We start from the raw sequence: 57,671 nt of genomic DNA on the forward strand, positions 1-57,671 counted from the left end.
GAGGAAATCGAGATTATCGGTATTCGTCCAACGTCTAAGACGACGGTTACAGGCGTTGAAATGTTCCGCAAGCTTTTAGATCAAGGTCAAGCGGGTGATAATATAGGAGCTCTGCTACGTGGTGTTGACCGTGAAGGGATTGAGCGTGGTCAAGTATTGGCAAAGCCAGGATCCGTTACGCCTCATACACGTTTTAAAGCAGAAGCTTACATTTTGACAAAGGATGAAGGTGGACGTCATACACCGTTTTTCACGAATTATCGTCCTCAGTTTTACTTCCGTACGACGGATGTTACAGGTATTGTTACGCTTCCAGAAGGAACGGAAATGGTTATGCCAGGTGACAATGTTGCGATGGATGTTTCGTTGATCGTTCCGATAGCGATGGAAGAGAAACTTCGTTTTGCTATTCGTGAAGGTGGTCGTACTGTTGGTGCCGGTATCGTCTCTAAGATCATTGAATAAATAATGCTTGTTAAAGGGGTGTTAAAAGTGTTTTAGTTTTGAGAGTTAGGGGTATAGCTCAGTTGGTAGAGCGGCGGTCTCCAAAACCGCAGGTCGCGGGTTCAAGTCCTGCTGCCCCTGCCAAAGAGGGATTTTACATATAAGGGAGTGGATTTTGCTGCCTTTTTCGCTTTTTTTGATATGGGGCTTGTTTTTTTGTGTGTGAAACGGTATTGAATAGAAAGTAAGGAAATTGCATAAGTCTGAAAGTTGGCTTTTGCGTTTTTTTCCTGTTTATTTTGTTCTATAAAACACAATGGGACTAGAGAGAGTATAGTGTGACGATGGCATCTAAAACCAATCCGATTACCTTTTTGAAGCAGGTTTATGCAGAAACAATTAAAGTGAAATGGCCTACACGTCGTGAGACGGTTATTTCTACTATTATGGTTTTGTTGGTAACTGCATTGGCTTCAGCTTTCTTTTTTATTGTGGATCAGGTTATGCATTTTGGTGTTTGGCGGGTTATTGATCTTCTGAAATATCTTTTTAGTTGAGAATGTAAGGAAGTGTGACTGTGGCAGCTCGTTGGTATATTGTTCAGGCATATTCAAATTTTGAAAAGAAAGTAGCGGAAGCTATTGATAAGGAGGCAAAGCAAAAGGGGCTTGATCATCTTTTTGAAAAGATTTTTGTTCCAACAGAGCGTGTTGTAGAGGTTCGTCGTGGACGCAAAGTTGATACTGAGCGAAAATTTTTTCCTGGTTATGTTCTTGTTCGTGCTGAGTTAACAGATGAAGTTTATCATCTTATTAAGAATACGCCTAAAGTGACAGGTTTTTTAGGGTCGGATGCGCGTCCTGTTCCTATTTCTGATCGAGAGGTTGAGCAAATTCTCAAACAAGTTCAGGAAAGGGTTGAGTCTCCAAAGTCCTCTGTATTGTTTGAGGTTGGAGAGCAAGTTCGCGTTGCTGATGGTCCTTTTGTTTCGTTTAATGGAATTGTTCAAGAGGTTGAAGAAGAACGCTCTCGTCTTAAGGTTGAAGTGCTTATTTTTGGGCGTCCTACGCCTGTTGATTTGGAATTTGGTCAGGTTGAAAAACTCTGATTAAACTTAGAGTAGTTTTAATTACTTTAAGGAAGGAGTGGGAGGTGATTTATAGCTTTTGTCGGCTTAATGATCCGAACCACGTGACTGCAAGCGGGTAACGGGCAAGATGAATTGTCAGTATACCAGTGAAATTAAAGGCAGATTGTTATGGCAAAAAAAAGTATAGGTCAGCTTAAGTTGCAGGTTCCTGCAGGAGCTGCTACTCCATCTCCACCAATTGGTCCAGCTCTTGGGCAGCGTGGTATTAATATCATGGAATTTTGTAAGGCGTTTAATGCAGCGACACAAGAAATGGAAAAGGGGGCACCGATTCCAGTTGTTATTACGTATTACCAAGATAAGTCTTTCACCTTTTCTCTCAAGACGCCTCCTGTATCCTTCTTTTTAAAGAAGGAAGCAAACCTGAAATCTGGCTCAAAAGAGCCTGGTAAAGTGTCTGTAGGAAGCATTTCTCGCGATAAAATTCGTTCGATTGCGGAATCAAAGATGAAAGATCTTAATGCGAATGACATTGAGGCAGCAATGCGTATGGTTGAAGGTTCTGCTCGCTCGATGGGCTTGGAAGTGGTGGGCTAATATTATGGCAAAAGTAGCAAAAAGAATAAAAAATATCCGAAAAGATATTGATTTTAATGAACTCTACGCTTTAAAAGATGCCGTTTCAATGGTTAAGGAGCGTGCCGTTGCTAAGTTTGATGAAACAATCGAAATTTCAATGAACTTGGGTGTTGATCCTCGTCATGCTGATCAAATGGTTCGAGGCGTTGCTCATTTGCCTAATGGAACAGGGAGAAATATTCGTGTTGCCGTTTTTGCTCGTGGGGATAAGGCTGAGGAAGCTAAGGCGGCAGGAGCTGATATTGTGGGTGCCGAAGATTTATTTGAAAGCGTTAATAGAGGGACTATAGATTTTGATCGTTGTATTGCAACGCCAGACATGATGCCTCTTGTTGGTCGTCTTGGTAAGATTCTTGGTCCACGGAGTTTGATGCCGAATCCGAAAGTTGGTACTGTAACACTTGATGTCGCCGGTGCTGTCAAAGCTTCTAAAGGTGGTGCTGTTGAGTTTCGCGTGGAAAAAGCTGGTATTGTGCATGCTGGTATTGGTAAGGCTTCTTTTGGTGTTGAAAAAATCGTAGAAAATATAAAAGCCTTTGCAAGTGCAGTTATTAAAGCCAAGCCGCAAGGTGCAAAAGGTGAGTATATTAAGCGCGTTGCTGTTTCGTCGACTATGGGAATTGGTGTTAAAGTTGATCCAGCAACGGTTCGTTCAGAGCTAGTATAAGCTGATTTATAATTTTGTTTTGGGGTATGGGAATATCAAAATTGTATTTAAAATGCTGATTTTGATCAGCTCGCTATCTAAGCTTTATAGGGCTTAGGTTGTACCGGGAGAAATTCCGGAATATCCTGTCCGAGATTGTAGGTGATGCTTTTAAGTATCTTAATCAAAAAAACCTGCATGAGACTGGGGTAAAAACTGAGAGTTAAAAGACTTAAAGGGTTTGAGCCAAGGTTGCCTTTGAACGCTGTGCGTGAAAAAGGGGACAGGATCCTCATCGGTGACATGAAGTATTTTATGTTATCAAAGGTAACCAACAGGTTTGTTTTAAGCAAATCTGTTAAATGGAGAGAGACAGTGAATAGAGCGGAAAAACGCGAATTTGTTACATGGCTTAACGAGGCTTTTCGGAAGTCTGGTTCTGTTGTTGTTGCACATTATTCCGGTCTGACAGTTTCACAGATGAATGATCTGCGTTCGAAAATGGGTGAAGCTGGCGGTGCCGTTAAGGTCGCCAAAAACCGTCTTGCTAAAATCGCTCTTCAGGGCACGGAATCTGAATCGATAGTGGGTTTGTTTACTGGACAAACACTTATTGCTTATTCAGAAGATCCAATCACAGCACCGAAAGTTGCTGTTGATTTTGCGAAAAGCAATGACAAATTTGTCATACTTGGCGGTTCAATGGGTGCAACAAGTTTAACTGTAGATGCTGTGAAGTCATTGGCTTCATTGCCTTCATTAAACGAGTTGCGTGCAAAACTTGTGGGTATGATTTCTACCCCGGCGACCCGTATTGCACAGGTTGTTAATGCCCCTGCTGGTCAGGTTGCACGTGTCATTGGAGCATATGCTCAGGAGGATAAGGCGGCTTAAGGCTGTTTGTATTCACGTTTATGGAAGAGCTTTAATGCTTTTCTGTTTTTTTGAATAAGATTTAATAATGGTTCAAATCTTTTAATTGAAGGAATTTAAAAATGGCTGATCTAGAGAAGATCGTAGAAGACCTTTCTAATCTAACCCTTTTGGAAGCCGCTGAGCTTTCTAAGTTACTTGAAGAAAAGTGGGGAGTTTCGGCTGCTGCTCCTGTAGCTGTCGCTGCTGTTGCTGGTGCTGCTGCTCCAGCTGCTGAAGAAAAAACAGAATTTGATGTTATTCTTGTTGAAGGTGGCGCACAAAAAATTAATGTTATTAAGGAAGTTCGTGCTCTTACTGGACTTGGTCTTAAAGAAGCTAAAGATCTGGTTGAAGGTGCACCTAAGCCTATTAAAGAGGCTGCTTCTAAAGAAGAAGCAGAAAAAATTAAATCTCAACTTGAAGCTGCCGGTGCTAAGGTGGAACTTAAGTAAATTTAATTTTATCGGCGGGCATTTATGTTCGCCGATTTTCTTTCTCTTAATACAAAGAGGGAAAATAATGAGTAAAAAACTTTTCCCAATGGTTTCGTAACAGGAATGGGATAGGTTTGGATTACTTACCCCTTCATCATAGAGTCAAAGAGATAAATGGCTTATGTTGGTGGGGAAAGTTGATGATGCTCATTATTGAGTGTCAAGTGAACTGGTCTGCATATGCAGGTTAATGGTATAAGGCTTTCAAGGTTGGTCTACCTTGAAGAGTAAAGATCAAGGAGCGACGATGGCTCAGACTCACGCAATGATGTCTCAATTCAATGGTCGTAAGCGCGTACGGAAATTTTTTGGTAAGATTCCTGAAGTAGCAGAAATGCCGAATCTTATTGAGGTTCAAAAAGCCTCATACGATCAATTTCTCATGGTTGAGGAACCGAAAGGTGGGCGACCAGATGAAGGTTTGCAAGCTGTTTTTAAATCGGTTTTTCCTATTTCAGATTTTTCCGGTACAGCTATGCTTGAGTTTGTAGGTTATGAATTTGATTTACCAAAATTTGATGTTGAAGAGTGCCGTCAACGTGATTTAACTTATGCTGCCCCATTAAAGGTCATATTGCGTTTGATTGTTTTTGATGTTGATGAGGATACTGGCTCCAAAGATATCAAAGACATTAAAGAGCAAGGCGTTTATATGGGCGATATGCCTTTAATGACGACGAATGGTACCTTTATTGTTAATGGTACGGAGCGTGTTATTGTTTCTCAGATGCATCGTTCTCCTGGTGTCTTTTTTGACCATGATAAAGGAAAGTCCCATTCATCAGGAAAGCTTCTTTTTGCTGCTCGTGTTATTCCGTATCGTGGTTCTTGGCTTGATATTGAGTTTGATGCTAAGGACATCATTTATGCGCGTATTGATCGACGGCGCAAGATTCCTGTTACTAGTCTTTTGATGGCATTAGGTATGGATGCGTCGGATATTTTATCGACGTTTTATGATAAAGTGACTTATGAGCGTGATGGAGAAGGATGGCGAGTTCCTTATTCTGTGGATCGCTTTAAAGGAATGAAGCTCATTTCTGACCTTATAGATGCAGATAGTGGTGAAGTCGTTGCGGAGGCTGGTAAAAAATTAACAGTTCGTACTGCGAAGTCTTTGGTAGAAAAAGGACTTAAAGCGGTTAAAGTTAGTGAAGATGATTTATTAGGTTGTTATCTAGCCGAAGATATCGTCAATTACGAAACAGGTGAAATCTACCTTGAAGCTGGTGATGAAATTGACGAAAAAGTATTAAAAGTTCTGCTCGATGTTAGTGCTGATCAAGTCAATATTCTTGATATTGATCACATGAATATTGGCGCTTACATCCGCAATACTTTGAAGGTGGATAAAAATGAAAGTCGGCAGGATGCGTTATTTGATATTTACCGGGTGATGCGTCCAGGTGAACCTCCAACAATCGATACAGCAGAAGCAATGTTCCATTCATTGTTTTTTGATCCAGAGCGTTATGATCTTTCAGCTGTCGGGCGTGTTAAGATGAATTTACGTATGGATCTTGATTGTCCAGACACAGTTCGCATTTTACGCCAAGAGGATATTCTTGCTGTTGTTAAGATGTTGGTTGAATTGCGTGATGGACGTGGTGAAATTGATGATATTGATAATCTTGGCAACCGTCGCGTTCGTTCCGTCGGGGAGTTGATGGAAAATCAATATCGCATTGGTCTTCTTCGTATGGAACGTGCGATAAAAGAGCGTATGTCATCGGTTGAAATTGATACAGTTATGCCACAGGATTTGATCAATGCAAAGCCTGCGGCAGCAGCAGTCCGTGAATTTTTTGGGTCTTCACAATTGTCGCAGTTTATGGATCAAACCAATCCATTGTCAGAAATTACCCATAAGCGCCGTCTTTCTGCTCTTGGTCCAGGTGGTTTGACTCGTGAACGTGCGGGTTTTGAAGTCCGTGACGTACATCCTACGCATTATGGTCGTATTTGTCCGATTGAAACACCAGAAGGCCCCAATATTGGTCTGATTAACTCCTTAGCAACATTTGCGCGAGTTAACAAATATGGCTTTATTGAAAGCCCATATCGAAAAATTATTGATGGAAAAGTCACAAAAGAAGTTATTTATCTTTCAGCGATGGAAGAAGCAAAGCATTATGTCGCTCAGGCTAATTCTTCATTAGATAACGAAGGTCGTTTTATAGAAGAGTTTGTTGTTTGCCGTCATGCTGGTGAAGTTTTAATGGCGCCGCGTGATCATGTTGATTTGATGGATGTTTCACCAAAACAGTTGGTTTCAGTTGCAGCAGCGCTTATTCCTTTTTTGGAAAATGATGATGCGAATCGTGCGCTTATGGGATCGAACATGCAGCGTCAAGCAGTTCCTCTTGTACGCGCTGAAGCGCCATTTGTTGGGACGGGAATGGAATCTATTGTTGCGCGCGATTCAGGAGCTGCTGTGAGTGCAAAACGTAGTGGTGTTGTTGATCAAGTCGATGCTACCCGTATTGTTATCCGTGCAACAGAAGATTTAGATCCTTCAAAATCAGGCGTTGATATTTACCGCTTACAGAAATTTCAGCGTTCTAATCAGTCCACTTGTATTAATCAGCGTCCTCTTGTACATGTCGGTGATAGGGTAGAGAAAGGTGATATCATTGCAGATGGTCCATCCACGGATCTTGGTGATTTGGCTCTTGGGCGGAATGTTCTCGTAGCCTTTATGCCTTGGAATGGATACAATTATGAAGATTCTATTTTGTTATCCGAGCGCATTGTTGCTGATGATGTGTTTACTTCAATTCATATCGAGGAATTTGAAGTTGCGGCACGCGATACAAAACTTGGACCTGAGGAAATTACGCGCGACATTCCTAATGTTGCGGAAGAAGCGTTAAGAAATCTTGATGAAGCTGGCATTATTTATATTGGTGCTGAAGTTCAACCAGGTGATATTTTAGTTGGAAAGATTACCCCGAAAGGTGAAAGTCCCATGACGCCGGAAGAAAAGCTTCTGCGTGCAATTTTTGGGGAAAAGGCATCCGATGTTCGTGATACTTCTATGCGTATGCCTCCTGGGACTTTTGGTACTGTTGTTGAAGTTCGCGTTTTTAATCGCCATGGCGTGGAAAAAGATGAACGTGCGATGGCAATTGAGCGTGAAGAAATTGAGCGTTTAGCAAAAGACCGTGATGATGAACAGTCTATTCTTGATCGCAATGTTTATGCGCGCCTCACCGATATGTTGACAGGTAAAGTTGCTGTAGAAGGTCCGAAAGGCTTTTCGGGTAGTAAAAAGCTTGATAGTACAGTAATGGGGCATTATCCGCGATCCCAGTGGTGGCAATTTGCTGTTGAGGATGAAAAGCTTCAAAATGAAATTGAAGCTTTGCGCAAGCAATATGATGAATCAAAAGAAGCATTACAACGTCGCTTTATGGATAAGGTTGAAAAGGTCCAAAGAGGTGATGAAATGCCTCCTGGTGTCATGAAAATGGTGAAAGTTTTTGTGGCTGTGAAGCGCAAAATCCAACCAGGTGACAAGATGGCGGGACGTCACGGGAATAAGGGTGTTGTTTCACGTATTCTTCCCGTAGAAGATATGCCATTTCTTGAAGATGGGACCCATGCTGATATCGTCTTGAATCCGCTGGGTGTGCCTAGTCGTATGAATGTTGGACAAATTCTTGAAACGCATCTTGGTTGGGCATGTGCGGGGATGGGCAAGAAGATTGGTGCTTTGTTAGAGTTATATCAAGAGACTGGGGATATATTGCCGTTGCGTCAGCGTATTGAAAATCTTATGCCTGATGATAATCATAATGAACCAGTTCGTCAGTATGATAATGAAAGCCTTTACAAATTGGCATTGCAGATGAAGAAAGGGGTTTCAATTGCAACGCCTGTTTTTGATGGAGCACATGAGTCTGATATTAACATGATGCTGGAAGACGCAGGCTTAGATAGTTCAGGGCAGGTTACGCTTTATGATGGTCGTACTGGGGAGCCTTTTGATCGTCCAGTAACGGTGGGATATATTTACATGTTGAAATTGCATCACCTTGTTGATGATAAGATTCATGCGCGTTCTATTGGTCCCTATTCACTTGTTACGCAGCAGCCATTAGGAGGTAAGGCACAATTTGGTGGTCAGCGTTTTGGTGAAATGGAGGTATGGGCGCTTGAAGCTTATGGTGCTGCATACACTTTGCAGGAGATGCTAACAGTAAAATCAGATGATGTGGCTGGTCGAACAAAAGTCTATGAGGCAATTGTGCGTGGTGATGATACATTTGAGGCAGGTATACCCGAAAGCTTTAATGTGTTGGTAAAAGAAATGCGCTCACTTGCTCTTAATGTGGAGCTTGATGATGCGCGTGAACTTATTGCACAGCGGGCATTGTCTGATACGGCAGAATAATAATTCAAGGAGCGCACTAGAAAAAGGCTGCGCTCTTATTACTTTAAGAGGCTCAATAACCTTATTAAGGCTATACAGGTCATTTTTAAAAGTAAATGTATTTTAAAGAAGATCTGTTATAAAATAAATGAGATATTACAACAGGTTCTAAGAATCTTTGAAGGAGAACAGCATGAACCACGAGGTCATGAATCTTTTCAATCCTCAAGCGCCAGCGCAGACATTTGACTCTATTCGTATTTCTATTGCGAGTCCTGAGAAAATTTTGTCCTGGTCGTATGGTGAGATTAAGAAGCCTGAGACTATTAATTATCGGACTTTTAAACCAGAACGTGATGGTCTTTTTTGTGCACGTATATTTGGCCCTATTAAGGACTATGAATGTCTATGTGGCAAATATAAACGCATGAAGTATAAGGGCATTATTTGTGAAAAATGTGGTGTAGAGGTTACTCTTTCGCGCGTACGTCGTGAGCGTATGGGGCATATTGAACTTGCGGCACCCGTTGCGCATATATGGTTTCTTAAATCATTACCAGGCCGTATTTCTACACTTTTAGATTTAACTTTAAAAGATATTGAACGGGTTCTTTATTTTGAGAATTATATTGTAACCGAACCAGGGTTAACATCTCTTAAGCTCCATCAGCTTCTTTCTGAAGAAGAATATATGCTTGCTATTGATGAATTTGGAGAAGATCAGTTTACAGCTATGATTGGCGCTGAAGCTATTTACGAGCTTTTAGCTAGTATGGAGTTAGATAAAATCGCTAATGATTTGCGTCTTGAATTAGCTGAAACAACTTCAGAGTTAAAGCAGAAAAAATTGATTAAACGACTTAAAATCGTTGAAAATTTTCTTGAATCTGGAAATAAGCCAGAGTGGATGATTATGAAAACAATTCCGGTTATTCCACCGGACTTGCGTCCATTGGTTCCGCTTGATGGTGGGCGTTTTGCGACATCAGATCTGAATGATCTTTATCGGCGTGTTATTAATCGTAATAACCGCTTGAAACGGCTGATTGAATTGCGTGCTCCTGGAATTATCGTACGCAATGAAAAGCGTATGGTACAAGAAGCTGTTGATGCATTGTTTGATAATGGACGGCGTGGGCGTGTGATTACTGGAGCCAATAAACGTCCTCTTAAGTCTTTATCAGATATGTTGAAGGGCAAGCAAGGGCGTTTTCGTCAGAACTTACTTGGGAAGCGTGTTGATTACTCGGGGCGTTCTGTTATCGTGACGGGTCCTGAATTAAAATTGCATCAATGTGGTCTTCCCAAAAAAATGGCTCTTGAATTATTTAAGCCTTTTATTTATGCGCGGCTTGATGCAAAAGGCTATTCATCAACGGTAAAGCAGGCAAAGAAGCTTGTTGAAAAAGAACATCCAGAAGTTTGGGATATCTTGGATGAGGTTATTCGTGAACACCCTGTTTTACTCAACCGCGCGCCAACATTGCACCGTTTGGGGATTCAGGCTTTTGAACCTATCTTAATTGAGGGAAAAGCTATACAGCTACATCCATTGGTGTGTACTGCTTTTAATGCAGATTTTGATGGTGATCAGATGGCGGTTCACGTGCCGCTTTCTCTTGAAGCACAGCTTGAAGCCCGTGTTTTGATGATGTCCACCAATAATATTCTTCATCCGGCAAATGGTGCTCCCATTATTGTTCCCTCACAGGATATGGTTCTTGGTCTTTATTATCTTTCAATTGTTTCTGAAAAAGAACCAGGTGAAGGAATGGCCTTTTCTGATATAGGTGAGCTTCATTATGCCTTGGAAAATAAGGTTATAACGCTTCATACGAAGATTAAAGGCCGTGTTAAGAATATGGGGAAGGATGGAAAAGAAGTCTCTAAACTTTATGATACGACACCTGGTCGTTTGATTATCGGTGAGCTTTTGCCAAAAAGTGCGGATATCTCATTTGATATTGTCAATCAAGAGATGACGAAAAAGAACATTTCTAAAATGATTGATCATGTTTATCGGCACTGTGGACAAAAAGAGACGGTTATTTTTTGTGACCGTATTATGCAGCTTGGCTTTTCTTATGCTTGTCGTGCAGGAATTTCATTCGGTAAGGACGATATGGTTATTCCTGATAGTAAGTCGCGTTTAGTCGCAGAAACAGAAGCTTTGGCTAAGGAGTACGAACAGCAATATAATGATGGTTTGATTACACAAGGTGAAAAATACAATAAGGTTGTAGATGCTTGGGGTAAATGTACAGATCGCGTCGCAGATGAAATGATGAAACGTATTCAAGCTGTGGATTTTGATCCTAAAACAGGTCGTCAACGGCCGATGAATTCTATCTATATGATGTCGCACTCTGGTGCTCGTGGTTCTGCTAACCAGATGAGACAATTGGCCGGTATGCGTGGATTAATGGCAAAACCATCGGGTGAAATTATTGAAACACCCATTATTTCAAATTTTAAAGAAGGTCTAACTGTTAATGAATACTTCAATTCCACGCATGGTGCACGTAAAGGACTTGCTGATACTGCGTTAAAGACGGCGAACTCTGGTTATTTAACACGGCGTCTTGTTGATGTTGCACAGGATGCTATTATTTCAGCAGTTGATTGTGGTACCGCAAAAGGGCTTACCATGCAGCCGATTGTTGATGCAGGACAAATTGTTGCCTCCCTTGGGCAAAGAATTCTTGGTCGTACAGCGCTTGTTGATATTCTACATCCTGTCTCTGGAGAGGTTATCCTTGAAGGTGGAGCAATGATTGAGGAAGCTGATGTCGCGAAGATTGAAGCAGCTGGGATTCAATCTGTTCAAATTCGTTCTGCATTAACATGTGAAACACGTCTTGGTGTTTGTGCAAAATGCTATGGTCGTGATTTGGCGCGTGGAACACCTGTTAATCAGGGAGAAGCGGTTGGTGTTATTGCTGCTCAATCCATTGGTGAGCCGGGAACACAGCTTACTATGCGTACTTTTCACTTAGGAGGAACTGCGCAGGTTGTTGATTCATCGTATTTAGAGGCATCTTATGAAGGTAAGGTGGAAATTCGTAATCGTAATGTAGTTCGTAATTCTGAAGGCCATTTGGTTGTTATGGGGCGTAATATGGCTATCCTTATCAAGGATGAGTTAGGAAAAGAGCGCGTTGTACATCGTGTTAGCTATGGTGCTCATATTTTTGTTGATGATGGTGATGTGGTTAAACGTGGCCAACGTATAGCAGAATGGGATCCTTATACACGTCCAATTTTAACGGAAGTTGAAGGCTATGTGGGTTTTGAAGATATGATTGATGGTTTATCTGTCACTGAAACAGCTGATGAATCTACGGGTATTACGAAGCGTTTGGTGATTGATTGGCGCGCTAATCCACGTGGTGCGGATCTTAAACCAGCTATTATTATTCACACGGATAAAGAAGGTGAATCCATTGCTAAATTGTATAAGGGAGGTGAAGCCCGTTATATGATGTCAGTGGAAACTATTCTTTCTGTTGAGCTTGGTGCTCATGTTAAGGCTGGTGATGTTATTGCTCGTTTGCCAATGGAAAGTGCCAAGACGAAAGATATTACGGGTGGTCTTCCTCGTGTGGCTGAGCTTTTTGAAGCGCGTCGTCCAAAGGATCATGCGATTATTGCTGAAGTAAGTGGTACAATTCGATTTGGCCGTGGTTATAAGAATAAACGTCGTATCATTATTGAACCAAATGATGAAACTCTTGAGGCAGTAGAATACTTGATTCCAAAAGGTAAGTTGTTCCACTTCCAAGAAGGCGATCAAATTGAAAAGGGAGATTATATCCTTGATGGTAATCCAGCACCTCATGACATCTTGGCGATTAAGGGGGTTGAAGCTTTGGCATCTTATCTTGTTAATGAGATTCAGGAGGTTTATCGTCTGCAGGGAGTTCTTATTAATGATAAGCACATTGAAGTGATTGTTCGTCAAATGTTGCAAAAAGTTGAAATTACTGAATCTGGAGATTCTGGTTATATTCCAGGTGATAATGTTGATCGTATTGAACTTGATGAAATCAATGATAATTTGATTGCAGAAGGGAAGAAACCTGCATCTGGTAATCCCATTCTTCTTGGAATTACAAAAGCTTCTCTTCAAACACCTTCTTTCATTTCGGCGGCATCGTTTCAGGAAACAACACGTGTTCTTACTGAAGCAGCAGTTTCTGGTAAAATTGATACTTTGCAAGGACTTAAAGAGAACGTTATTGTCGGTCGTCTTATTCCAGCAGGTACGGGTGGTACAATTTCTCAAATCCGTCGTATTGCTGCAGTTCGTGATGATTTGATTGTAGATGAGCAGCGTAAGTCTAGTAATAACGAAGTGGCTAAGGCTATGTTGACAAATATGACAACCGGGGCCGTTACTGAATAATTTAAATACAACACCACATAATATAAAAACGTCTGAATAGAAAGTTCAGACGTTTTTTATTTCGAAATGCAGAAGTTGTATATTTTCTTGAAAAATATCAAAAATTATAAGGCGATAGTTATTTTAAACATCTTTAGTAGCTTATTATTTTGTAATGATGCTTATCTTTTTTGTTACTTTATTTTAAAGTTTCTTAATTTCTAAAAGCAGTATAGAATTTTTCCAAAATATGTGAAACTCAAAAATCATATTCAAGGAAAAGAGTTGATTATCTACAAATCAAATAAGATTGATTTTGAACTTTAGGAAAATTTTTGATTGATATCTTCTATAAAAATTTAAAAGGACTTATGATGAAAGATCAAGAGTCTTTTCTATAATCTAAAAAATAATTGATTCTCTACTATACAATGTTTGTGAATGTATTTTCTTCTAAATTAGAATGCAGAAAAGTAGAGATTAAGGTGCTCACTAAGTTTTATAAAAAATAGACATATTTCTTATAACAATGTGATCTATGCAGACAGAATAATAAAATGTACGAATATTATTCAATTGGAAAATTAACACGTGAGTTTTCAATAATAGCTCGAACTTTGCTATGAAGAAGAGGGACTTCTTATCCCTTTTCGGTGTGGAAGTACACGGCTTTATACATAAACGGATCGTCATAAGTTAAAACAAATCCTGTATGCTAACAGAGTAAAATTTTCGTTGTCTGAAATATCTGATATGTTGACAATGGTTGGAAAACCACCTGATGATGAGAAAAAGCTTAAGAAATTAATTGCAGGAATTCATAAAAAACGAACTGATTTAAAGCAGATGCAGCATGATGTTGATGATCTTCTACAGGATTTAGAACGAATTGAAGAGAGTTTTTTTGAGAGCTTAGCGGAGTTGGGGGGTAGTCATTGATTATAAATTTATTTTGTCTTCTTTTAGACTAATTTCTTTCTCTTAAAAGAGATAGATTATACCGTCTCTAAGGGGAATATTTACCACTGCGTGAAATGTGTAAGTCATTTAAAGAAATAGAGTGTTTGAAAAAGCTGCAAAGGTATTTTCGCAGTATATTATTCTTGATAAGAAAAAACTATTTTTCATAAAGAAAGTAAAAACAATGACAATTTCTCCTATGAGTGTTTTTCAATCTATATTGTCACGAAAGTCAATTCGCGCTTTTACTGATCAGCCAGTTAGTTTGGAAACAATCAAAGAAATCTTAAAACTTGCAGCACGTGCACCATCTGGAACAAATATTCAGCCATGGCAAGTAATTGTGCTTACAGGAAGTGTATTACAGAAAGTAGGGCAAGAGCTTTCACAACTTGTGCTTTCAGGTGTAAAAGGAGAGCGTGAATATAGTTATTATCCACGTCAGTGGCGTGAGCCCTATATTTCAAGGCGTCGAAAAGTTGGTTTGGATCTTTATCAGAGTCTTGGAATTCAAAAAGGTGATGAAGAAAAAATACTTCATCAAAAGGCGCGAAATTTTTTATTTTTTGATGCACCTGTAGGACTCTTATTTACAATGGATCACGACATGGAAATGGGGAGTTGGCTTGATTTGGGTATGTTTATGCAGACCATTATGTTAGCTGCACGTGGATTTGGATTAGATACCTGTCCTCAAGCTGCTTTTGCTGATTATCATAAACAGATTCGTACGCTTTTATCTATTCCTTCTGATCGCCATATTATCTGTGGTATGGCACTTGGTTATCGCGATATGAGTGCTCCAGAAAACAATTTTGAGACAGAACGAGAATCGTTAGAAAAATTTGTACGTTTCATTGAAACATACCCATAAAATATTTTATACAATTAAGCATATGTTTTGAAGAACTTAGTGCATTATGAAAAATATTTCCGATAAGATTTCTCATCCTTATTGAATTTTAATATTGCATATTAACACTTATTTTACTACGTTTGGAACATTGGGAGTGGTGACTCTAGGGGCATTGTCCGTTTTAAAGGTTGGCTAATGGAAAACACTATAGAAAGAAAGTGTTGGGTGGTAGCAAGACGAGCGACATTCGTGTTTATTGTTGTCATTTTTTTAGTTTATCTCGCAATTTGATTTTAAATGGAAGAAACGTTATGAAAAAGCATATATGCTCAAGCTGTACTATAGTTTAAGGTGATACGTGTTTCTATCTGTTTTTGAACTTTTTAAAATTGGGATTGGTCCTTCTAGCTCACATACGATGGGACCAATGACTGCTGCTAATATGTTTTTGCAAAAGATAGGGGATTTTTCTCAGTCGTCTGATGTTCAAGTTTCTCGTATACGTGTTTATCTTTATGGTTCTTTAGCTTTCACGGGTATTGGTCATGCAACAGATAGAGCTATCATATTAGGACTTTTAGGAGAAAAAGCTTCTACTGTTGATCCTGATAGCATGGGGTTTTTGTTAGAAAAAGTTATACGTGAAAAAAAAGTGCAACCAGAAGGTCATCCCGCTTATCAGTTTGATGTGCAACGTGATCTTATTTTTGAACGAAAGCAAATCCTCCCTGGACATACAAATGGACTAGCCTTTGAAGGACTTGATACTGATGGGAATGTTCTGTTGCGGCAGATTTATTATTCTATCGGTGGTGGCTTTGTTGTGACTGAGGATGAATTAAGCCATATGAATGATAATATACAACCAGAAGCATTTGAGGTACCATATCCATTCGATTCTGCTTGTACAATGTTATCAATGGCAGAAAAATCAGGACTTTCAATTGCTGAAATGAAGCGCTTAAATGAAGAAACAAAGATAGAGCGTTCTTCTCTTGATGTAGGGCTTGATGAAATTTTTTTAGCGATGACAAATTGCATTGATAGAGGTCTTTCACAAGAAGGTGAGTTGCCTGGTGGATTGCGTGTTTTAAGGCGCGCTAAAAAGCTGCATGAAACGCTTTTGGAAAAACAAAAGAAAAATTACAATTATCCACTTTGGGCAAATGATTGGCTTTCGGTGTATGCTATAGCAGTCAATGAGGAAAATGCAGCAGGTGGTCGTGTTGTTACAGCACCAACAAATGGAGCAGCCGGTGTCGTCCCAGCCGTTTTGCGTTATTATCTTCAGTTTAATGATGATTCAGATCGAGAGGGAATACATAATTTTCTATTAACAGCAGCAGCTATAGGCGGTGTTATCAAACATAATGCCTCTATTTCTGGTGCAGAAGTTGGGTGTCAAGGTGAAGTTGGAACGGCATCTTCAATGGCCGCAGCAGGGTTGACCGCAGCGTTAGGTGGAACACCAGCTCAAATTGAAAATGCGGCAGAAATTGCGCTTGAACATCACTTGGGAATGACATGTGATCCTGTTGCAGGTCTTGTACAAGTGCCTTGTATTGAGCGTAATGCAATGGGAGCTGTTAAGGCGGTAACGGCTTCTTCTCTTGCATTATATGGTAATGGAGATCATTTTGTTTCTCTTGATGCTTGTATAGAAACAATGCGCCAGACTGGTCATGATATGAGTGAACGCTATAAAGAGACAAGTAAAGGTGGTCTTGCAGTCAATGCGATATCTTGTTAAGAGCTGGAACATTTTTCAATCCATAACTGGACTTTTTGGAGAGAGATCGTATTTCCTAATAAAGCTTATGTTTTTTGTTCCTTATAAATCAAAATTCCACTTTAATGCAGCAGTAGTTTGAAATAAATCTGAGATGATTCAGTATTTTCTTAACGAATAATAGGTGTTGCATGCAAGCTTGGAGGGGAGAGTGTTGTACATCTGTTTGATTTGTCTCTAAAGTGGGGAAAAAGTGTAATTTGGAAAAAATAAGAAAGCGTAAAGTAAAATTAGTGATCAATCTGCCATTATTTTTAGCTGGGTTTTATGGCTTTAAAAAGTTTCCATAGCCATATATCTTTTAAGTAATGGAAGATTATGCCTGAGTATCCAAGAAAAATTTGTTTTAAGTCTGAATAATTATGATGAAGAAAGTAGAATTTTAAAGGTTTTAATTTTTTAAAAGTGAAGTTTTTTTCTACCTAGTATGGTAAAAAATGCCTTAAAAAAACACTAATTTACAATAATTAAGAGATATATTGGAAATATCTTTTTTATTTATAAATTTTGTACCGACAAAAAAATTAAAATAAATAATAACGTATACATTAAGAAATATTTATAAAAATTCTCATGAGAATAGAATGCAAACGATAGAACATTGTCGTGTTACGCGTTCGTGAGTTCGTTTTAAAAAAATATCTCTCAGGCCTCCCCCCAAGCTCATTTCGCGATGGCACCTGTGAATGATATAACGGTAAATCCATTGAGCTGTCTCTATCTTTATGCTTAATAAAAAGAAGTACGCTGGCATGGTTACACACTTTACCAGAGCCCCCCTCTGTACAGGGGGACTAAAGCACTTGGCATTTGAAACGGTTCATTATAGGCATTTTTAGTCTTTTTGGGACAGTTTCACGCTACACACTAATCTCGCTCATAACATGCAAGAGACGGGTTTGATTGATTCAACATAAACAGATTTTAAATGAGAGAATCTTACGATATTCGAGATTCTCATCTAACAAACAAAATAATTAATTATCTTTATAAATCAGTATCTTGCATATGAATAATATAATGTAAGTTTTCCATGAATGGTATAAAATCTATAGAGTATTAGCATCTTTATTTATAAAGGGAGAAAACCAGCACTATCATCCTTTTTTCAACTTTCAATATTACAAAAGATCCTAGTACTTGAAATGATTCATAAGGGATACTTTGATTCCTTTTGTAAATGCTTTATATGTCAATTTTGCTCGTGATGAGCAAGCGAGCGATTTTGACTGATTCAATATAAGAAGTAAAATAAGAGTATTTTACGAAAATCTCTTGTTCAATATGCAAAAAATAAATTATAATTATAAATTAAAATCTTATGGGAATCGTTATCATAATATTTAATCTGATAATTTATTTACGTTTTTTCATCGATAGTATTTGTATTTTCCAATTTTCTGTGCCTGTTGACATAAATACAAGTAAGAGAAGTGAGATTGTTTTTTTTACAGCGTTTATGTTGTATAGGGAGCGTTATTAAGAGGGATTTTCTTTATTGAACTTTTACAATAATCCCACCAAATGATAAGCTTTCATCTAATGAAGCTATTCATTTTTTCCAGAAAGATATCAAGGATAATTTTTTATATTAAATCCAAAAGTGGAAAAATATTGGGTATTTTTATGTCCTTAACAATGTTTTATTGAAAGCTTGGAGATATTGGATAGTTGGAAAAGCTGTCAGAAAATTCAACAATTTAAGAAAAAAGTATGTTTATCAAAAGGTTTTCTAAGGCTGTAGATAATGGTTAATAATAAAATAATTTTTTAGAGAGGGTCTGTAGAATTAAATATTTGTTGCTCCTAAACGGATTTTAATAGGCACATTACCAGTTTGGCTCGCAACGCGTAAATGAATGCGTACAGGAGGCATTATGAGACGACGGTTGCGCATTGTTTGGCAAATGAGAAGGTTAACAAGAGACTGTGTATCTAATGCAGTAGAATTATATTTTAAACCAGTAAGTTTTGCGGCAGCATCGTGAAGAGAACGCAATGAAAGGAGGGATGATTGCTTCAATAAAACTTCTTTTTTATGGAATGAAGCAAAAGCATTATCTGTCATAATACTATCCTTAACGCAGAATTCAAAAATTTTTAGTAGGCTACAGTATAGCAGTTAAAATTTGCTTTCTTTAATGTAGAGCAAGCGTCAAATGCAGCTTTTTTTGATTGAAACCCTGTAAAGCGCGCTCGGTAATAACGCTGCCCATTTTTTTCAAACAGTTGCATATGTGAAGATGCGTTCTTTAAAGTGGAAAAAGCTGTATTTTTTGCTTTTAAAAGTAGAGTTTTTGCTTGTTCTTCACTAGGAAGAGAACCAATTTGGATAGCCCATCCGGCATTTTCGGACAAAGAGACTGTTACAATTTTATGAGTCTCAGCCGGTATAGTTTTTTGAGGATTCGGTATTGGTATAATTACCTTATTGACAGCCGTTATTGCGATATTGGAGTTTTTAGGTTGTTCTGCAAATGCTGTCAACATAGTCGAAATTTCATCGTCAAAATTACTTGAATCAGCTTTAATGGTCGGTATAGGAGTATTGGCCCCAGTGGGTAAGTGATAGCGTACAGAAGCTATTAAACGTTCACCACTTTTCATTTGGCTTGCTTTGGGCAAATATTGATTCAATAAGCTAGCCATATGCTCGTCACGTGCAGTAGATGATTTACCTCCCATAACAACAGCGACAATAGAGCGCCCCTCAAGACGCATCGAAGTTGCTAAATTAGAACCTGACATTTGTGTGTAGCCTGTTTTAATTCCATCGACACCTTTCATTATTTTAACAAGTTTATTATGGCTGTTAATTTTATGTCCACGGAAATTAAAACTTTTTGTTTTGAACAATTTATATTGTTTGGGAAAATGTTTACGTAAAGCTAATGATAAAGTCGCTATATCTCGTGCTGTAGAATAATTGCGCACATCCGGAAGTCCTGAAGCATTTGCAAAATGTGTATGTTTCATGCCAAGTTTACGGGCTTTTACTGTCATCATTTGAGCGAATTTTTTTTCACTACCTCCAAGATATTCTGCAATGGCAGCAGCAACATCATTTGCGGATCTTGTAATGAGTGCTTTAGCTGCTGATTCTGCAGAAATTGTTTGGCCTGCTTTAAATCCAATTTTTGTCGGTGGACGCATTGCTGCATAATGTGAAACAGGAATTGGTGTATTTGGTGTCACACGACGCATCTGCATAGCTTCAAAGAGTAAGTATAATGTCATCATTTTTGTTAAAGAAGCAGGATAACGTTTCAGTGTTGCATTGGCTTGAAATAAAGTTTTTCCCGTAGTAGCATCTATAACAATAGCCGCATACTTATCAGGATAGGCCCCTTGAGGTGTGGCGGATGCCCAACAGTAAGAAAAAGCTAACATAACAAAAGAAATTGCTATTGTTTTACAGTAGCGCATAATTTTTTGATAATTAATATACACTTGCAGTATCCTATTTCTCCATTTATCCTAAAAAACTTCTATAAAGCTTCCTTTTCTGTAATTTATTGATGCAGTTTAGACGAATGGTATTACTAATTTGTTTACAGAAGTTATTTTATGAGTGAGTGATTGAAGTCTAACCATAGAGGGAAATTTTTTTCTAATACAAACAGGTATTGCAATAGTTATGAAAGAATTTAAAATTAATAAAAATGTGCTGCATGGAAAACGATAATGGGACAGATGCTCATAATAAACTCTATAGCTCATATTATGCATAATGAAAAGGGCAAGAATTGGGATGAAGGTAGGCATGGTGCGGTTATAATGCCTAAGGCTAGAGAAAAACTCGAAAAACCTAAATTATGTCGAGTTTTTTTGCTTAATGATGATTACACACCTATGGATTTTGTTGTTTTCGTTTTGAAGAACTTTTTTAAAAAAAGTTTCGAAGAGGCAACGCGGATAATGTTAAATGTTCATCACAATGGGATAGGAGAATGTGGGACTTACACTTATGAAGTCGCTGAAATGAAAATATTACAAGTGAGGGAATGTGCGCGTCAAAATGAACATCCGTTACAATGTGTAATGGAATGGAAGTGAGGAGCTATGCCATCTTTTACACCTAGTCTTGAAGAGGTTTTGCATCGTGCATTAACAATTGCTACTCAAGCACGGCATGAATATGCAACACTAGAGCATCTTCTACTTGCGCTGTTAGATGATGCCGATGCAAATTCCGTTATTCAGGCTTGCCAAGTAGATGTGGAGGAATTGCGAGAGCGCTTAACCAATTATCTTCGCTCAGAGTTAGATGAACAGATTAGAGCTGATGAGGATACAAAGCCTACAGCTTTTTTCCAGCGTGTTATCCAACGTGCGGTGATTCATGCACAATCAGCTGGAAAAGATGAAGTATCGGGGGCAAATGTTCTTGTTGCAATTTTTTCTGAACGTGAAAGCCATGCAGCATATTTTCTTCAAGAGATGGGAATGACACGCTACGATGCTGTACGTTTTATTTCACAGGGTGTCACGCGTGATGATGGGTTATCCATGTTACTTGAAGGACTTGAAGAGCAATTAGATCAGCAGATTTCGGATAATGGTGAAAGAGGAACAAGTGCTTTAACGAATTATTGTGTTGATCTCAATTGTAAAGCACGTAATGGAAAAATTGATTTATTAATTGGCCGTGAAATAGAAATTTCACGCATGATACAGATTTTATGTCGAAGGTCAAAAAACAATCCGCTTTTGGTTGGTGATCCTGGAGTAGGGAAAACAGCTATAATTGAGGGGTTGGCAAAGCGTATTGTTGATGGGCAAGTGCCTGAAGTTTTATCAAATGCAACAATATTTTCTCTTGATATGGGGGGACTTGTTGCAGGTACACGTTATCGCGGTGATTTTGAAGAACGCTTAAAGCAAGTTATTAAAGAGTTTGAGCTGTATCCAGATGCTATTTTATTTATTGATGAAATTCATACCTTAATTGGAGCAGGAGCGACATTAGGGGGAAATATGGATGCAGCAAATCTTTTGAAACCTGTGTTATCTTCTGGAACTATGCGATGTATTGGTTCGACGACTTACAGAGAATATCGCAAATTCTTTGAACAAGATCGTGCTTTAGAGCGTCGTTTTCAGAAGATTGATATTAATGAACCTTCTGTTACAGATGCGATTAAGATTTTGCAGGGGATGAAGCCTTACTTTGAAGATTTTCATCAGATTAAATACACAGATCAGGCGATGAAGGCATCTGTAGAATTATCTTCACGTTATATAATTGACCGTAGGTTACCTGACAAAGCAATTGATATTATTGATGAAAGTGGCGCAGCGCAAAAGCTTTTGCCACAAAAACAACGCAAGAAGAGTATAGGTGTTAAAGAAATTGAAGCGACTGTTGCTACAATTGCAAGAATTCCATCAAAAACAGTTTCCCGGAATGATCAGAAGATACTGAGTAAGCTTGAAAGAGAACTCAAACATGTTGTTTATGGTCAAGATCAGGCAATTTCCGTCTTAGTTTCATCCATAAAATTGGCGCGAGCAGGTTTACGCGAACCGGATAAACCAATAGGAAGTTATTTATTTTCAGGACCAACAGGTGTAGGAAAAACTGAAGTTGCAAAACAGCTTGCATCATCTTTAGGCATTGAATTATTGCGTTTTGATATGTCAGAATATATGGAACGGCATACGGTAGCACGTTTAATCGGAGCACCTCCAGGTTATATAGGGTTTGATCAAGGAGGTCTCCTTACAGATGCCGTTGATCAGAAACCTCACGCAGTTCTATTGCTAGATGAGATTGAGAAAGCGCATCCAGAGTTATTTAATATTTTATTGCAGGTAATGGATTATGGTAGATTAACAGACCATAATGGTAAGAAAATTGATTTCCGCAATGTTATTTTGATTATGACAACCAATGCTGGTGCTTCAGATATGGCAAAATCAGCTATTGGATTTGGGAAAGTACATCGTGATGGTGAGGATATAGAAGCAATCAATCGGTTATTTACACCAGAATTTCGTAATCGGTTAGATGCAATTATTCCGTTTGCACCTTTATCTCATTTAATCATCAATCAGATAGTGCAAAAATTTATTTTTCAGCTTGAAGCACAATTAGCTGATCGGGGAATTTGTTTTGAATTAAGCCCTTCTGCAACTTTATGGCTTTCTAATAAAGGATATGATTCTCAGATGGGAGCACGCCCATTAGGGCGTGTTATACAAGAATATATTAAAAAGCCATTAGCTGATGAAATTTTATTTGGAAAGTTACGCAATGGTGGTACCGTTCGCGTATTGACACAAAAATCAAATGGTAAAAAAGAAAGCTTACAGTTAGAAATTTCATCTTCCGATATATCTGTAAGTTCAAAGAAAAGTAAAATGGAAAACTTTACAAAAAAACGTGTAGGAAAAAAAAGCACAACAACTTAAGAGTGTGTTATAAAGCTGCACGAATTTTTTTTGCATTCTCTTCAAGTATTTCTGGAGGCGTTACCATATCATTATGAGGGGTAAGCTCTATTCCCTCCATACGTGGTATAATATGAAAATGAAGGTGATAGACGGTTTGTTGACTAGCTGCTTCATTAAATTGCATGACAGTTATGCCATCTGCTTGAAAGGCTTTTTTGACAGCATTTGCAATTTTTTGAACAGCTTTAATAACAGGAAATAATGTTTCAGGATCTGCATCAAGTAAGTTTCTAGAGCCTTTTTTAGGAATGACCAGCGTATGACCTGGTGCCTGTGGCATGATATCCATAAATCCAATAACATCATCATCTTCGTAGACACGAACAGAAGGGATTTCATTGCGAATCAATTTAGCAAAAATATTGTTATTGTCATAAGCTTGTTTCATACAAATATTTCCTTTTATCGTAAGTTTAAGATTCTAATTTAAAAACGAAAAAATGCAAGGTTTATCAGAGTGTAAGACAAAGAAGTATTTTGACTTCAGTTATATTTAGGATAATGCACTGTCTTAATGAAGGTTTAGATTTCTATGATGGCTTCAACTTCTACAGGAACATCCATAGGAAGAGAGGCAACACCAATAGCAGAACGGGCGTGTTTTCCAATTTCACCAAGGATATTGACGAATAAATTAGAAGCTCCATTGGCAACAAAAGGAATATCGGTAAAATGAGAATCTACAGCCACAAAAACAGTAATTTTGACCACACGTTTTATTTTATTTAAGTCACCCAGAGTTGCCTTGAGTTGCGCGAGAATATTGAGAGCGCAAGCTTCAGATGCTTTTTGGGCTTGTTCGGTATTCACAGTTGCACCAACTTTACCGATGGCTATTGGTTTTCCATTAATAAGAGGGAGTTGTCCAGAAATAAAGAGTTGATTGCCACTTTGTGAAGTGGTGATGTAATTGGCAAGGGGGGAGATTACTTCAGGAAGAGTGATTCCGAATTTTTCTAAGTTTTTTTCAATCATATTGGTCATAATTTTAACTCCATAGCTGCTCTATAATATATTCATTGCATAATCTATTTTTTGATTTAAGAAAATGTGTGGTTAATTGAGAAATTAACCTTTTTTGCCTTATTGTATGATGTTATGCAACGGGGATAAAGTTCGGAAGTTGGGAATGATTAGATCATTATTTATAATAATTTTATATATTGTTTTTTTATGTACTGCGAGAGCTGAAGAGCCCATTTTTATTGTGCCTCATCGAGCAATTTATGATTTTCATCTCGATAGTGTTTCTCATGAAATGACAATTTCTGCGATGTCAGGACGAATGGTTTACGAGCTTACTGGTTCGGCATGCCAAGGCTATAGCACACGTTTTCGTTTCATTAGCCGTGTTCACATTGAAGATATGCCAGTACGTTTGACGGATCAACAGACGACGAGTTATGAAACAGGAGACAGCCGTACATTTCGTTTTAATATTACAGATCAAGAGGGAGAAGAGGTTGTGCATCGTGCCGAGGGGGTTGCGGAGCGTACGCAAGATGGTATCACAGTTACCTTAAAAAAGCCAAAGGAAAAAGAGTATAAGCTTGCAATGGCTGAATTTCCAATGATGCAACTAAAAAATATTATCCGCCATGCAAAAGCAGGAGATCATTTTTACAATGTTACTGTATTTGATGGGACAAATAAAGCAGATAAAGTTATAAAAGAAAGTATCGTCATAGGGGAAAAGAAGACGCTTTTATCTGATAGCGAAACGGAAAAAGTAAGAAAATTGGATGAAGAAGAATATTGGCCTGTTACAATTTCTTATTTTGATGATGGAGAAAATAAAGATGGTTTGCCGGTTTATCGTAGCAGTTTTCTCTTACATGAGAATGGTGTCATGCGTGATCTTCATATAGATTATGGAACTTTTTCAGTGCGTGCAAAATTGAACAGTCTCGAATTCTTGGAACTTGGAAAAGATCTTAATCAATGTGAAAATGCAAATATTAAATGATTAAAGAAAATAACTTGAAAAAGAATCAAATATTAGTATGTTTGCGCTATTCCACACGCGGAGTCTGGGTGTTTGCAAATGATCTGTGAGAAACTTCTAGCAAGCATCCGCCGGTAGCAGGTCTTCCTGCTTTTTCCGCGGAGGTTGAACCGGAAAGGATAAGATTTATGGCACTACCCGATTTTACTATGCACCAGCTTTTAGAAGCCGGTGTGCATTTTGGTCACCAGACTCATCGCTGGAATCCCAAAATGACTCCCTATATTTATGGTCAGCGTAATAATATCCATATTATTGACCTTGCTCAGACCGTTCCACTTTTACACCAAGCACTTAAACTTGTTTCAGATACTGTAGCGCGTGGTGGTCGTATTCTCTTTGTTGGTACGAAACGACAAGCATCTGACATTATCGCAGATGCGGCGAATCGTTCTGCCCAGTATTACGTTAATGCACGTTGGCTTGGCGGCATGCTCACAAACTGGAAAACGATTTCCAATTCGATCCATCGTTTGCGGAAGCTTGACAAAATTCTTGCTGCTGAAGCGCAAGGCTTTACTAAAAAGGAACGTTTAAATCTTGAACGTGATCGTGAAAAGCTTAATCGTGCGCTTGGTGGTATTAAAGATATGGGTTCTGTTCCAGATCTTATCTTTGTTATCGATACGAATAAAGAAAATATTGCACTCCAAGAAGCAAAGCGTTTAGGTATTCCAGTGATTGCTATTATTGATACCAATTGTGATCCCGATGACGTAACACATCCAATACCAGGTAATGACGATGCTTCACGTGCAATTTCTCTTTATTGCGATCTTTTTGCCCGTGCTGCTCTTGATGGTATTGCACGCCAGCAAGGAGCAATGGGTATCGATTTAGGAGCTCAAGTTGATGCACCTGTGGAGCCTATTTTGGAAGAAAATGCAGTTTCAGAAGTTTCTGAATAATATAAAATGCCTAATTAAGGTACTTTTATTGTCTAAAGAAGAAGTTATAGGCGTGCAGAGGGATTTTGCACGCTTTCACTGTTATAAAATAAAGAGGCAAATATGAGCATTACTGCTGCACAAGTAAAAGAACTTCGAGAACTATCTGGCGCTGGTATGATGGACTGTAAAGCCGCCCTAGCAGAGACCAATGGTGATATGGAAGCTGCTGTTGATTGGCTTCGTAAAAAAGGAATAGCTAAAGCAGATAAAAAGGCTGGTCGTACAGCAGCTGAGGGATTAATCGGAGTCGTATCAAAAGATTCACATGCAGTTTTGGTTGAGATTAATTCTGAAACAGATTTTGTTGCGCGCAATGATGGATTCCAAGACATCGTGCGTAAAGTAGCAACTGCTGCCTTAGATACGCCAGGGGATGTTGAATCTGTTTCTGTTTCTCTTTATCCAGGTTCTGAGAAGACTGTAGAGCTTACGATTAAAGATGCAATTGGTACAATTGGCGAAAATATGACATTTCGTCGTTCCGCTAAATTGTCTGTTGAGAATGGTGTTGTTGCGACTTATATACACAATAGTGTGGCTGATGGGCTTGGAAAACTTGGTGTTTTGGTTGCGATTGAAACAACAGGAAATAAGGAAGCTGCTCTTGCTTTTGGTCGGCAGGTCGCGATGCATATTGCGGCAACCAATCCATTAGCACTTACAGCACAAGATGTTGATGCTGCTGCTGTTGAGCGAGAAAAAGCAATTTTTTCAGATCAAGCGCGTCAGTCTGGAAAACCTGAAAATATCATTGAAAAAATGGTAGAAGGACGTATGCGTAAGTTTTTTGAAGAGGTTGTTTTGCTTTCTCAAGCTTTTGTTATGAATCCTGATATAACTGTTGAGGCCGCTCTAAAGGATGCTGAGAAATCAATTGGTGCTCCAGCAAAAATTACAGGCTTTATTCGTTTTGCATTAGGTGAAGGTGTGGAAAAAGAGGAGTCTGATTTTGCTGCAGAGGTTGCTGCTGCTGTAAAAGGCTAGTTATTGCAAACTCTTGATCAGAGATTTAAAGTCATATCATTGGTTGTAGAATCTCTGAGGGGAACAATGTAATTGTTGAGAGGGCGTCACGTGAAAAAAGTGGTGCCCTTCGTGATGTCAAAAGCAAAAAGTAAATGGGCTTTTGGGGAGATTATTAATGGCATTAGCACTTCCGTATAAACGTATTCTTTTAAAGGCTTCTGGTGAAGCTCTTATGGGAGGGCAGAATTTTGGCATTGATGTTTCTGTTGTAGACCGTATTGCCGCTGATATTGCAGAAGTGCGCACAATGGGGATAGAAGTTGCGGTTGTTATCGGTGGGGGAAATATTTTTCGTGGCGTTGCTGTTGCTTCGCATGGTGGGGACCGAGTGACAGGTGATCATATGGGAATGCTTGCAACTGCTATTAACTCTTTAGCATTGCGAACATCTTTGACAAAATTAGGGGTTGAAACTGTTGTACTCTCTGCGATTGCTATGCCACAAATTTGTGAAAGTTTCTCGCAACGTAAAGCAATAGCTTATATGAATCAGGGAAAAGTTGTTATTTTTGCAGGTGGTACAGGAAATCCATTTTTTACCACTGATTCTGCTGCTACTTTACGTGCAGCAGAAATTGGTGCGGATGTCCTTCTTAAAGGAACACAAGTTGATGGTATTTATTCAGCAGATCCAAAAATAGACCCTACGGCGAAGCGTTTTGACCAATTAACACATGTTGAAGTTTTGCAATGGGGATTATCTGTTATGGATTCAACGGCGGTCACTTTAGCACGTGAGAACAATGTACCGATTATTGTGTATTCCATTCATGAAAAAGGCGGTTTGGCTAAGGTCTTGAATGGAACAGGACGCTTTACAATAGTATCGGAATAAGGGTAAGCTTCAAAGGACAATTGAAGGAGACAGAAATATGAATGTTACATCAATTATGGATGATCTGAAACGTCGCATGGATGGTGCCATTACGGCTTTTAAACATGAATTAGGTGGTTTGCGGACCGGACGTGCATCGGCCAGTTTATTAGAACCGTTGACCGTTGAATCTTATGGTTCTGTTGTGCATATAAATCAGGTTGCTAATATTTCTGTTCCCGAACCTCGGATGCTTTCTGTTTCTGTATGGGATAAAACGATGGTCGGAGCTGTAGAGCGCGCTATTCGCGATTCTGGTCTTGGTTTAAATCCCATAACTGATGGTACGAATCTACGTATTCCTTTGCCTGAATTGAATGAAGAGCGCCGTAAAGAACTTGTAAAAATTGCGCATCACTATGCAGAGCAAGCGCGTGTTGCTACACGTCATGTTCGTCGGGATGGTCTGGACAATTTGAAAAAGTTAGAAAAAGATGGTGAAATTGGACAAGATGAAGCCCATAGTTTGTCTGAAAAAGTTCAAAAACTCACGGATGAAACTATTGCTGATATTGATAAAATTTTAGCCGTAAAAGAATCTGAAATTATGCACGTTTAAGACGATTTTGTCACTAGAAAAAGGATATTTACTCCCAGCCTGTAAATTGTTTCTAGGGATAATTGTAGGGAGTGGTGTGCTCTGTGGTAGCAAGGTGTGATGCAGGAAGGTGTTCTATCATTTTGATATGGGAGAGACTGATTTGATATGGGAGAGACTGATTTGAAAGGGCAGATGTTTTTATTTTTTAGTCTGCGTGATAAATCATGCCCTTTGCTGGGAGACACTATTTAACAGCATGGTGCGGGTTTTTAGTTGAGCACGTCTTTGTTAAAATGCATAATGAAAGCATTATTAGAAATTATTCAAATATTCTAAGATGAAGGTTGTGGAAAGAATATAATGCAAAAAAACAAGTCTAACCTTTCTCTTATTTCTCATTATAAAACATGTGAGTATAATTGATCAAGCAGATGTTATGTGGCGTAATTCATTTTTTAATGACGAATAGTTGATAGAAAAGTGTTTTTATACGAAACCTATATTAGTTAATTTGTATGGGGCAGAGGTAACTGCTTTTTCATTTTATATTTGAGAAAATATTAAAAAAATATTTTATAATTTTGACGGAGATTTTTGAAGCTGTTTTCATTGATTATTAGTTTCATAAGCGCTATCTTAGTAGACTGAATTATTTATGATAAATTATAAGAGAAATTATACAGGTATGAGATAAAAATACTGCGTAGGGGAATTTTTCTTGCGTTAATTTTAGAGCTTGTATTTTCTATTTTTATTGTTTGGATGTTGTTTTGTCTAATTTGGTTTATCGTATTCTGACAGCTTTTGTTTTTGGCATTATTGCGTTGTATCTAACATGGTTGGGAGGAAACTTCTTTTTTTTATTTGTATGGTGTATTGGCGGTTTTGTTCTTTATGAGTGGATGAGTATTACTAAAGAGAAATGGTGTATTTTACAAAAAATATTAGCAAGTATCTTTTATTTAATCTTTGGCTTTTTTTTAGTATTGAGTGTATCTGCTTCATTGATTTTTTGTGTTTTAATCGTTTTAGCTACAGTGTTAGCTATTATATCTATAAAAAAGAGTGGTTGGGTTTTTTGTGGTTTTTTATATGCATCTTTTCCTGTTGTTGCTTTATGCTTTCTACGGGATCATGAAATGTTGGGGTTCCAAGTTGTTATTTTCTTATTTACGATAGTGTGGGGAACAGATATTGGTGGTTATTTTATCGGACGTGCATTAGGGGGCCCTAAATTAGCACCACAATTTTCTCCTAATAAAACATGGTCAGGAGCACTTGGTGGTACATTTGTCGGAGTTTTCGGTGGTATATGGGTTGCTTTTGGATTTTTTGATATAAATTTAGCCAGTTTTTTTGTGCCACTCCTTACACTTGTTTTGTCAATTGTTTCACAATTGAGTGATTTAGGGCAATCATGGCTCAAAAGACGGTTTTCTGTTAAAGATTCTAGTTCTTTATTGCCTGGACATGGTGGTTTTATGGATCGTATAGATGGATTGGTAGGGGCAGCTTTTCTTCTTTATTTAATTGGTTCATTTATGTCTGATATGGATGCGCCTTTTAATCTTTTTAGTATGATCTAATTGGGAGAAGATAGTTTGGAACTTTTAAATCATATCGTCACTATGGGTGATTTTCTTTTAAGAAGTTTGAGTATTCTTTTCATCATTATGATTATCATTTTTGTGCACGAATTTGGGCACTATCTCATTGGTCGGTGGTGTGGTATTAAGGCGTTAATTTTTTCGCTTGGATTTGGACCAGAAATAGCGAGTTATACAGATAAGCATGGCACGAAGTGGCGTTTAGCACTTATCCCCTTAGGAGGTTATGTAAAATTTGTTGGGGATGAGGAAAAAATCGATACGGAATCATCCCAATCATCTCTGATTGTTGATGGTTCATTTGCTAGTGCGCATGCTTGGAAAAAAGCAGCAACTGTTTTTGCCGGTCCTTTCTTCAATGCCCTTTTTACTGTTGTTATTCTAACATTTTTTTTCTTTATCTATGGTCGTGTAGCCATTGAGCCCGTTGTTGGTTCTTTGGTAAAAGATAGCCCTGCTCTTCAATCCGGTTTGGAATTAGGTGATCGTTTTGTTGAAATGGATGGACGACGGGTTGAAAGCTTTGAAGATTTGATGAATTATGTAGCTTTTCACGGAAGAGAACCCATAGAGTTTAAAATAGAACGCATGGGGCGAGTCTTTACAACGATGATTACCCCGAAAGTCGTTGAGCGAGATGATGGATTTGGTAATCGAACACGAAGTGCTATGATAGGTGTAGGTGTTCCTGTTGATTTAAATAATCCTGCACGTTTAGATCCAACTTATATAAAACATATTCGCTATGGTTTTGTAACAGCTGTAAGAAAAGCGTCAGACCGTACTGTGTTTATCGCCACTCAAACCGTTCTTTTTATGAGTCGTTTAATAGGAGGCAAAGAGGATCGTTGTCGGCTAAGTGGACCTTCTAAAACCGTTAAAATTGCTTGGAAAGTGAGCGAGACAGGTTTTATCTCTTTGTTGAATTTGGCAGCTTTTCTTTCAATAAGTGTTGGGCTTATTAACCTTTTTCCGATTCTACCGCTTGACGGTGGGCATCTTTTATTGCATGTCATTGAGGTCATTACTGGGAGGAAAATATCTGCTAAAATTCAGGGAATCGTTTTTCGTTTAGGTTTTTCCATTCTTCTCCTTTTTATGATCTTTGTCTTTTTTAATGATTATTTTTGTTGGTTTAGCTAATTAAATTATGGAAAACGCTTTATAAATTAAGTAATAATAGCAAAAACAAATTGAAGGTTGTTTACCATGTCTACAAAATGTTGTGGCGTTGTACATTATAATGAGTAATTAAGGAATGAAAAGTCTCGCTGTAAAAAGGTTGTTATGGCAGTTAGCTTTTAAGGCATCATGTCCAAGGAACGAGAGTAAGGTAAAAAAGCCAATGACTACGAATTCAAAGTTTTTAAATGCAGCATCTGTATTGGTGTTAAAGATGGGGATGATTGCCCCAGCAACGGTTTTTATGTCAATTGCTGCGGTCGGAGAAATACAAGCGTCTGTAGTCCGCTCTATTGAGGTTCGTGGGAATAAGTTTGTAAGTTCTCAGGCGATTCGAGACAATATGGGGATTAAGGTTGGGCAAGGTGTTTCCAGTGGTGATGTTGATAGTGCTGTGAAGAACCTTTTCGAATTGGGTTTATTTTATGATGTTAAAATAAATCCGGTGGGTGATAAATTGGTTGTATTCGTAAAAGAATATGAGGTTGTCAATCAAATATTGTTTCAAGGAAATAAATCTTTTAAAGACCCAGATCTTAAGCGGTTTATTTCTTTAAAACCGAATGAGCCTTTTAATTCTGCTAAGCTTTCTGCTGATATAAATACAATTCGTGAGGCTTATAAAACTCTTGGTCGTAATAATATCACTGTTAACGTTCAAACGATTAACCTTGGAAAAGGGCGGGTTAATGTGGTATTTAATGTCGTTGAAGGGAAAAAAACAAAGATTGGTGATATCACTTTTAAGGGAAATAATGTCTTTGGAAGTCGCCGTTTGCGTGATGTGATTTCAACAAAAACTTCGGGAATTTTTTCGAAGTTATTGGGAGGTGATGTTTACAGTGAAGAGCGCCTCGCTGTTGATGAAGAAGCTTTACGTCGCTTTTATTATAACCGTGGTTATGCAGATTTTCGTGTAGTCTCTTCTAAAGCAACTTTTGATGCAGCAAGCAATACGTATAAAATTTCTTTCGTTCTTGATGAGGGTGCGCTCTATAAAATTAGCGATATTCAGGTTGAAAGTGATGTTGATGGAATTGACGTTCAATCTGTGAAAAGGATACTTAAAACCCAGCCAGGTAATGTTTATAGTGCAGAAGATATTGAACAGTCTGTTGCAACTATTAATAACAAAGTTGCTGATTCGGGATATGCTTTTGCTAAAGTTGAACCGCGGGGAAATCGTAATTTAGCAAATCATACAATTTCAATTTTATATAATATTGAACAGGGAACACGTGCTTATATTCAACGTATTGATATACGTGGCAATGAGAAAACGCGTGATTACGTCATTCGCCGTGAGATTGATTTAAACGAAGGAGATGCTTACAATCAAACTTTATTACAGCGGGCAAAACGTCGTCTAGAAAGTTTAGGTTTCTTCAAAGCCGTTAATATTTCAATGGTTCCTACAGATCAATCTGACCAAGTTGTTTTGGTAATAGATGTCGTTGAAGCTTCAACAGGAGATCTCTCTCTTTCTGGAGGGTATACAACAGGGGGAACAAGTCCTGGTATGTCACTTGAAGTTTCTGTTACTGAACGTAATCTTGGGGGACGTGGTCAATATGTTCGTTTAGGATTAGGTGCGGGGCAAGAAAAATCTCGTAATTATAATTTATCATTTGTTGATCCTTATTTCTTAGGGTATCGTTTATCTGCTGGTGTTGATGTTTTTCGTAGTACTTATCGTGCTGATAAAGCCTATGATGTACGGCAGACAGGTGGATCGCTGCGGTTTTCGTTACCTATTAATAATCAATTATCTGCTAATGTAGCTTATTCTTATGTGCAGGAAGAATATGATTTTGGCGGAGAGTATGATTTTGACAAAGAGAGTGACATAATAGAATTATATGGGAAATATTCTGGTGCGATTGTTCAAGCTGCAAAACACAGCCCTTGGAAACGTTCATCAATTAGTTATGGTTTCACCTATAATACGATTGATGATATGAGATCCCCCCATGATGGGTGGTACGTGCATCTGCTTCAGGAATATGCAGGGCTTGGTGGGAGTGCAAAGTTCTTGAAGACCACGGGTAAGGCGATGATGTACAAGACTCTTTCTGACCAGAAGGATATTGTTGGTTTGCTTTCCTTTGGGGGTGGTTATATCCACGGAATGGGCCGAGATGGTGTTCGTATTTTCGATATGTTTAAAGTAAATTCTGATATGATTCGAGGGTTCAAATATAATGGAATAGGTCCGCGTCAGGTTTCTAGTAAGGGTGAGGTTTATTTCTTGGGGGGAACGACATATATGAATGCGACTGCTGAAGTACAGTTCCCTATCCCTGTCGTTCCTGAAGGATTTGGGTTGCGCGGTGCTTTATTTGCAGATATTGCCACGCTTTATGGCAATAATTATAAAGCCGTTTTTAAGGGTGAACCATCTGTTACCAATACCAAAAGTGCTTGGCGTTCATCTGCAGGTGTGAGTTTGATGTGGGATTCTCCGTTTGGTCCTTTGCGTTTTGATTATGCTTGGCCAATAACGAAGCAGGAAGGTGATCGTTTGCAACAATTGAACTTTGGTATTTCTACGAAGTTCTGATTTGAGCGATTTTAAGAAGGAAAAACTTGAAGAGAATAGCTTAAGCTGGGAGAGAAAGTGTTTTGATGGCGGATACATTTTTTTTTACGCCGTCCCGACGATTGACAGTTGCAAATGCTGCTGAGTTGACGGGTGCAAAGCTTCTTAATCCAGAGTTTTCTCATAAAGTTATCAATACTCTTTCTTCACTTGAGAGTGCTGTGGAAGGTTCGCTTGTTTTTGTAGAGCATCGGAAGTTTTCTGATGCTTTACTGGACAGTTCTGCTGTTGCTGTTTTGTGTACGAATGAGATTGTTTTTAAAGTTCCCGAAACTATGGCAATTTTGGTGACATCCACACCACAGCGTGACTTTGCTCAGATTGGTCGTATTTTGTTTCCAGATTCTGTCAAGCCAATGCCTTGGTTGGGGCAGAAGGGGATTTCATCGCATGCGCATATTCATCCAACGGCTAAGTTGGCACATGATGTGTGTATTGAAGCGGGAGCTGTTATTGGTAAAAATGTTGAGATTGGTGCAGGAACTCTTATTTCATCCACAGCTGTTATCGGTGAAAATTGCCGTATTGGATGTGACTGCTATATTGCTCCTAAGGTAACAGTTCAGTGTTCTATAATAGGTGATAAGGTTCAGCTTTACCCTGGTGTTTGCATTGGGCAAGATGGTTTTGGTTATGTTGGGGGCGTTTCTGGAATCGAAAAAATTCCACAGCTTGGTCGCGTTATTATTGAGGATGGTGTAGAAGTTGGTGCGAACACGACAATTGATCGTGGAACATTTCAAGATACTGTTATTGGTGAAGGAAGCAAGATTGATAATCTTGTACAAATTGCCCACAATGTAAAAATTGGCCGCTATTGTCTTATTGCCGCTCAATGTGGCATTGCGGGAAGTACATCTATAGGGGATATGTCTCAGCTTGGCGGAAGTGTGGGAGTAGCTGATCACATCATAATAGGTAAATCTGTTCAGATTGCTGCTCGTAGTGGTGTTATGAATGACATTCCGGATGGCGAAAAATGGGGAGGTAGTCCAGCGCGACCATTTAAACAATGGTTTCGTGAAGTAGCGGCATTGCGCAGTATGGGAAAAGTTAAAAAGGAGAAACGCTGATATGATCAGCAGTGAAAAAACTAAAAACTTAGAGGCTGTCGATATTGAAAAACTATTATCAATATTACCGCACCGTTATCCATTTTTATTAATTGATCGTATCGTTGATATTGATGGTGAACAAGAAGCGATTGGTATTAAAAATATAACGATTAACGAGCCACATTTTATGGGACATTTTCCCTCAAAGCCTGTTATGCCTGGAGTTTTGATTTTAGAAGCTATGGCACAAACGGCAGGAGCAATAGCACTTTTAAATTTAGGCAATAAGCAAACAAATTTAGTTTACCTTATGACGGTTGATAATGCGAAATTTCGTAAGCCTGTTATGCCTGGTGATCAGCTCAAGATTTATGTTCAGCTTTTGAAAAAAAGATCTGGTATGAGACGTTTTTCATGTGTTGCAAAAGTAGAAGATGTCCGCGTCGCTGAAGCAGAAATTGCTGCGATGATTGTCGAAGAAGAATAAACGATATTTGATGGGAATTTAAAAATGTCCGGTACGAAAATCCATCCAACTGCTCTTGTGGAGAAGGGAGCGCAGCTTGGTGAGAATGTACGCGTTGGACCATTTTGCCATATTAGTTCAGAGGCTGTTATTGGTGATGAATGTAGTTTGACAAGTCATGTTGTAATAATGGGAAAGACAACGTTAGGAGCCAAGAGTAAAGTATTTTCTCATGCCGTTTTGGGGGCAGATCCGCAAAATAATAAACATAAAGGAGGGGCTACAACTCTTTTTATTGGTAAGAATTGTACGATTCGTGAAGGTGTAACAATGCATAGGGGTTCCGATTCGAGTGTAGGAATGACAGTTGTTGGTGATAATTGCCAATTTTTTTGTTATGCGCATATCGCTCACGATTGTTATGTAGGCAATCATGTAACATTTGCCAATAACGCAATGATTGCTGGTCATGTTACTATTGGTGATTATGTGATTATTGGTGGTGGTGCTGCTGTTCATCAATTTGTTCGTGTTGGACATCATGCATTTATCGGCGGCGTATCTGCACTGGTTGGTGATCTGATACCTTATGGAACAGCTGTTGGTGTGCAGGCAAAACTTGCTGGACTCAATATTATTGGCATGAAGCGTGCAGGACTTGAGCGTCAAGATATTCATGCACTCCGTCATGCGGTTGCTATGCTTTTTGATCATAGCAAACCATTTAAAGAGCGTGTCAGTGATGTTGCTTCTTTCTATTCTTCTTCTCAGTCTGTTTCTGAAGTTGTTAATTTTATTAAAGAAGAAGGAAAGCGTTTTTATTGCACACCAAAATTTGAAGGTGTTAGAATAAAAGAACATAAGGATTAAAAATGCCTATTTGGGGAGCCAGAAGTTTTCTTTCCGGCCGTACTGCTATTATAGCAGGAAATGGTGTTCTACCGATTACTGTTGCGCAGACTCTTGAGAAGAATGGAGAAAATCCTTTTCTTGTGCTTTTGCATGGTGAGGCAGATTCTGTTCTTTATCGCTATGAGCATTGCGAGCTATCAATTGTAGAGCTAGCACGACTCGTTAAAATTTTAAAAGAGGCTGGTGTATATAATGTTGTTTTGGCAGGTGGTGTGAAAAAGCGTCCACTTCTTAAACAATTGCGACTGGACTGGACAACATTTTTAGCTCTTCCTAAGTTAATCGGAGCTTTGAAGAGGGGAGATGATGCGTTATTAAAAGCTTTTATACGGGTTATTGAAGCACACGGTTTTTGTGTTATTGGTGCTCACGAAATAGTCCCAGATCTTTTAGCTCCCATAGAATTTAATTTAACAGTACGGCGCGCTACTCCAAAAGAGAAAAAAGATATTTTTTTAGCAGTAGAAGCAGCAAAGCTTTTAGGTCAATTAGATATCGGGCAAGCCGTTGTCGTTGTCCAAGGAAGGGTGGTTGCTCTAGAGGGCGCTGAGGGAACTGATAATATGTTGTGGCGTATTTGTGAAATGCGAGAAAGAGGGCAAATTCCCCTTAAAGGTGGCATTCTTGTAAAATGCGCAAAACCACAACAGGATAATCGCGTTGATTTGCCATCAATTGGGCCCACGACAATAATGAATATTGCAAAGAGTGGTTTATCTGGTGTTGCGGTGGAGGCAAATAGAAGTCTAATATTATCAGTGAAAACAACAATAGAAAAAGCCAACAAATATTCTTTATTTATAGAGACATTTGAAAAGTTTGGTCATGAATAATTGTTTCTTAAAGATTGCAGTGGTTTCAGGTGAGGAATCTGGTGATTTACTTGGGGCCGATTTAATTTCTTGTTTATCACAACAGATAGGATGCAATATTCATTTGATTGGTGTTGGGGGGAGCCATTTAAAGGCATTAGGCTTAAAAAGCTTTTTTGATTCCCATGATATTGCTTTAATAGGTTTAAAGGAGGTGTTGAAAAAACTACCATTGTTGTTGCTACATATTCGCAATTTATCCAAATTTATTGCACAAGAACAACCTGATTGTTTAATTATTATTGATAGTCCTGATTTCACGCATCGTATTGCAAAAAAGGTACGTGCTTTAGCGCCTTCTATTCCTATCATTAAATATATTGCACCAACCGTTTGGGCATGGAGGCCAGAGCGTGCAAAAGCTATGTGTGGATTTGTTGATCATGTTTTAGCGGTTTTTCCTTTTGAAGAAAAGATTATGCAAGATTTGGGAGGCCCTGCCACGACTTATGTTGGACATCGTCTTTTGACATATCCTCCCCTTTTGAGCGTTCAGTCAGAAAAAAAAAGCCAATTAGAACAAAGAAATTTGATCGATACACAAACATTATCGCCTGCATTAGTTATTTTGCCAGGATCACGCAATTCAGAAATTCGTTCCTTAATGCCTATTTTTCGAGAAACAGTAGAGATTCTTGTACAACGTATTCCTCATTTACGTATTATTTTACCAACCTTACCTCATTTGGTAGATAGAATCCGGGACTTTGTGCAGGGCTGGAAAAGCAAGATAGAAATTGTAGTTGGTGAAGATGAAAAATGGCGTGCTTTTGCACAAGCAGATGTTGCTCTTGCTGCACATGGAACTGTTTCACTTGAATTAGCCTTAGCAAAAGTTCCTATGGTTCTTTGCTATAAACTTGATTTCTTTTCTAAATTATTTATTTTTCCTAAAATGATGTTATGGAGTGCTGCTCTTCCAAATATTATTGCTGATAAGCCTATTGTTTCGGAATATTTGAATGAATTAATCCGTCCTGGCATGTTAGCAAGACAGGTAGAGCAACTTTTGGCTAATCCTTTATTGCGACAGGCTCAACTTGATTCCTTTGAGATGGTAGAACAGAAAATGAAAACTGAAGTACCATCGGGGGTTGTTGGTGCACAAACAATTATTACTCTTTTAAAAAATAGGAATAAAATTGTATAAATAAAGCAATATGTTAATGATTAATATTTAATTTTAGCAAGAAAATCACAAGCACGTTGACTTTTAGGATTGGTAAAAAATTGTTCAGATTCTGTATCTTCAACAATTTTTCCATTTTCTAGAAAGAGTATTCTTTCTGAGACTTTACGTGCGAAGCCCATTTCATGGGTAACACAAAGCATTGTAATTCCTGTATCTGCCAATCGAGCCATCACGTCCAAAACTTCTCCCACACTTTCTGGATCAAGAGCAGAGGTTGGTTCATCAAAAAGCATGACTTCAGGTTCCATACAAAGTGCACGGGCAATCGCAACACGTTGTTGTTGCCCACCAGAAAGTTGTAAAGGATATTTTTCACAGTGTTTTTCAATACCAACATGCGTTAAGTAACGAATTGCCCGTTCTTGTGCTTGTTGTTTGGACAGCCCTTGAACTGTCATAGGTGCTAAAATACAATTTTGTATAACGCTCATGTGGGGAAATAAATTAAAATTCTGAAAGACCATTCCTATCTTACGAAGAACATTTTTTTGCTGTTGTACAGGGGCAGTATGGATATCAACGTTATGGATACAGATTGAACCTTTTTGTGCTTGTTCTAATTGATTAATACAACGAATTAATGTTGATTTTCCTGATCCGGAAGGTCCACAAATAACGATATGTTCACCAGCTTGAACATTAAAGTTGATATCATGTAGGACCTGAAAGTTTCCATACCATTTATTTAGATTTTGGATAGAGATCACAGGGTTTTTACTGGGAGAGATCGATTTATTATTTTTCAAATTCATCTTATTTTATTCTTTCATTGATGAAGAACTTGATTAATTCAACATTTTGATTTGATACTGTTTTTTATGATCATTTTATTTACCGTAAATATCGAGTGAGGCGCTGCTCGATAAAAACAATAAAACGATGAATGAGTTCAACGATAAAGAGATAGATAAGAGCAGCCCAAACGTAAACTTGAAAATCGAAAGTCCGTGAATAAGCGAGTTTAGCAACCCCCATTAAATCATAAACAGTAATAAGTGAGGCAACAGCACTGGATTTAATCATTAAAATCAACTCATTTCCTAAGGGGCGTAATGCTACAATCATTGCTTGTGGAAGAATAACTCTAAAAAATGTGACAGAGTTGCTTAAACCTAAAGCTTTTGATGCTTCGCGTTGTCCAGTTGTTACGGATAGAAAACTTCCTTTAAAGATCTCAGATTGATAGGCAGCAGAATTGAGTGTAAAAATAAAAAGACAACAATACCACGCGTTTTGAAAAAACCACCATAGCCCCACTTGTTGCCAAAAACTGTTCATTGAACCAAGCCCATAATAAAAAAGAAAGAGTTGAGCTAATAAAGGAGAGCCACGGAAAAAATAGACATAAGCATTTGCAAAATATTGTAAAAATGTATTCTCTGATAGACGTGCAAAAGCGATAATCATACCAAGAAAAAGGCCTAGAGAACAAGAAATAGAAACAAGTTCAACAGTAACAATAAAGCCATTAATAAATTTGGGTCCATAATGACTTAAAAGATCAGGATTAAAAAGAAAATAAAGCCACTCAGGAATCATTGACTTAGCACCTTTTTATAGCCTATTTGAGTGTATGTTTCCAAATGGCGTAAGATTGCAGTAAAAACCGCTGAAAATAACAAATAGAGTAAGCATGCTACAAAATAAAATAGCATGGGTTTATTGGTAGCAGCGACAGCTAGATTCGTTTGTCGCATGAGGTCAACAAGCGCGATGGTAGAAACAAGGGATGTATCTTTCAGTAAAGTAAGCCAATTATTAGAAAGTCCTGGCAAGGCATTTCGGATGAGCTGAGGGAAGACAATACGAAAAAATGTGGTTGACCGTGAAAGTCCTAAAGCTTTAGCTGCTTCATATTGACCTTTATCAAAAATATTAAATGCTCCAAGCCAAACTTCACAAGAAAAAGCTGCAAGAACCATACTAAGGGCAAGAACACCAGCAACAAAAGCATTGATACTGAACATGATTTCAAAACTAAAATAGTCAAATAAATTTTGAATAAGGCTTTGTAATCCGTAGTAAACTAAAAACAAAGTTAAAAGCTCTGGTAGCCCACGAAATATCGTTGAAAAGAGGCGTGCCATAGCTTTGGCCATCTTAATATTGGATCGAATCATCACTGCATTGAGAAGTCCTAGAGGAAATCCTAGAAGTCCACAACATAATGCCAATGACAAAGTCATTCCTGCACTGGAAAGTATAACTGCTCCCCATCCACCATTGCTAAATGATAGCAATGCTAAATTTTCAATCATTCTTGTATTCCTCATGAAAGAGTTAGATAATATTTTTTAGCAATAACCAACGGGTTTCATTAAAATATCATATTGATATTTAATAAACATCACCTGTAAAATACTTTCTCATAATTTTTTCATAAGTTCCATCCAAACGGATTTCTTTTAGCGCCTTATTGAACTTATTTTTAAGTTCATTATTATTTTGACGGACTGCAATTGCAATAGGAAATCTTGTTTCTTCTAGAGTTCCCAAGAGGAGACAACAATCTTTTCCTTCATTTTTAAGCCAATTTAATGCTTGTAATTTATCAACAATAATCACATCAAGTCGATGATTTAAAAGGTCACGATTCACTTCTATTGTGGAAGGGTAGAGTTTGATTTTCACCTCTTTAGAAGCATAATGATCTTCTGCATAGAAAGCTTGTGTTGTATTTGATTGCACACCAAGATTTTTACCTCTAAAGTCTTGTGTCGAGATTTCTTTAATTCCCGAAGCTTTGGTAACAATAACAGCCAGTGCTGTATCGTAGTAAGGATCTGTGAAGTCAATTTTTTGTAAGCGCTCTTGTGTGAGAGAGAGGGAAGCAATGATAGCATCATATTTTTTTGCAATAAGTCCAGGGATCATTCCCTCGAAGTCTTGTGTAACAATAGTACACTCAACATTCATTTTTTTACAAAGTGCATAAGATATATCAATATCAAGTCCCTGCAATTTATTATTTGAGTCAATATAACTAAAGGGAGGGTAGGTGCCTTCACTCGCAATTTTTAATGTTTTCGCATCAGCCAATTGGGTGAATAGTGCGGCGCTTATTATAAGAGCTCCTGCTAATAGTTTCATGATGTTCTCCTATTGGATAAGCGGGCAATATGAAATCATTATGTTTTTATAATCTGTAAGCTTTTTGGGAGCAATTCAAAAATTTATTGATGTTTATTTTAGATCATTATGTTGGGCATTATTGATAAAAAAAGAATAAATATCTTATTGCTTGTATGATAGCTTAATTTTCACGAAATGATTGATTTGAATCATTTCATGAGTAAAAACTGAGGATTTTTCTTGAAAATAAGGCTATTAAATTTGAACATAAAAAAATTAGATTTTGATACGGTAAAAATACAACCTTATTGTTGTCATTAGATTCTACAAAATGTTTAGATCTCAAGGAGCAATTAAAAGTTATTTTGATAAATGTAAATTTTCTTATAAAAATGCCGAATTTCCAATTATACCTGCATGTTCAATAAAGAGTTAAAGATACCCCTTAAATATACAGATTGAGTTTTAATTCATAGTGATATCTAATTGATATCGAAAGTAAAATATTTTCTCATAATTTTCTCATAGGTTCCATCGGCGCGGATTTCTTCTATTGCTTTATTAAAACTGTTTTTAAGATCATTATTATTTTGACGGAGTGCAATTGCAATAGGAAAATTTGTTTCTTTTAGAGTTCCCAAGAGGAGACAGCAGTCTTTTCCTTCATTTTCAAGCCAATTTAATGCTTTTAATTTATCAAAGATGATGATATCAAGCCGATGGCTTAAAAGATCACGATTAACTTCTGTTGCTGTAGGATAAAGTTTGATATTAACTCCTTCAGAGGCATAATGATCTTCCGCATATGCAGCTTGTGTTGTATTTGATTGTACACCAAGGTTTTTACCTCTAAAGGCTTGTGTTGAGATTTCTTTAATTTCCGAATTTTTGGTAACGATAACAGCGAGTGCTGTGTTGTAGTAAGGATCTGTAAAATCAATTTTTTGTAAGCGCTCTTTTGTAGGAGAAAGGGAAGAAACGATAGCATCATATTTTTTGGCAAGAAGACCGGGAATCATCCCCTCAAAGTCTTGTGTGACAATAGTACATTCAACATTCATTTTTTTACAAAGCGCATAAGATATATCAATATCAAACCCTTGCAGTTTGTTATTTGAGTCAATATAACTAAATGGCGGATAAGAAGCATCGCTTGCAATTTTCAGCGTTTGAGAATTGGCCGATAGGGTAAACAGTGTCGCGCTTATTATAAGAGCTCCTGCTAATAATTTCATTATGTTCTCCTATTAGATAAGCTGGCAAATATGAAACCATCATGAATTTTTATAATCTGTAAGCTCTTTTGGAGCAATGTAAAAAATTTATCTATGTTCATTTTGCTATCATTATGCTGAATATCATTATCAAAAAAATAATTTCTTTTTATCAAGTATGGGAATAAAAAATACAGGAAAGAAAGTCACCTCTTATTGATTATAGGGTAATTTTTAATAATTTTATTTAAAAATCAATAATTTATCTTTAAAAGAAAAACTATCAACTTAAATACAAAGAAAATTTCAGCTTTTAACAGGACAAAATGTAAAAGTGTTTTTATTCTAATTAGAGAAGCACTTAATGTAAGCTTTTTGCAATTTTATCTGAAGAAGATAGAAAGAAAAATTCTGACATTGCTAGATTTTAATATGTAATAGGGCTTTTAAACATGGGGGAATGATAGGGAATACATTTCCATTAAAGGATAATGAGGATTATAAGGTAAAATTTTCAATTTCTTTTTGCTAAATGTTTGGCTAATTCGCAGAAAAGTACTCTCAATTTCTTTACAGAGCTAAAACTTAGAATTTTTTACTAAATTTTTATGATGATGTTATCTCTGTAGAAAGAGTTTTAAAATTACGTTTTATAAAAATTCTTAAAGGATGTTTTTTGATTACTCTCAATAAAGCTTCAGTAAACTGAAGCTTTATTGATCTCTTTTTTAATTTGCACGTTCATCTATAGGAACATAGTCACGCATAGCATAGCCTGTGTAGAGTTGTCGAGGACGACCAATTTTTTGTGCAGGGTCTTCAATCATTTCTTTCCATTGTGCCACCCACCCGACACTGCGCGCCAATGCAAAAAGGACAGTAAACATTTCAGTTGGAAAACCTAGAGCTTTTAATGTAATGCCGGAATAGAAATCAACATTGGGATAAAGCTTTTTCTCAATAAAATATTCATCACTTAAGGCAATTTTTTCAAGCTCTATTGCAATATCAAGAAGAGGGTCATCTTGAATGTTGAGTTCTTTTAAAACTTCATGACAGGTTTTTTGCATGATTTTTGCACGTGGATCATAATTTTTATAGACACGGTGCCCAAAGCCCATAAGGCGGAAAGGATCATTTTTATCTTTTGCACGTGCAATAAATTCAGGAATTCTTTTAATAGAACCTATTTCTTGTAGCATTTTTAGGCATGCTTCATTGGCACCACCATGTGCTGGTCCCCAAAGGCATGCAACACCTGCTGCAATACAGGCAAACGGATTAGCACCTGAGGATCCAGCAAGACGTACCGTAGATGTAGAAGCATTTTGTTCATGATCTGCATGAAGGATAAAGATTTGATCCATCGCCCGAGCAAGCACAGGGTTTGTTTTATATTCTTCACAAGGAACAGCAAAACACATATGGAGGAAATTTGCAGCATAACTAAGATCATTACGTGGATAAACAAATGCTTGTCCAATACTGTATTTATAGGCCATAGCAGCAAGCGTTGGAACTTTTGAGATAAGACGAACAGAAGCAATCATTCTCTGGTGAGGATCTGTAATATCAATAGAGTCGTGATAGAACGCAGACATAGCGCCAAGGCAGGCAACCATGACGGCCATAGGATGAGAATCACGACGGAAGCCATGGAAGAAGCGTGCAAATTGTTCGTGGACCATGGTATGCTGCATAATACATCGATCAAATTCATTTTTTTCTTGCTGTGTTGGGAGTTCACCATAAAGTAAAAGATAACAACTTTCGAGAAAGTCTCCTTTTTCAGCCAATTGATCAATAGGATAACCACGATAAAGCAATATGCCTTTATCACCATCGATATAAGTAATTTTTGATTCACAAGAAGCTGTTGAAGTAAAACCAGGATCATAAGTAAAAATATCGGTTTTTTTATAGAGAGAAGCAATTTCAATGACTTCAGGTCCACTCGTGCCTTTACGCAAGGGAAGCTCTACTTTTTTATCATTCACAATAATATATGCGTTATTCTCAGACATTCGGTATTCCTTTCAGATCCTTCACTTCTAAAAATTAAGACTCTGCTTCATCAGAGTGGGGGATGTATAACTGAAGCTTTTCTTACTTATTTAAGGGTAGATTGCCTCTAAAAGTGAGTACATGCAATCTAAAAATATTTCCTTATTGATCATTATTACTCAATAAGAAATGTATTTCAATGATATAACATAAAAAACTCTTTTAGGGCGCGTTGAGATATCTGTATAGATCCTTATTTGAGGAAATATACTCAGTGCACATCATGGGCATATTGTTGTGATAAGTTGGTCCTTGATGCGATGAAGGGATTCATTGCGTCCTAATAAAATAAGAATATCCAAAACACCTGGTGATGTTGCACATCCTGTAAGAGCTGCGCGAAGTGGTTGGGCGATAGATCCAAATTTGAGATTCTGTGTTTGGACAAAAGAGCGAAGTGTTTCATCTAGAGTTTTTGTATCCCAAGAGGGGCACGCTTTCAGAGCAAGATAAAGATCGTTTAAAATGGTTCGTCCATTTTTATCTAAGAGCATTTGAGCTTTTTCATCAAGTTGTAAAGGTCGTTGCGTAAAAATGAAGGAGGCATTGTCAATCAGTTCGCACAGTGTTTTTGAACGTTCTTTCAAATGCGGGATTGCTTTTAAAAATTGAACACGGCGTTTTTCATCAAGTCTTTCAATAATTTGTGCTCTCCTATCGGTTTCTGGTAGAATATTAAGAGCGGCATCAAAAAGTTCTTGATCATTACTCATACGCATATAGTGTCCGTTGATGGAATCGAGCTTTTTGAGATCAAAACGAGCAGCACCTTTGTTAATATCCTCAATATCAAACCAAGAAATCATATCTTTAAGTGACATCAGTTCGTCATCACCATGACTCCAACCTAAACGGACAAGGTAATTGCGCAAAGCAGCAGGAAGATATCCCATTGTTCGGTAGGCATCAACACCGAGCGCACCATGTCGCTTTGATAATTTTGCACCGTTTTCACCATGGATAAGAGGAATATGGGCCATAACAGGAATGTCCCATCCCATTGCTTTAAAGATAATCGTTTGTCGGGCTGCGTTGGTAAGATGATCGTCACCACGTATAATATGTGTGATGCCCATATCATGATCATCAACGACAACAGCATGCATATAGGTAGGCGAACCATCAGAACGCAAAATAATGAAGTCATCGAGATCTTTATTAGGAAAACGGACATCACCTTGAACACGATCATGTACGATCGTTTCTCCATCTTGAGGGGCTTTGATGCGAATAACAGGCTTAGCACCTTTAGGAGCTTCAGAACTATCACGGTCGCGCCAACGTCCATCATAACGTGGTGGGCGCCCTTCTGAACGGGCTTTTTCACGCATTTCAGCTAACTCCTCAGGTGAAGCATAACAATAATATGCTTTGCCATTCTTGACCAACTGTTCAGCGATTTGGCGGTGACGTTCTGCACGTTCGAATTGCGAAATAGGGGCGCCATCATAACTAAGACCCATCCAGTGCAAGCCATCTATAATAGCCTTTACAGCTGCTTCTGTTGAACGCTCTCGGTCTGTATCTTCAATTCGTAAAAGCATTTTTCCACCGGTATGTTTTGCATAAAGCCAATTAAAAAGAGCAGTACGAGCACCACCAATGTGAAGGAAGCCAGTGGGTGAAGGGGCAAAACGAGTAATAACAGACACGAATATTTTCCTTTAAACTAAGATATTACTTATGGAATTTTATAGAAAAGTCATGTTAGCATAAGTGATGGGGCGTGCAATAGCCGTATTGCGAGTTAAAGTGGGGGACTGATGTTTTATAAAAGTAAAGAGGGTTTATCCGAAAAATCTGTTACAGAAAGAAAAAAGCCATGTCAGATAGGGCAGAGTGTTTTTTCTAGGTATGATGATGCAAAGAACGGTAGCTATAATCAACAAAAACTTTTTTTATTGACACTCTTAAAAGAAGTAATCATTTTTTTTCGCAAATGGTTAGAAGATTGTATTAATAAAGAAGTTTCTTTTGGTATCCTTTTTTCGCTGATTTTAGTTTTTTTTGCCCTAGGAATCATTTTCTATTTTCATTTAGAGTGGGAACCAAGTTGGGGACAATTGGGGGCGTTGGTCAGTATTTTTCTGGGAATATTCTATGTTGCACGTTTTTATCGAAAAATATGGATTCCCGTGGGGTTTCTGTTTTGTATTATATTGGGTGCTTTAGCGGCAAAAATAGAAACGTGGCGTATTGCAACACCCATGCTAAGCAGTGACATTGTCACTACATTGACGGGAAGAATTGTTTCTATTGAGTCAGGTGCCAAAGGAGGATTTCGTTTAGTTTTGGATATTTTGAATACAGAAAATCCCGTATTACGCCATAGTCTTCATCGTGTTCGTTTATCGGCAAGATATTTGCCATCTGGCTTAGCGATTGGTGATGGATTGCATGGAAAAGTTAAGATTCGTGCATTCTCTGGGCCGGTGCGTCCAGGAGGCTACGATTTTAGTTTTCATAATTATTTTAAAAGAATTGGAGCACAAGGCGTTTATTTAGGAAAACCAAGAAAAATATCCGTTTCGCAGCCTGATGGAATATTCGCTATCATTCTACAGAAAATTGAAAATTTACGCACGAAGATGACACAAAGAATCCGTATAGCCCTTGAAGGAGAAAAGGGGAGTGTTGCAGCTGCCCTCATAACAGGGCAGCGTGCTGGTATTTCAAATGAGACAAATGAAGCATTACGTACAGCTGGATTAGCTCATATTTTATCAATATCAGGTTTACATATGGCGTTGTTAAGCGGCATAGTTCTTTTGAGTATCCGTAGTTTTTTAGCATTTTTTCCAGTTTTTTCTTCCTATTATTCCAGTAAAAAATTTGCTGCTATCGTTGCTTTTATGATAACAGCTTTTTATTTGTTATTGTCGGGCTTAGCAATATCAGCGCAAAGAAGTTTTGTGATGATTGCTGTTATGTTGGTTGCTATATTGTGTAATCGCTCTGCTATAACAATGCGTAATTTTTCCATTGCAGGGTTGATAACTCTGGCGATGACACCCCATGAAATATTAGGTCCTAGCTTTCAAATGTCCTTTTCTGCGACTGCTGCTTTGATCGCTTTTTTTGATTGGTGGAGTGGAAGATCATTTTTTCGTAAAAGAAAAACAACTCCCTCTTATGTTGGAGGGGGAGTGATAAATTTTGTTTTCTTATCGATTCTTTCAACATGTGCTTCTTCCTTTGTTGCAGGGAGTGCAAGTGGAATTTATGCTGCTTATCATTTTTCTAATATGGCATCTTTGAGCATTATCAGTAATGCCTTTGCTTTGCCTGTCATCTCAATTTTTGTCATTCCCTTTGGATTAATCGCAGTTCTTGCAATGTTAGGAGGATTCGAATGGCTTCCTCTTCAAATTATGGGTTTTGGAGTTGATCTTGTAATAAAGATTGCACATGCTATCAAGGCTATTTCTCCTGATTTGAATCCTGGTTTTATGCCGTTATCAGCGTTAGTTTTATTGAGCATAGGCTTGGTTGGACTGACTTTTTGCAAAACACCCATCCGGCTCTTTTTTAGTTTGTTTATTTTGGCAGGTGTTTCTATTTGTGTATTGCGTTCACCTGTACAACTGATTATAGCAGATAATATGCGCCTCGTGGGCGTTATTCATGATAAAAAATTATATATTGATCGTTACCATATTTCTAAGTTCACGACATCCATATGGAAAAAGTCATTTCGTGTGAATGAAACGATTAAACCAACAAAATATGGTCCTTCGTTACACGGACAATTTATTTGTGATTATCATGTATGTACATCTTTATTGGATAATGGATTAAAAGTGATCGTTTTACAGAGAGAAACAGATCAATGTGTAGAGGCAGATATTCTCATTCAGACATTTGTGATGCATAATCCAACTTGTTACAAGAAGGCAAAAATAGTATTTATACCTCAACAATTGTTATCACGAGGAAGCGTTATGATGACCAAAGGTGGAGATATTATTTGGTCTTCGCTAGGGTTTCATAGACCATGGAATATGCACAGACAGCATTCATAAAAACATATAATCAGTCATATTTTGCTTCACATTTGGATAATGACAAAACAAAAAATAACAGAAGACTTTTCTCATAATATTTTACGGTATTTAAATTGGTAAGTTTATCAACGTTATTGAAATGAGATAATAATCTACAGTTTTCTAGAAATAGATGATTTTTTATATCTGATCATTTTAATTTTTTCAAAAAAATTGATATGTGCATCTTTGTGCATCCTATTGATAGCACAAAATAAATCAAAAATTCTTATTGAATGAGAAAAATGCTAACAAATATTCTCAAAGAAATAAAAAAGATAATTGTTGATTATTCTATTTTATTCTTATCATATATTTCTATAACGAGTAACATCTCTTCAAGCAAGAGATGATGGTCAATTTAAATAGATTGCGTCAAGAGGTTATCTTTTATTATCATTATTATCGGTGGTAATAGGGGTGATAAATGCTGCTTATACGGATAGAAGGCAAAGTCATTCATGAATGTTCAGCAGTTAAAAAAAATGGCAGCTATTAAAGCGCTTGAGTTTGTTGAAGATGGTATGCGGCTTGGTATCGGATCTGGTTCGACAGTCAATGAATTTATTCATCTTCTAGGTGAGCGTGTTGCGGATGGTTTGCGGGTGACTGGTGTTGCTACTTCAAAATATTCTGAACAACTCTGTCATAAGTTTGGAGTGCCTGTTAGCACTTTAGAACAAATACCTGAGCTGGATCTTGATATTGACGGAGCAGATGAAATTGGTCCTGAGATGATGCTCATTAAAGGGGGAGGGGGAGCATTGTTGTATGAAAAAATTGTAGCGTCGGCATCTCGTGCAATGCTTGTCATTGCGGATGAAACAAAGGTGGTAAAAAGACTTGGTGCTTTTGCACTACCAATTGAAGTTAATCCATTTGGTATCCACACAACATGCAGAGCCATTGAAAAAGTCGCTGATGATTTAGGGCTTTCTGGAAAAATTGCATTGCGAATGAATGGAAAAAATCCTTTTGAAACAGATGGTGGCCATTTTATTCTTGATGCATTTTGGGGCTGCATTTTGCAACCAAAACCATTATCGGATGCACTTCTTGCTATTCCTGGTGTTGTTGAGCATGGCCTTTTTTTGGGGTTGGCTTCACGTGCAATTGTCGCTATGGCTGATGGTCAAATAAAAGTTTTAGAACCGTTTGATTTTTAGAGAAGGCATTTACATGATGATATGTTAGCACAGTAAAAAAGGGTCTTAAAAATTTTAGGTAGAATAACGAATTAAAATTATAATTAGCGATCGGGGTAATCATTAAATGAAAATAATATTTTCTTTTCAGCGTTTTGTCGTATATTTTAGTGCAATTGCTATTTTTGTTGTGAATATTGGCATGGCTTATGCACAAGGTGTGAGTGATCAACATTTAGATTCAGCGCGAAAGGCAATCAGAGCTATTCATGCAACGGATCAATTTGATAGCTTTTTACCAAATGCGGTCCATGATTTCAAAAATGAACTGATTAGCGATGATCCGAATTTGGCAACAGCTATTTCTGATATTGTTGATAAGCAGGCGCTTGCTTTAATTAAAAGGCGCTCTGATCTAGAAAAAGAGATTGCTCACGTATATGCAAAATATTTTACTCAAAAAGAGCTTGATGCGATAACAACATTTTATAATTCTGATACCGGTAAAAAGTTTTTGACAGAAGTCCCCAATATTGCACGTGATTCTTATTCAGCATTTGATATATGGCGTACTGCTCTTATGCGGGATCTTGTAGAAAATGTGAAAAAAGAGATGTCTGAAACACTTAATTTGAATAATTCTACTATGCCTACAAATATGCCTATAAAATCAGAATCTTCAGAAAATAAAAAATAGCTTGATCGATATCATGACAACAATGGGCAATTTCTGATTTTTTTAATAGCGGCGGTTTTCCCGCCGTTTTAAATATTTTAATGAGAATAAGTCTTTTTAGAATACTGCTTTATAAAAAAGGCTTCTTCAAAAGAAAAAAAGACTTTCATTTGATAATAAAAGATCTTAGCCTACTCTTGCAGATGTATAAGAAGGAATAATTCGTGGGCTCTTTTGACTTTGATTTATTTGTTATTGGAAGTGGTTCTGGTGGAGTGCGTGCAGCACGGCTTGCTGGAGGTCTTGGCAAGCGGGTCGCTATAGCAGAGGAATATCGTATAGGGGGCACTTGTGTTATTCGTGGTTGCGTTCCCAAAAAACTTTATGTTTATGCATCACAATATGTAAAAGAATTTAAGAAAAGTGTTGGTTTTGGGTGGGAATATGCGGATCCAATTTTTAGCTGGGAAAAGTTGGTTGCAGCTAAAAATAAAGAAATATCAAGGTTAGAAGGGTTGTATCGTAAGGGATTAGAAAATAACAATGTGCATATTTATGAAAGTCGTGCTACTTTTATAGATGATCACACATTAGAGCTTTCTGCCACGGGTGAGCGGGTAAGTGCAGAAAAAATTTTGATTGCAACAGGGGCAAAACTTGCACCAAATACGTCCATAGAAGGCGGTGAATTTTGCCTTACTTCTAATGAGATTTTTGACCTTGATCAACTCCCAAAATCAATAGTGATTGTTGGTGGAGGGTATATTGGTGTTGAATTTGCTAATATTTTTCATGAATTAGGTGTAAAAACAACACTCCTTCATCGTGGTGATTTAATCCTTCGTAATTTTGATCATGATTTGCGGCAATTGCTCAGCGATGCAATGATTGAAAAAGGGATTTCTATTCTCTATGGCATAACAATTTCTAAAGTGCAGGCTGCAGAAAATTGTTATGAAGTTGTTTTATCAAATGGGAAAATAATCAGAGCCGATCAGATTATGTTGGCTACGGGGCGTGTACCAAATACAACGGGTTTAAGACTTGAGCGGGCAGGTGTTAAGGTGAATGAATTTGGTGCAGTTGTTGTTGATGAGAAAATGACAACAAATATCCCCCATATTTGGGCTGTTGGTGATGTAACAGGTCATATTCAATTAACACCCGTTGCGATTCATGATGCAATGTGTTTTGTTAAGACAGCATTTGAAAATATTCCAACAACACCTGATTATGATTTAATTACAACAGCAGTTTTTTCACAGCCAGAGATTGGAACGGTTGGTCTTTCAGAAGAGGAGGCGGTAAAGCGTTATAAGCGTCTTGAAATTTATCGTACAGTTTTTCGTCCTATGCGTAATATTCTTTCTGGTAGTTCAGAGAAAATGCTTATGAAACTCATTGTTGATGGTGAAAGCCGTATTGTTGTGGGCGCTCATATTTTAGGGGAAAATGCTGGTGAGATGGCTCAGCTTATAGGGATATCTCTCAAGGGTAAGCTGACGAAGGATATCTTTGATGAGACGATGGCAGTGCATCCAACGATGGCAGAAGAATTGGTAACGATGTATAAACCAAGTTATATATATGAAAATGGGAAGAAAATATAAAGTTAAACAGCATATATTGCGGTAAAAAGCTTTTGATATGCTAATCTGTAAGATTAATCTTTAGAGAGAGTGTAATGATAAAAGAATGGGCGCCTGACACTTGGAGAACAAGGCCAATTAAACAAGTTCCGACTTATCCGGATAAGTCTATGTTAGAAGATGTTGAGCGAAAACTGAGAAGGTATCCTCCTTTAGTTTTTGCCGGTGAAGCACGTGATTTAAAAAATGAATTAGCAGCCGTTGCGAAAGGCCAAGCTTTTTTATTGCAAGGTGGTGATTGTGCCGAAAGCTTTGCAGAACATGAAGCTGATAATATTCGTGATTTTTTTCGTGTATTTTTGCAAATGGCGATTGTTTTGACCTTTGGTAGTTCTAAACCGGTTGTTAAAATTGGTCGTATTGCTGGTCAATTTGCAAAGCCTCGCTCTTCTGATATTGAAAGAAAAGAGGGAGTTGAATTTCCTGCTTATCGTGGGGATATTATTAATGGCATTGAATTTGAAGCCGGTTCTCGTATTCCAGATCCGCAACGGATGTCTATGGCTTATCGCCAATCTGCGGCAACACTTAATCTATTGCGTGCTTTTTCACAAGGTGGCTATGCTAATTTAGAAAATGTTCACACATGGATGTTGAGTTTTGTTTCTAACAGTCCGCAGGGAGAACGTTATGAATTATTGGCAGAGCGTATTTCTGAAGCAATTGATTTTATGCGTTCTATAGGGATTACATCCAAAACACATTCTTCATTGCGTGAAACATCTTTTTATACCAGTCATGAAGCACTGTTGCTTGGTTATGAAGAGGCTTTGACTCGGATTGATTCAACTTCAGGAAATTGGTATGCAACATCTGGTCATATGTTATGGATTGGTGACCGTACGCGTCAGATTGACCATGCTCACGTTGAATATTGTCGCGGCATTAAGAATCCTATAGGATTAAAATGTGGTCCTTCCATTGAGCCTGATGAGCTTTTAAAATTAATTGATATTTTAAATCCTGAAAACGAGTTGGGGCGGCTTACTCTCATTACGCGCTTTGGTTATGATAAAGTTGAAAGTTATCTGCCTAAACTCATCCGTGCCGTTGAGCGCGAGAGGCGTGCGGTTATATGGTCATGTGATCCAATGCATGGCAATACAATTACTGCCAATGGTTATAAGACGCGTCCTTTTGATTATGTTTTAAAAGAAGTAGAGAATTTTTTTGCAGTGCATCGTGGAGAGGGAACTTATCCAGGAGGCATTCATATTGAGATGACAGGTCGTGATGTTACTGAATGTACAGGAGGGGCGCACGCCATTTCTGTGGACGATTTATCTGATCGTTATCATACGCAATGTGATCCACGGTTAAATGCAGATCAAGCGTTAGAATTGGCTTTTCTTGTTGCTGAACTCCTTAAAAAAAATCGCGTGACTGACTCGTTAGCAATTGCTGCTGGGGGGTAGGCAAAAATTTGCCTAATATTTTTAGGTCATTATGGCAGAAAAGAATTTTAAAAAATGATGTTTCCGATGATGAAGAATAAAGTTGTGGTTGCTAAACTGATGAAATGATACAAAGGCTTATGAAAAATGATTTTCGGGTATCAATTGCCCAATTAAATCCTATTGTCGGTGATATTGAGGGGAATTTTTCTTTAGCTGTCATGGCGCATCAAAAGGCCAAAGAAGAGGGGGCTGATCTTGTTTTATTCACGGAACTTTTTATAAGTGCTTATCCGCCGGAAGATCTTGTTCTAAAACCTGCTTTTACAAAAACATGTGAAGAGACTGTTGAGAAATTAGCAAAGATAACCGTAGGCGGACCAGGAATTGTCATTGGTCTTCCATTAAGGCGCAATGGTAATATTTACAACGCTGTCATGGTTCTTGATGAAGGGAGAGTCATTGCCGAATGTTTGAAGTTTGATTTACCTAATTATGCTGAATTTGATGAAAAGCGTTTATTTTCTTCAGGTCCACGTCCTCAGCCTATTGTCTATCATGGAATTAAATTAGGAATAGTCATTTGTGAGGATCTTTGGAATGATTCCTCTCTTAGTACAGAGCTTAAAGATAAAGGAGCGGAAATTATTCTTGTCCTTAACGGATCTCCTTATTATCGTAATAAAACATTAAAACGTATAGACGTTGTTCATACACAGGCTCTACAATCTGGAGTGCCAATTATCTACGCTAATCAAGTAGGTGGTCAAGATGAGCTCGTTTTTGATGGTGGGTCTTTTGCCTTGAATGGACAAGGCAAAAAGATATTTCAAATGAAACACTTTGATAGCCATATTGCTTTAAGCCATTGGCAAAAAACAACGACGGGATGGCACTGTATTTCAGGTCCTAATGAAAGTCTTCTCAATGGATTAGCGGCTGATTATCAAGCTTGTGTTTTGGGGTTGAAAGATTACGTTAATAAAAACGGCTTTAAGGATGTTATTCTTGGTCTTTCAGGAGGAATTGATTCAGCCCTGTGTACGGCAATGGCGGTGGATGCTCTTGGTGCTGAGAGGGTTCGCACCATTATGATGCCCTATCATTATACTTCGCAAGAATCATTAAAAGATGCCAAAGAATGTGCTGATCTTTTGGGATGTCGTTATGAAATCATACCGATTGCACAACCTGTTGAGGCTTTTTTAAAGACAATGGCACCTGTTTTTTCAGGGTTACCCTCTGACGTCACAGAGGAAAATCTTCAAAGTCGTATACGCGGTACACTTTTAATGGCGCTTTCAAATAAATTCGGCTCAATGGTGGTAACGACAGGCAATAAGTCAGAAATGGCTGTGGGATATGCAACACTGTATGGGGATATGAATGGCGGGTTTAATCCTCTTAAAGATATTTATAAAATGCAGGTTTATGCATTAGCGGAGTGGCGCAATAAAAATCACTTGCACAATTTGAGAGGACCAGAAGGAATGATCATTCCATCCAATATTATAGAAAAAGCACCCTCTGCAGAGCTGCGGGAAAATCAAAAAGATGAAGATTCTCTTCCGCCTTATCCTATTTTAGATGATATATTACAATATCTTGTAGAAAATGACATGAGTATTTGTGATATTGTTAAACGTGGACATTCACGAGAAACTGTTGCGAAAGTTGAACAGCTTCTTTATGGTGCCGAATATAAAAGGCGTCAATCTGCGCCTGGTGTAAAAATCAGTTACAAAAATTTCGGACGCGATCGTCGCTATCCTATAGTCAATCATTTTCGCGATAAAAATTGAGTATTATTTTATGGTTAAAGTTCGTTTTGCTCCCTCTCCAACAGGTTATATTCATATTGGCAATATCCGTATTGCGCTTTTCAACTGGCTTTATGCGCAAGCGTATAAGGGAGAATTTATTTTACGCTATGATGATACAGATATTGAACGTTCTAAACAAGAATATATCGATGCTATTGCTGTTGACCTTGAATGGCTTGGTATTCAACCAGATGCAATTTATTACCAATCCAAGCGATTTAATCGATATGATGAAGTGGCAGAAATTCTCAAACAACGTGGCCTTCTTTATCCTTGTTATGAGACAACAGAGGAATTAGAGCGGCGTCGTAAAATCCAGCTTTCACGCAAATTGCCTCCTGTTTATGACCGTGCAGCATTGAAGTTGACAACAGAAGAGAGAAAAAACTTTGAATCACAAGGTCGTAAACCCCATTGGCGTTTTCTTCTTCCTAATTTTGAAAGTGATCCTTTACACACAAAGCGAACAGAAGTTTGCTGGAATGATGCAATAAAGGGAAAGCAGACGATTGATTTAGCTTCTCTTTCAGATCCTGTTCTTATTCGTGAAGATGGAACCTATCTTTATACATTGCCGTCTATTGTTGATGATGTAGATATGGCTATTACGCATATTATTCGTGGGGATGATCATATTACAAATACAGGCGCTCAAATTGCTCTTTTTAAAGCTCTTAATGCAGAATTACCGGTTTTTGCTCATACCAATTTATTGGCGACAGTTTTAGGAAAAGGATTTTCAAAACGTAATAATGATCTTTCTATTCGTTCTCTACGGGAAGAAGGATTTGAATCTATAGCTGTTCAATGCCTTGCCGTTTTGATTGGGACATCGCAAAATGTGCATCCCTATCCCAATCAAGCTGCGCTTTTAGAGCATTTTAATCTCCAAGATACGTCAAGATCCGTTGCAAAATTTGATATTGCTGATCTTCTTGCTTTGAATAGTCATCTTGTCCATGAGTTAACCTATGAGGAAGTAAAAATGCGCCTTAAAAAACTTTCTATTGAGGGAGATAAGGCGGAATATTTCTGGAACGCGATAAGAAGCAATATTAATAAAGTCAATGATGCTGTTTTTTGGTGGAAAATCATTCATGATGAACAGAATTTTGATACAGTAGCACTAGAGGATCGTGCTTTTGTGCACCAATCACTCGATTTCTTACCTGAAGGTGCTTTGAATGAGGAAAGTTGGAAAATTTGGACAACAGCATTAAAAGAAAAAACAGGTCGAAAAGGAAAAGCTTTATTTATGCCATTACGTCAGGCACTTACGGGCATGGATCATGGACCTGAAATGGGAAAAATTTTGCAGCTTTTAGGGCGTGAAAAGGTAACGGAAAGGCTCTCTAGGAAATAAGAGCGGATTTTTTAAAAGTATTTCGTTCATTTCACTCTAAAAGAGAGTAGAGAACGGGTTTATTTACACGTTTTTATAAGCATGAAAGCAGGAATATCATCACCAAATCCAATAGGTGTGTAATTCTTATTTTTTCGTGAGCGTTGTTGCTCAGATGGCTTCTCCTTATTATTTGCATTTTTGATATATTCTGTTTTATTCTCTTCTACAGATTTTTTAGTGTGAGCAACAGTCTCTTTTGGAGCAGTTTTCTTTGATGGTTTTGAAGATTTTTTCTTTACAACAATATCTTCTGTTTGATCATCGGCTATTAAAGTTGAGAGATCTCCATTGAGCCATTCAATTTTTTCATTACTCATTTCCTCGATGGCATTGATATATTTTTGATCAGCTTTTGTAACGATTGTAAAGGCTTTTCCGCTACGATTTGCACGCCCTGTACGACCAATTCGATGGATATAGTCTTCAGCATGTGTAGGAACATCATAGTTAAATACATGACTTACAGCTGGAATATCGAGTCCACGGGCAGCAACATCAGAAGCAACAAGAAGTGTAAGTTTATTATTTTTAAAATCAGCTAGGGTGTTCATGCGCGAATATTGGTCCATATCTCCATGAAGTGCCCCTACATTAAAGTTATGTTTGATAAGCGATCTAAAAAGTTCAGAGATATCTCTCTTTCGATTACAGAAAATGATTGCATTTTGAAGCTCTGCACCTTCATTTTGGATAAGCTCTCGTAAAACCGCTCTTTTATCCCATGATTTATTTCCAGATTTGACAAGCCGTTGTGTAATTGTGGTAGCTGTTGAGGAAGCTTTTGTAACTTCAACAGATACAGGAGAATGTAAAAATTGTTTCGTTAGCTTTGTAATTTCTGGCGCCATTGTTGCAGA

At 37.8% G+C, this 57,671-nt stretch carries 46 protein-coding genes and 1 tRNA gene (1 of these 47 running past the window's edge); 35 read left to right on the top strand and 12 right to left on the bottom strand.

Translation table 11 applies throughout. From position 1 onward, the window contains the following. The 13 genes from ACFILO_RS01270 to ACFILO_RS01330 all read left to right on the top strand — a co-directional run. On the top strand, window positions 1–465 hold a 465-nt coding region (locus ACFILO_RS01270; protein ID WP_375677724.1), incomplete at its 5' end, for an EF-Tu/IF-2/RF-3 family GTPase. Between the two features lie 47 nt (window positions 466–512). Continuing rightward, window positions 513–588 (top strand) — tRNA-Trp (locus tag ACFILO_RS01275). A gap of 200 nt (window positions 589–788) precedes the next feature. Then, complete coding sequence (gene secE / locus ACFILO_RS01280) at window positions 789–1,001, top strand: preprotein translocase subunit SecE (protein ID WP_273790652.1); 213 nt, start codon at window positions 789–791, stop codon at window positions 999–1,001. A 20-nt stretch (window positions 1,002–1,021) separates the two neighbouring features. After that, window positions 1,022–1,552, top strand: coding sequence for a transcription termination/antitermination protein NusG (gene nusG, locus ACFILO_RS01285; RefSeq protein WP_273790740.1), 531 nt, complete (start codon window positions 1,022–1,024; stop codon window positions 1,550–1,552). Between the two features lie 150 nt (window positions 1,553–1,702). Next, window positions 1,703–2,131 carry a 50S ribosomal protein L11 gene (gene rplK / locus ACFILO_RS01290; protein WP_273723157.1) on the top strand — a complete coding sequence of 143 codons (429 nt, stop codon included), beginning with the start codon at window positions 1,703–1,705 and terminating at the stop codon, window positions 2,129–2,131. Between the two features lie 4 nt (window positions 2,132–2,135). Next, on the top strand, window positions 2,136–2,840 hold the full coding sequence (gene rplA / locus ACFILO_RS01295; RefSeq protein WP_375613460.1) for a 50S ribosomal protein L1: 705 nt from the start codon (window positions 2,136–2,138) through the stop codon (window positions 2,838–2,840). 354 nt (window positions 2,841–3,194) lie between these two features. Further along, on the top strand, window positions 3,195–3,713 hold the full coding sequence (rplJ, locus tag ACFILO_RS01300; protein ID WP_012755027.1) for a 50S ribosomal protein L10: 519 nt from the start codon (window positions 3,195–3,197) through the stop codon (window positions 3,711–3,713). Window positions 3,714–3,814: 101 nt separating this feature from the next. Further along, window positions 3,815–4,186, top strand: a complete 372-nt coding sequence (gene rplL, locus ACFILO_RS01305; RefSeq protein WP_273790654.1) for a 50S ribosomal protein L7/L12 — start codon at window positions 3,815–3,817, stop codon at window positions 4,184–4,186. Window positions 4,187–4,475: 289 nt separating this feature from the next. After that, window positions 4,476–8,624: a DNA-directed RNA polymerase subunit beta gene (gene rpoB / locus ACFILO_RS01310; RefSeq protein WP_375612113.1), complete on the top strand. Its 4,149-nt coding sequence runs from the start codon at window positions 4,476–4,478 to the stop codon at window positions 8,622–8,624. Between the two features lie 172 nt (window positions 8,625–8,796). Beyond that, complete coding sequence (gene rpoC / locus ACFILO_RS01315; protein WP_375612114.1) at window positions 8,797–13,008, top strand: DNA-directed RNA polymerase subunit beta'; 4,212 nt, start codon at window positions 8,797–8,799, stop codon at window positions 13,006–13,008. Between the two features lie 714 nt (window positions 13,009–13,722). Further along, window positions 13,723–13,926 (top strand): hypothetical protein, encoded by a 204-nt coding sequence (locus ACFILO_RS01320; RefSeq protein ID WP_375613464.1) that lies wholly within the window; start codon window positions 13,723–13,725, stop codon window positions 13,924–13,926. Window positions 13,927–14,131: 205 nt separating this feature from the next. Further along, entirely contained in the window at window positions 14,132–14,821 is a 690-nt protein-coding gene (locus ACFILO_RS01325; protein WP_375632380.1) for a nitroreductase, read from the top strand. A gap of 340 nt (window positions 14,822–15,161) precedes the next feature. After that, window positions 15,162–16,553, top strand: coding sequence for an L-serine ammonia-lyase (locus ACFILO_RS01330; protein ID WP_375677725.1), 1,392 nt, complete (start codon window positions 15,162–15,164; stop codon window positions 16,551–16,553). Window positions 16,554–18,381: 1,828 nt separating this feature from the next. On the opposite strand, the gene ACFILO_RS01335 is transcribed toward ACFILO_RS01330, so the two are convergent. Then, complete coding sequence (locus tag ACFILO_RS01335; RefSeq protein ID WP_375612117.1) at window positions 18,382–18,660, bottom strand: hypothetical protein; 279 nt, start codon at window positions 18,658–18,660, stop codon at window positions 18,382–18,384. A gap of 32 nt (window positions 18,661–18,692) precedes the next feature. Further along, a complete protein-coding gene (locus ACFILO_RS01340; RefSeq protein WP_375620781.1) occupies window positions 18,693–20,042 on the bottom strand; it encodes a D-alanyl-D-alanine carboxypeptidase in 1,350 nt (449 codons plus the stop codon). A gap of 234 nt (window positions 20,043–20,276) precedes the next feature. On the opposite strand from ACFILO_RS01340, the gene clpS reads away from it, so the two are divergent. Together clpS and clpA are read left to right on the top strand one after the other, a co-directional pair. Continuing rightward, window positions 20,277–20,648 (top strand): ATP-dependent Clp protease adapter ClpS, encoded by a 372-nt coding sequence (gene clpS / locus ACFILO_RS01345; RefSeq protein ID WP_375612119.1) that lies wholly within the window; start codon window positions 20,277–20,279, stop codon window positions 20,646–20,648. Between the two features lie 6 nt (window positions 20,649–20,654). Continuing rightward, window positions 20,655–23,006: an ATP-dependent Clp protease ATP-binding subunit ClpA gene (gene clpA / locus ACFILO_RS01350; protein ID WP_375613468.1), complete on the top strand. Its 2,352-nt coding sequence runs from the start codon at window positions 20,655–20,657 to the stop codon at window positions 23,004–23,006. Between the two features lie 7 nt (window positions 23,007–23,013). On the opposite strand, the gene ACFILO_RS01355 is transcribed toward clpA, so the two are convergent. Both ACFILO_RS01355 and ACFILO_RS01360 read right to left on the bottom strand, forming a co-directional pair. Further along, window positions 23,014–23,436, bottom strand: a complete 423-nt coding sequence (locus tag ACFILO_RS01355) for an HIT family protein (protein ID WP_375607220.1) — start codon at window positions 23,434–23,436, stop codon at window positions 23,014–23,016. A 134-nt stretch (window positions 23,437–23,570) separates the two neighbouring features. Then, a complete protein-coding gene (locus ACFILO_RS01360; RefSeq protein ID WP_375607219.1) occupies window positions 23,571–24,032 on the bottom strand; it encodes a RidA family protein in 462 nt (153 codons plus the stop codon). A gap of 145 nt (window positions 24,033–24,177) precedes the next feature. On the opposite strand from ACFILO_RS01360, the gene ACFILO_RS01365 reads away from it, so the two are divergent. The 13 genes from ACFILO_RS01365 to lpxB all read left to right on the top strand — a co-directional run bounded on the left by ACFILO_RS01365 (window position 24,178) and on the right by lpxB (window position 38,287). Continuing rightward, complete coding sequence (locus tag ACFILO_RS01365; protein ID WP_375620783.1) at window positions 24,178–25,014, top strand: cell envelope integrity EipB family protein; 837 nt, start codon at window positions 24,178–24,180, stop codon at window positions 25,012–25,014. Window positions 25,015–25,181: 167 nt separating this feature from the next. Further along, window positions 25,182–25,961, top strand: a complete 780-nt coding sequence (gene rpsB / locus ACFILO_RS01370) for a 30S ribosomal protein S2 (RefSeq protein ID WP_273788135.1) — start codon at window positions 25,182–25,184, stop codon at window positions 25,959–25,961. A gap of 102 nt (window positions 25,962–26,063) precedes the next feature. After that, window positions 26,064–26,987 carry a translation elongation factor Ts gene (gene tsf, locus ACFILO_RS01375; RefSeq protein WP_375630041.1) on the top strand — a complete coding sequence of 308 codons (924 nt, stop codon included), beginning with the start codon at window positions 26,064–26,066 and terminating at the stop codon, window positions 26,985–26,987. Window positions 26,988–27,144: 157 nt separating this feature from the next. Then, entirely contained in the window at window positions 27,145–27,864 is a 720-nt protein-coding gene (gene pyrH, locus ACFILO_RS01380) for a UMP kinase (RefSeq protein WP_273790666.1), read from the top strand. A 37-nt stretch (window positions 27,865–27,901) separates the two neighbouring features. After that, window positions 27,902–28,462 carry a ribosome recycling factor gene (frr, locus tag ACFILO_RS01385; protein ID WP_273790667.1) on the top strand — a complete coding sequence of 187 codons (561 nt, stop codon included), beginning with the start codon at window positions 27,902–27,904 and terminating at the stop codon, window positions 28,460–28,462. A 752-nt stretch (window positions 28,463–29,214) separates the two neighbouring features. After that, window positions 29,215–30,030: a phosphatidate cytidylyltransferase gene (locus ACFILO_RS01390; RefSeq protein ID WP_375613469.1), complete on the top strand. Its 816-nt coding sequence runs from the start codon at window positions 29,215–29,217 to the stop codon at window positions 30,028–30,030. A gap of 15 nt (window positions 30,031–30,045) precedes the next feature. Next, window positions 30,046–31,194, top strand: a complete 1,149-nt coding sequence (locus ACFILO_RS01395; RefSeq protein ID WP_375613470.1) for an RIP metalloprotease — start codon at window positions 30,046–30,048, stop codon at window positions 31,192–31,194. Window positions 31,195–31,396: 202 nt separating this feature from the next. Continuing rightward, window positions 31,397–33,793 carry an outer membrane protein assembly factor BamA gene (bamA, locus tag ACFILO_RS01400; protein ID WP_375653107.1) on the top strand — a complete coding sequence of 799 codons (2,397 nt, stop codon included), beginning with the start codon at window positions 31,397–31,399 and terminating at the stop codon, window positions 33,791–33,793. 65 nt (window positions 33,794–33,858) lie between these two features. Beyond that, on the top strand, window positions 33,859–34,905 hold the full coding sequence (lpxD, locus tag ACFILO_RS01405; RefSeq protein ID WP_375612127.1) for a UDP-3-O-(3-hydroxymyristoyl)glucosamine N-acyltransferase: 1,047 nt from the start codon (window positions 33,859–33,861) through the stop codon (window positions 34,903–34,905). 1 nt (window position 34,906) lies between these two features. Further along, window positions 34,907–35,374, top strand: coding sequence for a 3-hydroxyacyl-ACP dehydratase FabZ (fabZ, locus tag ACFILO_RS01410; protein ID WP_375632372.1), 468 nt, complete (start codon window positions 34,907–34,909; stop codon window positions 35,372–35,374). Between the two features lie 24 nt (window positions 35,375–35,398). Further along, on the top strand, window positions 35,399–36,223 hold the full coding sequence (gene lpxA / locus ACFILO_RS01415; RefSeq protein ID WP_375609506.1) for an acyl-ACP--UDP-N-acetylglucosamine O-acyltransferase: 825 nt from the start codon (window positions 35,399–35,401) through the stop codon (window positions 36,221–36,223). Window positions 36,224–36,225: 2 nt separating this feature from the next. Next, window positions 36,226–37,098, top strand: a complete 873-nt coding sequence (locus tag ACFILO_RS01420) for an LpxI family protein (RefSeq protein ID WP_375677726.1) — start codon at window positions 36,226–36,228, stop codon at window positions 37,096–37,098. Further along, window positions 37,091–38,287, top strand: a complete 1,197-nt coding sequence (lpxB, locus tag ACFILO_RS01425) for a lipid-A-disaccharide synthase (RefSeq protein ID WP_375677727.1) — start codon at window positions 37,091–37,093, stop codon at window positions 38,285–38,287. The genes ACFILO_RS01420 and lpxB overlap by 8 nt, the downstream gene beginning before the upstream one ends. A gap of 20 nt (window positions 38,288–38,307) precedes the next feature. Here the strand turns inward: lpxB and ACFILO_RS01430 are convergent, their stop codons facing one another. The 7 genes from ACFILO_RS01430 to gltX (ACFILO_RS01460) all read right to left on the bottom strand — a co-directional run bounded on the left by ACFILO_RS01430 (window position 38,308) and on the right by gltX (ACFILO_RS01460) (window position 46,331). Beyond that, window positions 38,308–39,081 (bottom strand): amino acid ABC transporter ATP-binding protein, encoded by a 774-nt coding sequence (locus tag ACFILO_RS01430; protein WP_375653099.1) that lies wholly within the window; start codon window positions 39,079–39,081, stop codon window positions 38,308–38,310. Window positions 39,082–39,160: 79 nt separating this feature from the next. Next, a complete protein-coding gene (locus tag ACFILO_RS01435; RefSeq protein ID WP_375612132.1) occupies window positions 39,161–39,868 on the bottom strand; it encodes an ABC transporter permease in 708 nt (235 codons plus the stop codon). Then, window positions 39,865–40,587, bottom strand: coding sequence for an ABC transporter permease (locus ACFILO_RS01440; protein ID WP_375612133.1), 723 nt, complete (start codon window positions 40,585–40,587; stop codon window positions 39,865–39,867). The genes ACFILO_RS01435 and ACFILO_RS01440 overlap by 4 nt, the downstream gene beginning before the upstream one ends. 79 nt (window positions 40,588–40,666) lie before the next feature. Beyond that, entirely contained in the window at window positions 40,667–41,419 is a 753-nt protein-coding gene (locus ACFILO_RS01445; protein ID WP_375677728.1) for a transporter substrate-binding domain-containing protein, read from the bottom strand. A gap of 464 nt (window positions 41,420–41,883) precedes the next feature. Then, entirely contained in the window at window positions 41,884–42,636 is a 753-nt protein-coding gene (locus tag ACFILO_RS01450; RefSeq protein WP_375618360.1) for a transporter substrate-binding domain-containing protein, read from the bottom strand. Window positions 42,637–43,343: 707 nt separating this feature from the next. Then, on the bottom strand, window positions 43,344–44,639 hold the full coding sequence (gene gltA / locus ACFILO_RS01455) for a citrate synthase (RefSeq protein WP_375632366.1): 1,296 nt from the start codon (window positions 44,637–44,639) through the stop codon (window positions 43,344–43,346). A gap of 261 nt (window positions 44,640–44,900) precedes the next feature. Beyond that, window positions 44,901–46,331: a glutamate--tRNA ligase gene (gltX, locus tag ACFILO_RS01460; protein ID WP_375632365.1), complete on the bottom strand. Its 1,431-nt coding sequence runs from the start codon at window positions 46,329–46,331 to the stop codon at window positions 44,901–44,903. Window positions 46,332–46,442: 111 nt separating this feature from the next. Between gltX (ACFILO_RS01460) and ACFILO_RS01465 the strand changes: the two genes are divergently transcribed. The 7 genes from ACFILO_RS01465 (at window position 46,443) to gltX (ACFILO_RS01495) (ending at window position 56,772) form a co-directional block, all read left to right on the top strand. Further along, window positions 46,443–48,701 (top strand): ComEC/Rec2 family competence protein, encoded by a 2,259-nt coding sequence (locus ACFILO_RS01465; protein ID WP_375677729.1) that lies wholly within the window; start codon window positions 46,443–46,445, stop codon window positions 48,699–48,701. A 482-nt stretch (window positions 48,702–49,183) separates the two neighbouring features. Further along, window positions 49,184–49,888, top strand: coding sequence for a ribose-5-phosphate isomerase RpiA (gene rpiA / locus ACFILO_RS01470; protein WP_375613478.1), 705 nt, complete (start codon window positions 49,184–49,186; stop codon window positions 49,886–49,888). Between the two features lie 106 nt (window positions 49,889–49,994). Then, a complete protein-coding gene (locus ACFILO_RS01475; RefSeq protein WP_375677730.1) occupies window positions 49,995–50,564 on the top strand; it encodes a DUF2059 domain-containing protein in 570 nt (189 codons plus the stop codon). A 203-nt stretch (window positions 50,565–50,767) separates the two neighbouring features. Beyond that, window positions 50,768–52,153: a glutathione-disulfide reductase gene (gene gor / locus ACFILO_RS01480; RefSeq protein ID WP_375677731.1), complete on the top strand. Its 1,386-nt coding sequence runs from the start codon at window positions 50,768–50,770 to the stop codon at window positions 52,151–52,153. Between the two features lie 74 nt (window positions 52,154–52,227). Next, complete coding sequence (locus ACFILO_RS01485; RefSeq protein WP_375653083.1) at window positions 52,228–53,607, top strand: class II 3-deoxy-7-phosphoheptulonate synthase; 1,380 nt, start codon at window positions 52,228–52,230, stop codon at window positions 53,605–53,607. Between the two features lie 119 nt (window positions 53,608–53,726). Beyond that, window positions 53,727–55,388 (top strand): NAD+ synthase, encoded by a 1,662-nt coding sequence (locus ACFILO_RS01490; protein WP_375638425.1) that lies wholly within the window; start codon window positions 53,727–53,729, stop codon window positions 55,386–55,388. Between the two features lie 10 nt (window positions 55,389–55,398). After that, entirely contained in the window at window positions 55,399–56,772 is a 1,374-nt protein-coding gene (gene gltX / locus ACFILO_RS01495) for a glutamate--tRNA ligase (protein ID WP_273790689.1), read from the top strand. Between the two features lie 59 nt (window positions 56,773–56,831). Here gltX (ACFILO_RS01495) and ACFILO_RS01500 read toward each other — a convergent pair whose 3' ends face one another. Further along, on the bottom strand, window positions 56,832–57,671 hold the 3' portion of the coding sequence (locus ACFILO_RS01500) for a DEAD/DEAH box helicase (protein WP_375620798.1). It continues 564 nt past the right edge of the window; the window shows 840 of its 1,404 coding nt (coding positions 565–1,404); its start codon lies off the right edge, out of view; its stop codon occupies window positions 56,832–56,834.

It is taken from the genome of Bartonella sp. AP72JLCBS (assembly GCF_042195705.1).
In the GTDB taxonomy this organism is placed as follows: Bacteria; Pseudomonadota; Alphaproteobacteria; order Rhizobiales; family Rhizobiaceae; genus Bartonella.

Coding starts and splice junctions, on each gene's coding strand:
- secE (WP_273790652.1), top strand. CDS start 789: ATGGCATCTAAAACCAATCCGATTACCTTTTTGAAGCAGGTTTATGCA.
- rplK (WP_273723157.1), top strand. CDS start 1,703: ATGGCAAAAAAAAGTATAGGTCAGCTTAAGTTGCAGGTTCCTGCAGGA.
- rplA (WP_375613460.1), top strand. CDS start 2,136: ATGGCAAAAGTAGCAAAAAGAATAAAAAATATCCGAAAAGATATTGAT.
- rplL (WP_273790654.1), top strand. CDS start 3,815: ATGGCTGATCTAGAGAAGATCGTAGAAGACCTTTCTAATCTAACCCTT.
- rpoB (WP_375612113.1), top strand. CDS start 4,476: ATGGCTCAGACTCACGCAATGATGTCTCAATTCAATGGTCGTAAGCGC.
- rpoC (WP_375612114.1), top strand. CDS start 8,797: ATGAACCACGAGGTCATGAATCTTTTCAATCCTCAAGCGCCAGCGCAG.
- ACFILO_RS01325 (WP_375632380.1), top strand. CDS start 14,132: ATGACAATTTCTCCTATGAGTGTTTTTCAATCTATATTGTCACGAAAG.
- ACFILO_RS01335 (WP_375612117.1), bottom strand. CDS start 18,660: ATGACAGATAATGCTTTTGCTTCATTCCATAAAAAAGAAGTTTTATTG.
- clpS (WP_375612119.1), top strand. CDS start 20,277: ATGGGACAGATGCTCATAATAAACTCTATAGCTCATATTATGCATAAT.
- clpA (WP_375613468.1), top strand. CDS start 20,655: ATGCCATCTTTTACACCTAGTCTTGAAGAGGTTTTGCATCGTGCATTA.
- ACFILO_RS01355 (WP_375607220.1), bottom strand. CDS start 23,436: ATGAAACAAGCTTATGACAATAACAATATTTTTGCTAAATTGATTCGC.
- ACFILO_RS01360 (WP_375607219.1), bottom strand. CDS start 24,032: ATGACCAATATGATTGAAAAAAACTTAGAAAAATTCGGAATCACTCTT.
- ACFILO_RS01365 (WP_375620783.1), top strand. CDS start 24,178: ATGATTAGATCATTATTTATAATAATTTTATATATTGTTTTTTTATGT.
- rpsB (WP_273788135.1), top strand. CDS start 25,182: ATGGCACTACCCGATTTTACTATGCACCAGCTTTTAGAAGCCGGTGTG.
- tsf (WP_375630041.1), top strand. CDS start 26,064: ATGAGCATTACTGCTGCACAAGTAAAAGAACTTCGAGAACTATCTGGC.
- pyrH (WP_273790666.1), top strand. CDS start 27,145: ATGGCATTAGCACTTCCGTATAAACGTATTCTTTTAAAGGCTTCTGGT.
- frr (WP_273790667.1), top strand. CDS start 27,902: ATGAATGTTACATCAATTATGGATGATCTGAAACGTCGCATGGATGGT.
- bamA (WP_375653107.1), top strand. CDS start 31,397: ATGACTACGAATTCAAAGTTTTTAAATGCAGCATCTGTATTGGTGTTA.
- lpxD (WP_375612127.1), top strand. CDS start 33,859: ATGGCGGATACATTTTTTTTTACGCCGTCCCGACGATTGACAGTTGCA.
- fabZ (WP_375632372.1), top strand. CDS start 34,907: ATGATCAGCAGTGAAAAAACTAAAAACTTAGAGGCTGTCGATATTGAA.
- lpxA (WP_375609506.1), top strand. CDS start 35,399: ATGTCCGGTACGAAAATCCATCCAACTGCTCTTGTGGAGAAGGGAGCG.
- ACFILO_RS01420 (WP_375677726.1), top strand. CDS start 36,226: ATGCCTATTTGGGGAGCCAGAAGTTTTCTTTCCGGCCGTACTGCTATT.
- lpxB (WP_375677727.1), top strand. CDS start 37,091: ATGAATAATTGTTTCTTAAAGATTGCAGTGGTTTCAGGTGAGGAATCT.
- ACFILO_RS01430 (WP_375653099.1), bottom strand. CDS start 39,081: ATGAATTTGAAAAATAATAAATCGATCTCTCCCAGTAAAAACCCTGTG.
- ACFILO_RS01435 (WP_375612132.1), bottom strand. CDS start 39,868: ATGATTCCTGAGTGGCTTTATTTTCTTTTTAATCCTGATCTTTTAAGT.
- ACFILO_RS01440 (WP_375612133.1), bottom strand. CDS start 40,587: ATGATTGAAAATTTAGCATTGCTATCATTTAGCAATGGTGGATGGGGA.
- ACFILO_RS01445 (WP_375677728.1), bottom strand. CDS start 41,419: ATGAAACTATTAGCAGGAGCTCTTATAATAAGCGCCGCACTATTCACC.
- ACFILO_RS01450 (WP_375618360.1), bottom strand. CDS start 42,636: ATGAAATTATTAGCAGGAGCTCTTATAATAAGCGCGACACTGTTTACC.
- gltA (WP_375632366.1), bottom strand. CDS start 44,639: ATGTCTGAGAATAACGCATATATTATTGTGAATGATAAAAAAGTAGAG.
- ACFILO_RS01465 (WP_375677729.1), top strand. CDS start 46,443: ATGTTTTATAAAAGTAAAGAGGGTTTATCCGAAAAATCTGTTACAGAA.
- rpiA (WP_375613478.1), top strand. CDS start 49,184: ATGAATGTTCAGCAGTTAAAAAAAATGGCAGCTATTAAAGCGCTTGAG.
- ACFILO_RS01475 (WP_375677730.1), top strand. CDS start 49,995: ATGAAAATAATATTTTCTTTTCAGCGTTTTGTCGTATATTTTAGTGCA.
- ACFILO_RS01485 (WP_375653083.1), top strand. CDS start 52,228: ATGATAAAAGAATGGGCGCCTGACACTTGGAGAACAAGGCCAATTAAA.
- ACFILO_RS01490 (WP_375638425.1), top strand. CDS start 53,727: ATGAAAAATGATTTTCGGGTATCAATTGCCCAATTAAATCCTATTGTC.
- gltX (WP_273790689.1), top strand. CDS start 55,399: ATGGTTAAAGTTCGTTTTGCTCCCTCTCCAACAGGTTATATTCATATT.